This is a genomic window from Xanthocytophaga agilis (assembly GCF_030068605.1).
GTDB classification, from domain to species: Bacteria; Bacteroidota; Bacteroidia; order Cytophagales; family 172606-1; genus Xanthocytophaga; species Xanthocytophaga agilis.
On sequence record NZ_JASJOU010000001.1, the window covers coordinates 288357 to 346027 of the forward strand.

Here is a 57671-nt window from a genome sequence, read left to right on the forward strand (position 1 = left end):
CTCAGCAACAACTGGATTATCTGCAAAAAGAAAAAGCTCGAACACAAAATCTGATTGCCAGCAATGCAGCACCTACCAAACAACTGGATGATATTAACAATCAGATCGAAGCTGCTCAGAAGCAGATCGCATTGATTCGTCAACAACGGGAGGCACAATTTTCAGCCCTTTCTACTCAGAAGAGTGGTATCACATCCGAAGCACTACCCATGCAAAAGCAGATAGAGCAAACCGAAGATCAGATTCGAAAGTCGACTATTCTGAATCCCTCAGCCGGAACAGTTACCGTAAAACTGGCAGAACCACATGAAATCGTTAGTTATGGAAAACCTTTATACAAGATTGCAGACCTGAATACCATTATCCTCAGAGCCTATGTAAGCGGTGATCAGCTGGTCAATGTCAAAGTAGGGCAGCAGGTAAAGGTGTTGGTTGATGCTCCTGATGATACCTATAAAGAGTATGCAGGTACAGTTTCCTGGATATCCAGTAAAGCGGAGTTTACTCCCAAAGTTATCCAGACAAAAGAAGAACGGGTAAACCTGGTCTATGCGATGAAAATCCTTGTAAAAAATGACGGCGGTCTGAAGATTGGCATGCCCGGCGAAGTGAGGTTTGCTGCAAAATAAGTTGATCGGAATTCACGACAAAGCTTTACTTGCGGTGAATTCCGATCAAAAAATGTTTTGCTGTGAGTTATGCGCAATAAAACTTTTGCGGTGAACTATGCACATGAGAAAAAATGATCGGAACTCTGGTCAAATAAAAAACTGCTGTGAGTTATGATCAAAACGCTCTTTAACGGAGGGACAATTCATACAGACCCAAACAAAAGCTTTGCCTTGAATTATGCGCATGCAACATAGATGTTGTAAACCAAGCACAAAGACAATTTTAACTGGAAAAGAAAACTATACATGGATTCAGACATATGAATGCTATCATAGTAGATAATATTAGTAAAGCGTATGGCAACATCCAGGCTGTCAGTAATGTATCTTTTGAAGTCAGAGAAGGAGAGTTGTTTGGACTGATTGGGCCTGATGGCGCAGGGAAGACAACCCTATTTAAAATGCTGGTTACGCTCTTATTTCCGGATCAGGGGAGAGCAGTGGTTAATGGAAAAGACATTGTCAAAGACTTTCTGCAATTGCGTACTCAGGTAGGGTACATGCCTGGAAAATTTTCCCTATATCAGGATCTGACCATTGAAGAGAATCTGGACTTCTTTGCTACTGTCTTTGGAACATCTATTCAAGAAAACTATGATCTGATTAAAGATATTTATGTACAGATAGAGCCCTTTAAAACAAGGCGTGCTGGCAAGTTGTCTGGTGGGATGAAGCAAAAGCTGGCGTTGTGTTGTGCTCTGATTCACAAACCAGAAGTATTGTTTCTGGACGAACCCACTACAGGAGTGGATGCTGTGTCCAGAAAGGAGTTCTGGGATATGCTGAAAAGCCTGAAACAACGGGGACTAACAATTCTGGTTTCAACACCCTATATGGATGAAGCTGGTTTGTGTGACCGGATCGCTTTAATGCAGGGAGGAAAGATTCTCGCAGTAGATACTCCACAAGACATAACTAAACTTTTTCAACGGCCCTTATTTGCTGTAAAAGCAGCTGAAACCTTCCGTTTGATTCAGGATTTGCGCAACGCATCTTTTACCCATTCCTGTTATGCATTTGGCGAATACCTACATCTGGCATTAGAACATGAAACAACTTCTAGAGATATCGAAGCCTACCTGGCCTCTCATAATCATAGACAGATTGATATTAAGCGCATTGATCCAGGTATTGAAGACTGTTTTATGGATTTAATAAGTCAGACAAGTGTACCTGCACAATCTTAAACAACTCAGTGTATGAAGGCTGTAATTACCAATAGGCTCACGAAAAAGTTTGGCGATTTCATTGCTACCAATGCGATAACTTTTGAAGTAGAGGAAGGAGAGATATTTGGGTTTCTGGGAGCAAATGGAGCAGGCAAGACTACAGCTATGCGTATGCTGTGCGGGTTGTTAACTCCTAGTTCGGGAGAGGCTCAGGTTGCAGGTTTTGATGTTTATACACATACAGAGAAAATAAAACAGAATATTGGGTATATGAGCCAGAAGTTTTCCCTATATGAAGACCTGACCATTCGGGAAAATATCAAGTTCTATGGTGGAATATATGGATTGCGTTTATCTGATATCAAAGACAAAACAGCTGGTATTCTGGAAAAGCTGCAATTACAAAAGGTGGCCGATGCTTTAACAGCTTCATTACCTCTGGGATGGAAGCAGAAACTGGCTTTTTCGGTTGCTATGTTGCATCAGCCCAAAGTTGTCTTTCTCGATGAACCTACTGGTGGTGTTGATCCCATTACCCGAAGGCAGTTCTGGGAGATGATCTATGAAGCTGCTGCCAGGGGCACAACCATCTTTGTGACAACCCATTATATGGACGAGGCTGAATATTGTAATCGGGTTTCTATTATGGTAGATGGCAAGATACAGGCACTAGACACACCCAAAGGCTTAAAAGAAACTTATCAGGTCGATTCTATGGATGGAGTTTTTCAGATTCTGGCTCGTGGTACATCAACCAAATAAATCTGTATTATGAAACGATTTCTCGCATTTGTTAAAAAGGAGTTTTTCCATATTCTGCGTGACAGGCGTACCTTGCTGATCCTGTTTGGGTTGCCATTTGTTCAGGTACTATTGTTTGGTTTTGCACTAAGCAATGAGATTAAAAATGCCAACATCGCTATTCTGGACAATGATAAGAGCTTACACACACAACAGATTACTGCTCGATTACTCTCTTCCGGATACTTTCAGGTATATCAGAATTTATCTTCTTATAAGGAAATAGATCAGACCTTCCGAAAAGGAGTAATTAAGATGGTGGTAGTATTTCCTGCTCAGTTTAGTTATGACTATGAACATGGTCGTACTGCCCAGATACAGATAATCGCTGATGCCTCAGAGCAGAATACGGCTATCTCACTCACCAACTATGCCTCTGCTATTATTCAGGGCTATACAACCTCTGTAGCAGGGTCGATTGCTCCGATGTATATTGATGTCAATACCCAAATGGTTTTCAATCCGGAACTAAAGGGAGCTTTTGTCTTTGTGCCTGGTGTGATGACATTGGTATTGTTGCTGGTTTCTGCTATGATGACTTCTGTGACAATAGCCCGTGAAAAGGAAATGGGAACCATGGAAGTATTATTTGTTTCTCCTCTGAGTCAATGGCAGATTATTTTAGGGAAAGTGATTCCTTATCTGGCATTGTCCTTTGTAAATGGTTGTGTGATACTGATTCTAGGCGTGTTTTTGCTGGAATTGCCTATGAATGGCAATCTCCTGTTGTTATTACTGGAGACCTTGCTCTTTATTTTTCTTGCACTCTCCATTGGTGTATTTATTTCTTCTTTGACAGATTCGCAACTGGTAGCCATGTTTGCGTCAATGGTGATTATGCTTCTGCCAACGATTTTCCTTTCGGGATTTATATTTCCAATAGAAAGTATGCCCAAGGGACTACAAGTGATATCGAATATCATACCCGCAAAATATTTTATAAGGATTGTCAAAAATATCATGATCAAAGGAATCGGGGTAAGGGCTATAGCATTGGATACATTGATATTGGCTGTAATGGCTTTGTTCTTTATTGGTTTGAGTATTCGTAATCTGAAAACACATCTTGCATAAAATAAGAAGTATTATGAGAAAGATACTCTTTATCGTTGAAAAGGAGTTCAAACAGATTTTTCGGAATGTGGTGTTACTCCGTATGATGATGATTGCTCCTGTTATGCAACTGGTATTATTATCATTGGCGGCTAACTTTGAAGTTAAGAATCTGAAAATTGCTGTGGTAGATCAGGATCATTCTACCTTTTCCAGACGGCTGGTAAGTAAATTTCAGTATATTGACAATTTTAAACTGACAGGTTTTTCTCCCAGTTATAAGCTAGCAGAAGAACAGCTATTGCTTGATAAGATAGATATTGTACTGGTTATTCCAGCTCATTTTGAACGGGACTTGTATCGCGACAACCGATCTGGTGTACAGTTAATGGTAAATGCCATTGATGGTTCTAAAGCTGGTATTGCCAGTGGATATGCTTCAACCATTATTCAGGACTTTAATGGAGATATCAGAATTGAAAATGTTCCCGTGCGTAAGGGTGAGGTACAACAGGTAGATATTGTCAATCAGTACTGGTATAATCCCCGATTGGAATACCGTACGTTTATGGTGCCTGGAATTTTGTTTGAGTTACTATTACTGGTAGGAGGGTTAATTGCGGCCTTGAATATCGTACGTGAGAAAGAAATGGGAACCATGGAACAACTCAATGTCACACCAATTCAGAAGTATGAATTTATACTGGGTAAACTGATTCCGTTTGTAGTCATTGGATTAGTGCAGTTTACATTAGGTCTGATTGTAGCAAAGTTTATCTTTCGTGTGCCAATGGAAGGAAGCTTGTTATTGCTATATGTGTTTGCACTACTCTTTCTGATCTTATGTGTAGGGTTAGGATTGTTGATTTCTACTATTTCTGATACCATGCAGCAGGCCATGTTTGTTGCCTTTTTTATGCTGGTACTGTTTATCCTGCTTAGTGGATTGTTTTCACCCACCGAAAATATGCCTCAGTGGGCACAATGGCTGGATACGATTAATCCATTAAAGTATATCATAGAAGTAGCCCGAAATACCATGCTCAAAGGCAGCACCTTTGCCGATGTTCGGTCACATTTCTTTGCTTTACTAGCAATTGCACTGGCAATAAATGGTTTGGCTATCTGGCGCTATCGTAAGACTGTATAACTTTATTTAGAAACCTGGCTACGCAAAAAGTCTCTGAATGCATCCGAATTATAATCGGCCATTCCAGAATGTTTCAGAACTAGCTTACCACTGGCACTAATCACAAAAGTAACAGGGATGGATTCGGAGGCATACATCTGTGGGATAGCCTTGCTGGTAAGCTGATAGACTGGAAAAGTGTATTCCTTACGTTTGATAAACTTTTGCGCTTTAGCTGGATTTTCATCTACGGAGATCATCACAAAAGCTATATCCTCAGATTTAACCTGCTCATATAGTTTTTGAATACCTGGCATCTCTGCAATACAGGGAGGGCACCAGGTTGCCCAGATATTCATAAAGATTACTTTCCCCTTCAACTCTTTCAGTGATATATCCTTACCATCAAGCGTTTGAAGATTTACATTATAGTCTGCATCCGGAGAAGAGTCTGTCTGGTTTTGCTCGGTATCCGCTTTGATGATACCTGTTGCCAGAATCATTCGTTGTAAACCTCCTATGGTTTCTGTATGCCAGCCAGTTAAATATAATATTGCCGGTATACCCAGCAAGAGTGTCCATTCAAAGGCAGGGTGTTTGATAATGCGGAGGAGGTTCATAGTCAAAGACAAAACAATCTTAAAAGTAACAAAAGTAATTTGATAAGTCGGTCTAATGCGTATTTTTGCTAAATCTTTACATATAATCCTGTTTAACGATGAAAAAGTTCGTATTTGCCGCTTTGACATGCCTGTCAGGAATGGTGGTACAGGCTCAGGAGAAGTCTGCTACCTTTGGTGAATCTTTTACCCCTCAGAACGTAATTCCTGTTAACCAGCTTGCCCAGGCTGTAGAAGGGAAGGACTCCGCTTTTGTCCAGACAGAAGGAATTGTAAAAGAAGTGTGTCAGAACAAAGGTTGCTGGATGCGTGTAGATGCAGGAAACGGACAGGAAATGCTGGTGCGTTTTAAAAATTATGCGTTTTTTGTTCCTAAAGATGCTGCCGGGAAAAAGGTGATTTTGAAGGGAAAAGCATTTGAACAGAAAACCTCTGTGGCTGAGTTACGTCATTATGCTGAAGATGCAGGAAAGTCTAAAAAGGAGATAGCTAAAATCAAAAAGCCAGAAAAGTCTGTACGTTTTGTAGCAGATGGAGTGATTCTGGAATAATTTGAGGCAAGACTTTTTTAGATAAAGCAGAATGTATTCTTTTCTGCTTTATCCATTTCTCAACTTTCAGCGATTTGGGTAATTCTTTATAAAACGCCTTCTACACCCAAACCAAACAAGGCAAAGTCGTATTTGACCGGATCATTGGCATCAAACTGAGAAAGCTTTTGTGTGAGTTCTACGGCAGTCTGCCAGTCTAGTTGCGGACGTTGAATGAGTTTTAAATGTCTGGCTACACGTTCAACATGTACATCACAGGGACAAACCAGTTGAGAAGGTTGTATGCGTTTCCAGATACCAAAGTCAACGCCTTTATCATCTGTTCTGACCATCCAGCGCAAAAACATATTCAGTCGTTTACAGGCTGATTTTGCAGCAGGAGTAGATATATGTTTACTTGTTCGGGCAGGTGCAAACTCCAGACTGAAAAACAGGTTGCGAAAACCAATCAATGCTTTTTCTGTAGTTTTGTCCTGATCTGTAATAAAACGGGCAAATGCATCTTCCAATGAATCATGCTGCTGATAAAACTGTCGGAGGAATTCAATAAAATAGAGTGTATCTGTTGCATTGAAGGTCCGGTGTTTGAATGACAGAAAACGTTTTAGGTCAGTCTCCTGATGATTGCGGATAAATTCATATGGTGTATCATCCATTAGACGCATTAACTCCAGACACTTATTGATAATGGTTTTGCGTTGTCCCCAGGCTAATACCGCGGCAAACAAACCTGTAATTTCAATGTCTTGTTTGGTTGTATAGCGATGGGGAATGCTAATCGGATCATTGGTGATAAACGCAGGTCGGTTATATTCAGCGACCTTCTCATCCAGAAAAGATTGTAAATCAACTTGCAAGGTAAGCTTACAGATAAATGGTTTTTAATCTTCAAAGATAAGCAAAACAAAGCTGGATCTGAGTATAGAGAATTAAATAAGGTAAAACCTTGTTTTCTCTACATTGGGAGATTCGATAAATACCCGTAATTTCGCACATTGGGAAAAGTCAGCGGTGGTTTTAAAACCAAAAACAATATCTATCAAAACGCAAAACCTATAGTTCATCCATACATATGATTGAAGAAAAGAAAGAATCGACGGAGAAGTCGTTGAATTTTATTGAAGTTATTGTTGAAGAAGATATAAAGAGCCAAAAACATGCTGGTCGGGTGCATACCCGTTTCCCTCCGGAGCCAAACGGCTATTTGCATATTGGGCATGCAAAATCCATTTGTCTGAACTTTGGACTGGCTGATCGGTATAACGGAAAAACCAATTTGCGTTTTGACGATACTAATCCAGTAACTGAAGAAACAGAATATGTAGAGTCTATTAAGAACGATGTCAGATGGTTGGGTTTTGAATGGGAAAATGAATTTTATGCTTCTGATTATTTTGATCAGTTATATGAGTATGCTGTAAAGCTGATCCAAAAAGGATTGGCCTATGTAGATGAGCAGACTTCTGAGCAAATGGCTGCTCAGAAAGGAACACCTACAGAGCCTGGAAAAGAAAGTCCATTCCGGAACCGGTCTGTAGAAGAGAATCTGGATTTGTTTCAACGCATGCGCAAAGGAGAGTTTCCGGAAGGAAGCCGGGTATTGCGTGCCAAAGTAGATATGGCATCCCCTAATATGTTGCTACGTGATCCAATCATTTACCGAATCAAATTTGCCCATCATCACCGTACCGGAGATAAATGGTGTATTTATCCGATGTATGACTTTGCCCATGGACAATCAGATTCTATTGAGCATATTACACACTCAATCTGTACACTGGAGTTTATACACCATCGCCCACTGTACGACTGGTTTATTGAGAAACTGGAGATATTTCCATCACAACAAATTGAATTTGCCCGTTTGAATCTGACCTATACAGTGATGAGCAAGCGGAAACTATTGCAACTGGTAAATGAAAAATTCGTTACCGGATGGGATGATCCCCGAATGCCAACGATTTCCGGTTTACGCAGACGTGGGTATACACCTGCTTCTGTTCGTGCCTTTGCGGAGAAAATAGGGGTTGCCAAACGTGATAACCTGATTGATGTATCTCTGTTGGAGTTCTGTGTTCGGGAAGATCTCAATAAGATTGCTACCCGGGTAATGGCGGTGTTAGATCCTTTGAAAGTAATAATTACCAACTATCCGGAAGGACAAACAGAAGAGCTACACGCAGAGAATAATCCGGAGGATGCAGAAGCTGGACACCGGACTGTTCCGTTTTCACGAGAATTGTATATCGAGAAGGAGGATTTCATGGAGAATCCGCCTAAGAAATACTTCCGTTTGTTTCCAGGAGGTATGGTTCGGTTGAAACATGCTTATATCATTCGTTGCGACGAGGTGATTAAAGATGCCAATGGAGAAGTTACTGAGCTGCATTGTACGTATATTCCAGAAAGCAAAAGTGGTTCAGATACATCCGGAATCAATGTAAAAGGAACTTTGCATTGGGTATCAGTGCCTCATGCGGTAGAAGCCGAAGTGCGTTTGTATGATCGGTTGTTTACAGTAGAAGATCTGGCAGCAGAGGAAAGAGACTTTAAAGAATTAATCAATCCTGATTCTCTGCAGGTGATTGAGAAGGTATATGTAGAACCTTGGTTAAAACAAGCTACTACCAAAGATCACTTCCAGTTTATCCGAAAAGGATATTTCAATCTGGATACAGATAGCACTTCTGAAAAACTGATCTTTAACCGGACTGTTACGCTGAAAGATACCTGGACAAAGACACAGGACAAAAAATAGAAGCTTCCCAATAGATAGAAATGCCTGATGGATCCGTTCCATCAGGCATTTCTGCTTTCATATACTTGTGTATGTACTGTTTTGGTTAAAAATGTAAAATCTAATCTCTTGAAAATCCGTATCTTAGCTTACCTTTAGCTGATTATTTACCCATACTCAGAATACTGGACAGGTTTGTCCGCTCGTTATGCTACAAAGAATCGGAATTCTATTCATTTTTTCTCTATTTATTTCTACCGTTTATAGTCAGAATAAAGCATCCGAAAAAGCTTATAAGAAAGCTATTTCCTATTTTAACAAGGGACAGGCCGTTGAAGGCTTCGACTACCTCCAAAAAGCACTGAAGGCTGATTCTACTCATAAAAAAGCTTTGTATGCATTGGGCTACTATCAGTTTCAGGCCCAAAAATATGATAGTGCGCGTATGGCTTTTGATCGGTTGATTGTGCACTATCCCAAGGATACCAGCTTTTATCACTATAGAGCTCTTACCCGTTTATATACAGAAGATTATACAGGAGCAGAAAAAGATTTCCAGCATGTATTATCCATCGATCCTAAAGACGAAACAGCATGGAATGATCTGGGCTACCTGTATTATCAGTGGGGAAAAGAAAAAGAAGCCAATGAAGCCCTGGACCGCTCCATTTCTGTTCGACCTAGCCGTAGCGCCTGGTACTATAAAGCTTTGTTAGCCTATGAGCAGGATGAAAAAGGGAAAGCAAAAGACTATGTGCAAAAGGCATTGGTACTTGATCCAGCCTATCCCAATGCACTACGATTGAATGCTACTTTGCTGGCTGAAGATAAGAAATATCCGGAGGCTGTTAAAATCTATGAAGGATTATTACAGGCTGGAGAAATAGAAGATGAAGACTTTTTAGATTGGGGAATGATTTATTATCGGCAAAAAAAATACGAAGATGCGCTATACTATTTTGACTTGCCAGACTCTACCGATAATGTCAATCTGTTATATTATAAAGGATTGACACAATACCGTCTGAAAAAATATCCGGAAGCACTCACCTCACTGAATCAGGCTACACAGGAACTGGATAGTGAAGCTGAAGAAAATGCACCAATTCTGTATGACCTCGCTATTGTAAAATTTCAGGCAGGAAGCCGTAAAGAAGCCGTAGAGGATTTTCTTCATTCTATATATCTGATGCCAGAGATTGCTCAGCAAAGAAACCAGGTTGGTGATACATTGGAACTTTTAGGGAATGCTGTATTGCTTCTTAACCGATTGTATACTCCAGGACAACTGGATAGTGTACGAATCATGGGTTATTATGACAGAGCGGATGCATTAGTAGAAGATGGAGATATCGGGGAAGATGCCTTACATTCCATCAATCAGGCAATAAGTTTGGATACACTTGGTTCAAATGCGTATTTCCTTCGTGCCAGGATTTACTATTTTCAGGAGAAATATGCAGAAGCTTTACGAGATATGAATAAAGTATTCCTGTTGAAGAAAAATACCCTAAAAAGTTACGAACATTATTGGCGGGGTTTGGTTTATAGTGCAATGGATGCTTTTGACAATGCGCTGACAGATTATAATAAGGCTATCCAGCTGGAACCAAGCGAGTCTACTTATTATGCAGACCGGGCATTGGTTTTGTCAGCAATCGGAGAAAATTCAAGTGCGCTTCAGGATATAAATCAGGCAATGCAATTGGAAAAGGAGAATGATCATACATATTTAATCCTCATACGAGCTAGTTTGCTGAATGATGAAGGACAATACGAACAAGCTATCAGGGATTGTGATACTGTTATTACGGCTCAACCTGAGAATGCGCTGGCTTATTGTATGAGAGGGTTTGCGCACAAAGGGCTAAGACAAACCCCCAAGGCCCTGGCTGATTTTACCAAAGCCTTATCTCTGGAACCTGACATGGAAGAGGCAAAGGCTGGACTGGAAGATCTGGATGGACAATAAGCTATGAATTTATTTCAGCGTAGCATCTAGTTTATCTTTAATTGCCTTTGTCCAGATTTTATATCCTTCCCAATTCTGATGCAGTTGATCTTCTGCAAACAAACTGGCATTGGGTTTACCATCGGGACCTAAATAAAGTGAAGCAGTTTCAATGAAATATGTATTTGGTCTGGATTGGCAAAATTGTTTTGCCATATCATTTACTTTCTGAATTTTCGGCCATTCCGTCCAGCGACTATTGGTAGGGGTAATTTCTATAAAGTAGATGGGTTTGCCAGGAAACTTATTTCGTATCGTGCGATGAATATACGTAAATAGATTTAGTACCTCTTCAGGTGTTTTATCTGTTATTTTTCCCGAAATATCATTGGCAACAAAAACAACCACTGCTCTGAACTGATGAGGATACACTATCCGTTTGATATAATACGCAACATCTGACATAGTTGAGCCTCCAAATCCACGTTGAATTACCGGATAAGGTGCCATATCCTTTTCTATAGTCTTCCAAAGTCGTATGCTTGAACTTCCGGTAAACAGGATAGCATTCTCCAGATATTTTTCAGTTGTGTCCAGTTTCTCGAATTCCTGAATATCTTTTTCCCAGCGAATAGCTGTAAGCTCATACTTTTTTAATGGAGAAGAACATTGAAAAAGTAGTATACAGATTAGTAAAAGGAAGTAGAAATGTCGCATCATCATATTGGGTTTCATGTCTTAGTATAAGCAGATTCCATCGATCCTATCAGGAGGGTAAGAATGCTTTTATATCCTGAATCCACTCCTTTTTATATTTTTTTAGATAATTGTCATGTCCGGCTAACGGATAGGTTCGCAGTATTTTTTGTCCCTGCAAGTTAGCATATATATCATTAATCTCCTGTCTACTCACATTAGCATCTTTTTCTCCATACATAAGTAGAGTAGGGCAATGTATGTTTTTGGCATATTTCGTTGGATTGTGTCCAAATGCCCAAAACCCATTCTGAATGCCTCCCCAGAATACCAGTAAGCTTGCCATTGGAAAGGGTGGAACATGCATATTGTGAAAACGTGCGACTGTAGTCTGATACATTGATCCAAACGGACATTCCAGAATGATTCCTTTAGGCTGTAATGAAAAGTCATAAAAGGCTTTCATAATAGCTACTGCACCCATCGAGGTGCCGAACAAATAAATATTTTTCTCACCCTGATTTTGAATGTACTTTACACTTTCATATACATCGGCTGCTTCATCAAAGCCAATGGTTGTCTGACTACCTGCTGAACCACCGGAGCCTCTGAAGTCTAGTAGAAAGACGCTATAGCCTAACCTCATAAATTCACTGGCTTTGTCAAGTAGCAGGGATTTAGCTCCGGAATATCCATGAAACAGAAGGACTGTTCCTTTGGATTTTGTTATCTGAATGTACCATCCTTCCAAAGGGACCGTACTTTTTAGCTGAATAGTCCGATAGTGTAAAGGAGGATGTACCTGGTTTTGAGGTCGTGGGTTATCTACTCCAAAGGCCAGTGCATTGAGTTTTTCTGTAACTGATAACTTGCTGGGATCTTTGGTTTTAACAACTGCCCTGTCTGTGAAATGGGTGAATTTATAGGCGTGAATAAAGGCAACCAGATTCATACCTGCAAACACAAATAGAATTGCCCAAAAATACTTTTTAGTAGTTTTCCTACGGATCATATAGAACCGATGTCTTTTTGATTATTGTGTTCATACTATTTTGCTGATGCTTTTTTCCACAGATAGCCCGTCCAGGCAGATAATCCTCCAACCAATCCTCCTATCAAAGCTGTAACTATGAGTAAAAGGGCTGAGTATTTAACGAAAAGCATTTCGGCGATTTTTGCTGACAAGATACTGTCATTCTGGATATCTGTAATAAAAGCCACGCCTAACCACAGAATAAAGATAGCTGCAAATCCTGCCAGAAAGGATTGTCGGGCTGAATTACCTTTCCAGAGTGTAAAGGCAAAAGCAACAGGAGCAATAATCCACCAGGGGAGAAAGAGCTGGAGCAGCAGTGATGCAATCAGAATAAGTACAAACAGAATCATGACAGGTTGAGTATAGTGACGCAGATGCTAAAATACAAGCTTCTTCTTGAAGATAAAAGATAATGTATTTACTGCTTTGCATAAAGTACAGATAACATTTACTTTTTGTCTTTTATGGCTACCGTTAGTCGACTCACACACACCAGTTGATCTTTTTCATTGGTGATACGAATATCCCAAACATGAGTGCTACGTCCAATGTGTATAGGAGTTGTTTTGCCGTACACAAATCCTTCAGATACTGAACGTACGTGGTTGGCATTGATTTCCAGACCTACCGCATATTGTTTGGTGGTATCCAGACAACAGTTAGCCGCTATGCTTCCCAATGTCTCTGCCAGTACAACAGAAGCACCTCCATGTAACAATCCCAGAGGTTGATGAGTCCGAAAGTCAACCGGCATTTTAGCAATGATGTGGTCAGCACCAATCTCTGTAAATTCAATACCCAAATGAGAAGACATGGTTTTTGCTCCCATTTGATTGAGGAACTCTATAGTAAGCTGAGAGGGAAATAGATTAGAGGGAGACTGCATGGTGTATTGGTTTTAATATTTGATAGTCAGTATTTTATGATATGATTTATTGAATATTGACAATGCCTGTGAACACAAGTTTACAGACATATTTGTTAGATCTGAACACAATTTTATTTTTTTCAGAAAAAAGTGTAATTTCGCTGTCAAAATAAGCGAAAAGTAGTACAAAACCAATCCATTGAAAACCAAAGAAATATACTTGATCAGGCACGGTGAAACCGATTATAACCGGAAAGGCATCGTGCAAGGTAGTGGAGTAGATACTGATTTGAACGATTTAGGCCGTAGCCAGGCTCAGGCGTTTTTTGAGAAATATCAACACATTCCCTTTAAAAAGGTTTATACTTCTGTATTAAAGCGTGCCATCCAATCTGTATCCGGATTTCTTTCTTTGGGGCTTCCTCATGAAAAATATGCAGGACTGAATGAGATTTCCTGGGGCCACCGGGAAGGGCAGCGAATCACTCCGGAAGAAGATGCCTATTATCATTCTGTTTTGGCTGCGTGGGCCGATGGCGAAGACTATCTGCGAATTGATGGAGGGGAAAGTCCTGCAGATGTACAGGCTCGTCAAAAGCCTGTTATTGATACGATTATTTCCCGTCCTGAAGAAGATGTTATTCTGATATGTATGCATGGCCGGGCTATGCGTATACTGTTAAGCATGTTAGCTGAAACACCCTTGAAAGACATGGACCAATATGAGCATACTAATCTATGTTTATACAAACTGGAATACGATGGTAAAAAATTTTCGATTGTTGCCCATAATGATATTCAGCATTTGCATAAACTGACACATTTAATGCATTAATTCTATACAGAGTAAATGGGCAGATGAATATATGAGTAAAATGAAAACAATCTTTTGAAAGTTGGATCTGTTATATTTACTCCACTTTTCAGTATTCATCTATTCTTTTTTACTTTGCTTACCAAACGCATTATTCCCTGTCTTGATATCAAAGATGGTCGCACTGTTAAAGGGACCAACTTTGTCAATCTTCGCGATGCGGGTGATCCCGTAGAGCTTGCCCAACGTTATGCCCAGGAGGGAGCCGATGAACTGGTATTTCTGGATATTACGGCTACAGTAGATAACCGTAAAACATTAATTGATCTGGTAACTCGGGTAGCTGCTGTTGTAGATATTCCCTTCACAGTAGGTGGGGGGATTGGCTCTATTGCTGATGTATCAGCTTTATTGCAGGCTGGTGCTGATAAAGTTTCTATTAATTCAGCTGCTGTTCGTACCCCTAACCTTGTCGATGAACTATCAAGAGAATTTGGAAGCCAATGCATTGTGGTCGCTATTGATACCCGTAATGTAGATGGCGAAGAGATTGTTCATACACATGGAGGGCGTAAACCTACTGATAAGTCTACCATTCCTTGGGCTAAAGAGGTAGAATCCCGGGGTGCTGGCGAAATTCTACTTACCTCTATGGATACCGATGGCACCAAAGCCGGATTTGCTTTAGAGGTTACCCGTATCCTTTCCGAAGGCCTTTCCATTCCTGTAATTGCTTCTGGTGGAGCGGGTACAATGGAACATTTTAAAGATATATTTACTGTGGGAAAAGCAGATGCTGCACTTGCTGCCAGTATCTTTCACTTTCAGGAAATTGAAATCCCTGTTTTAAAACACTACCTGCAATCTGCAGGAATCACAATGAGACTGTAGGTAGCCTATTTCCAGAATTTATTCAAATCACTGATTTACTTTATATGACTATAAATTTTGATAAACAGAATGGATTGGTACCTGTAGTTGTGCAGGATTCTGTGACACAAAAAGTTCTGATGCTGGGATATATGAACCAGGAGGCATACGAAAAAACGGTTCAAGAGAAAATAATAACCTTTTTTAGTCGCAGTAAAAACAGGTTATGGACCAAAGGAGAAACATCTGGACATTTTCTGCATGTCAATGAGATCAAAATTGACTGTGATCAGGATACTATTCTGATTCGGGCAACTCCTGACGGACCTACCTGTCACACAGGGGCAGACACATGCTTTAATGAGGAAAATAAGCAGAAGGGCTTATTTCTGAATCACCTTCAATCCATTATCAGGCAGCGTAAAGGAACATCACCTGAAGAATCCTACACTGCCAAGCTGTTTTCCAGAGGAATTAATAAAATAGCTCAGAAAGTAGGAGAGGAGGCTGTAGAGATTGTAATTGAGGCGAAGGATGATAATCTGGATCTGTTTAAAAATGAGGCTGCTGATTTGCTATTTCATTTTCTGGTATTGCTTGAGGCTAAAAACGTAGATTTGGATGAAGTAGTAGATGTATTGCAGCAAAGACATGCTGCTAAGAAATAAAAGCCTATTTTATGCATTTTTAAAAAAGGCCTTTATGCTTGTAAAGCATGAAGGCCTTTTTTGTTTGAAGTGTAGACTTTTATCGTGATAGATATTTCTGAACCTGAGACTTAAAATAGGATGTATATCGGAGTGCATCTGCACTATTGAAATGTAATCCATCAGTAGTCTGATAATCTGCACAGGAAGGCTGGGTAATATAGTAATATTTTTTTTTGCTGAAATATTGGTAAAAACTTGATCTTACTACATTTGATACAGGTGAATGGCATAAACGTTCGTGAATAGGCATTTCAAAAAATACAATGTCCACTTTTTTTGAATTCAAGTAGTTAATAATAGTATTTAATTTTTCAAATCTTTCTTGGATAAGTTTTTCCTGAGGTATCACAGAATAATTCTGTATTTCATTACTCAACATCTTTTCGAATAATGCTGGTGATAAAGCGGAAACTAACGGTTTATCTGTTGAATTTTTGATGCTTTCAAATTTGGTAAGGATATTCTGGGTTACATTTTTTTCCAGATAATGTCCAAAGACAGCCATAGGCTGTTGTCCATCTCGAAAAGCAGGTATAAGCTTCTTTGTATAAAAAGGAATTGGAGAGAATAAATCTTCTTTGAATTGAGTGTTTTCTGGGCGCAATACTAGATTCGTTTCGATAAAGACAGTTTTAGGTAGATTGCCTTTTTCTAGTATAAGATTTAGGCCATCAAATATACTTAAGCCAGAAAAAGATAAATTATCAAAATGTGAGAGGCTATCCATCAAAAGTTTGGCAGATAAAGAAGATCCAACTATTACATTTGCTTCAGTACTTGTTTTATACACGTAATTCTGTGCTTTAATAATATTTTCTTGCCAGATATGCTGAACTATATGCGGCTCTTTAAAAAGTTTTATACTTAATATATATATGATGAGCAGAAACAAGGTGAAAAGTAAAGTTTTTCTTTTCATATAGAAACAATTAAATTATTTATGTAAGAGTGCAAGCTTATTTACGGATAATTAAAACTGAAAGTATATGAATGCACCGGGGGAGCCACTATTTATTAGAATGAAAAATAACATAATTCCATAAAAAATGTAATCATATTTTTGGGTTGTTATTTTCTGCCATTTTAGTAAATAAAAAATATGATAGAAGACAACAGGTGAAGAATACAGAATTATATATGTAATGATTTGAGCATTGTCTCTATATGCATAATTTGATGCTACATTCTTAAGAAACTCTGCTACATGATGTATGTTGGAAAGTTTAAAAAATAACCAGCCAAGGCTAACTAGACTAAATACAAATATTCCGCATATAACATTTGTGAATTTGGTAGACTTAACTCTTAAATTGTCTTTATAAAGTCGTTCTATTGCTAGAGCAACTCCATGAAAAGTTCCCCATATAGCATAAGACCAGGCTGCACCATGCCATAACCCTCCTAAAAACATAGTTATTAATAGGTTAATATATGTTCTCAATTTTCCTTTTCGGTTTCCCCCTAAAGGAATATAAAGATATTCTTTTAAAAAAGATGAAAGTGATATATGCCATCTTCGCCAGAATTCAGAGAAAGACGTAGAGATATACGGAAAGTTGAAATTTGCTATAAAATCATATCCAAACAGTTTGGCCATGCCTATAGCTATTATAGAATAACCCGCAAAGTCAGCGAAAATCTGGCAGGAGTAGCCAAATAACATGGTAAGGAGGGATAGAGAAGAAAATGCCTGAAATGATGGATAGCGCATCCAAAACGTAAAATCTTTTAAATTATCTGCAACAACCATTTTTAAAAAATAACCCAATATAAGATTTTTAAAACAGAAGTCCCAATCAATATCCTTTAAGTGTTTTTGCTTGATTTGCGGTAAAAAGTCATGAGCTTTGAGAATGGGGCCGGAAATAAGATGGGGGAAGAAAGAGATAAAGAAAATAGTTCGTTTTGCATGTCTTACTAATGAAACTGGAATCTGACTTGTTTCCTTAAAAAATTTCTCCTTGTATGCATCTATTACCAAGCTTATACCTTCAAATGTAAAAAAAGAAATTCCTATGGGAAGAGGTATTTTCAATAGAAGGTTAGCAATTGAACCCTCATTATTTAAAAGAGTCCTTGCAAATAAAGGACTATATTTAAAGAAACTAAGAATGCAAATATTGAAAATGACACCAGCTAAAGCTATTATTTTCTTTTTGTCAGCAGGGCCATAAATTACATAATAACTTGTTACAATATTTATTGTTGCTGAAAATAGTAACAACAACAATAAAATGGGTTGTTCATAAGCATAAAAGATTAAACTGGCAATGATAAGCAAATGAATCTGAAGCCGAGAAAAAAAAGGAAGATAATATAAGATAAATGTTACTAATAAAAGGATAAAGAAGCTTGCACTCGTAAATAACATATTTACATTTCTTAAAATAATAAATAAACCTCAATTTTAGCACTCTTGAAAACAATAGTCAGATCAATTGTCCCACCCCAAACAGAATCACAAACAATAAAGTTGTTAGTGCCATTTGTTTCAGGTAAGGGTCTATGTGGCTGTCTTTAGATACTCCACGACCAATTTTGATAAGAAGGGGAGTGACAAGGAGAAACAAAAACTGCCATGGACTATGGTAAGTTGCTATCACATATATAATGGCACAGAGCATAGCCAGAGATAATAATAACCAGTGATAAATGACAGCCTTACTACGTCCGATCCGAACAGGAATTGAAAACTTGCCTGCATTACGATCTGATTCAATATCTCTGATATTGTTTACATTCAATACCCCTACTGAAAGAAAACCCGTTGCTGTGGCAGGTAGCAGATTAATCCAATCGATTGTGTGTGTGTATAAATAAAACGTACCTAACGTAGCTACATACCCAAAGAAAATCAAAACGGAGATATCACCCAATCCTGCATAACCGTAAGGTTTTTTACCAGCTGTGTACGTAATAGCAGCGATAATAGATAAGATTCCTAGTCCAAAGAAGGTTACGAAGGTTTGTACCGGTGCATCTTTAAGAGCTACATAGAGAAGCCCAAGCCCGGTAAGAAGTGAGAGTACCGAGAATAAAATTACTGCATTACGCATGGCGTGGGATGAAATATGACCTGCCTGCACTGCCCGCAGGGGACCTTTCCGTTCTACACTATCCGCTCCGTGAATGGAGTCACCGTAGTCGTTTGCAAGATTAGATAATACCTGAAGCAGTATGGTAGTCAATGCACATAAACCAAATACTACTCCATTAAATTGATGAACAGATGCTGCCAGAAAACTTCCCATTCCGATACTTGCCAGGGCTAAGGGAAGTGTACGTAAACGAAAAGCTGAAACCCAGGTACTTAATGATGCTGCCACGACTATATAAAGTTGAAAATATCTTCTACAAAAAGTTACTGAAGGAGGGCTTTGTATTAAATATTTACCTCCTGTTTAAGAATGCAAATTTGGGGACTTTTTTATCCGGATACAAATATTGCAGAATAGATACTGGAAACAATAGATGCTTGATAACTATATGTAATTGATTCTCTGGGATTAAGCTGATTTTTGAATGGTTAGGTTACTTATTTGTACTTTTCTCATTAACAATATACCTGTTAAATACTATTCACTATGATCGAGCTCCTTGTCTTATGTGTGCTGTATGTTGTTATCTGGGGAATTCTGATTCCTGTACTGAAATACGCTTGTATAGGACTTCTGTATGTTTTGTTGGTTGGTGTATTTGTCTATGAAACCATCACCAAGAAAGATTGTACCTGGTTCAAAGAAAAGAGTTTAAGATTGTTTTATAAGTTGCGTTATCGAGCATAAAAAAACCTCCTGTGATGGGAGGTTTTCTTTTATAAAGTTGATTCTTTCTATGCACCTATGGCAGATAATAAATCCTTATCCAGAGGTTCTACTTTAGATGGATAGAATTTAACTAATTCACCATTCTCATTAATCAGATATTTACAGAAGTTCCAGCTTGGTGCCTGATCATTCCAGCCATTCAAATCTTTTTTGGAAAGCCATTGATACAAAGGATGTTGGTCTTCTCCTGTTACAGAGATTTTTTCAAACATCTGAAATTTAACACCATAATTCTTTTTGCAGAACTCCTGGATTTCTCCATTTGAACCTGGTTCCTGTCCTCCAAAGTTATTAGCAGGAAAGCCAAGGATTACTACTTTGTCGCCATATTTTTCATGCAATTGCTCTAATGCTTCATATTGTTTGGTAAAACCACATTTCGAAGCTGTGTTCACAATCAATAACTTCTTGCCTTTATATTTTTTGAAGTCAATTTCTTTGCCATCAATGGCTTTCATCTTGAAATCATAAAATGATTTGGCTGGAGCCGATGCTGCCTCCGGGCGGGATTTTTGCTCCGTAAACATAAAACAGGAAGATAATGTGATAAATGTGACTACTAAAAGAAGTGCTTTCATAAGTGTTTTTGATTTTAGAGTAAGTAGGTATATAACTTATAAGTAATCAAAAGGTTTCGTGGAGAGGCTTCGTTTGCAAAATAATACTTTTTTGGTAATAAAAGTTTCTTATTGTAGACTGCTTATTACTAATCTTTTCAAAAGTACATCAGGATTTCTTTTTCCATGCAATAGACAAACCCAAAATAACCAAGCCTGTTCCTATAAAAGTATACACCGTAATGGGTTCGTTAAGCAGCCAAGAAGCATATACAAAACCGAAAATAGGACATAGGAATAGCCATAAAGAAGCTTTGACAGGATCTACTCTAAGTAGATAAAGCCATAGCTGAACGGCGCCAATTGAAACTACCACTGCCAGCCAGGCAATAGAACCCCAGAATGCTGTGTTATATTGATTGGTTGACCAGTTGGTCACTAGTAAGGTTACAGGTAATATCCACAAACCTCCAAATAAGACCTGCCAACCATTAATGGCAATGAGTGAAAGACTCCATTGGCGGCTGGAATAATAGATGGTTCCAATGGCATAAGAGAGCATACTTACAGCCAAAATCACAATTCCTTCCCACCGGGCATAGCTATTCTGTAGTAATGGATAGACAGCACACGATACACCTATCATTCCCAACAGCAATCCGAGGGCTTCTTGCCAGCGAATAGGTCGACGTAGCCATAAAGCAGACAGTATGCTGATTAATAATGGACTGGTTGCTGTAGATAGACTACCAATTCCGGCTGAGGCATACTGCATAGCCCATGAAAAACAGCCCAGGTAAATCGCTACATTGAGAAGACCATAGATGGCGAGTTGTTTCCATTCACGAATGGTTGGTAACTTGTTTTTCTGGATACCATAGGCAATGGATAATAGGAGTGCTCCTGCCAAAAAAAAACGCACATTGCTTAAAAACAGAGGATGTACTGACTGAATACCAAATTTAGTTGCAGCAGAAGCAGATGCCCACAGTGCCGCAAAAAGAAGACCTGCAAAAAGATTTTTCATAGCGTGTATGGAATGCTCCACAAGAGTTGAGTCTCTTGTGGAGATTTGTAGGTATCCAGCTTTCGTAACTACATACGGTCTGGCACCTGAATACCCAGAAGATTCATACCTTTCTTAATTACTTTACCTACTTCCGCAGACAAAGCTACCCGAAAACTCATTTGTTCTGGAGTATCGGCTTTGAATATAGAACAAAGATCAAAGAACCTGTTGTAGCTTTTTGCCATTTCATAGCAATAGTTTGCAATAGTAGACGGCGCATATTTATTACCCGCATCTTTTATCACATTTGGAAATTCACCAAGTAAGATAACAAGATCCGTTTCCGCTTCATGCAGTGTATAAAATGTTGGAACGTCTACTAATGTAAATTCCTGAGATTTACGTACAATAGTTGAGATACGGGCATGGGTATATTGAATGAAAGTAGCAGTATTGCCATGCAAATCAATGGATTTATCCGGATTGAAGAGCATCCTTTTTACTGGATCTACCTTTAGTAGAAAGTATTTTAATGCCCCAATACCTACCATATTGAATAATTGAGTTCTTTCTTCCTCTGGAAATTCTTCTACTTTACTTAAATCTTTAGAACGTTCTTCTGCTGTTTCTACCATTTCATTCATTAGATCATCTGCATCCACAACAGTCCCTTCCCGTGACTTCATTTTACCTGAAGGCAAATCTACCATACCATAAGAAAGATGATATAATCCTTCTGCATAAGGACGACCTAATTTCTGTAAAATGGAGAATAATACTTTAAAGTGATAGTCTTGTTCGTTGCCTACTACATAAACAGACTTATCCATTGGAAAATCTGTATGCTTTAAGTCTGCTAAGCCCAAGTCTTGAGTCATGTATACAGATGTTCCATCACCGCGTAGCAGAAGTTTTTCATCCAAACCAACTTCTGTCAGATCAATCCATACAGAACCATTTTCTTTCTTGAAGAAAATTCCTTTCTCTAGTCCTTCATTTACAATCTCTTTCCCTAGAAGATATGTATTTGACTCATAATAAAACTTATCAAAATCAACTCCCATACGCTTATAGGTGACATCAAATCCTACATATACCCAACCATTCATTTTTTTCCATAAAGCAACTGTTTCCGGATCTCCCTGTTCCCACTTCAAAAGCATTTGCTGAGCTTCTTTCATTATCTCAGTTTTATTCTGAGCTATTCCTTTTATCTCATCCTTCTCATCATTTATTTCTCCTTCCAATTTATTGATTTTCCGTAAAGTAGCTAACAGTTCCTTTTCAGCACCTTTCAGACCTTCAACAGTTTCTAGTTCTTTGATTATAGATGAGGTTTTTTCTAACCCGGTTTCCCATTCTGTTATTAGTTCTGCCAACTCAGTATTTAATTGAGTCTTATCAATTTTTGCTTTTAGAGGAGGAACAAATCCTTCTAATTTCTCAATTTTCTCCAGTGATTTCTTTATTACAGTCTGTTCTGCTTCACTATAAGATGTAAATGTTTGATTATATGCCTCTTGTAAAAATGGCTGGGTTTGATTTTTAAGTTGTTTATCAAACTCAACATAGTATTTTCCAACCAGTTTATCTCCTTTCATATTAGAGCTTTCTGGTGTTTCACCATTGCCAAACTTCTGATACGCTAACATAGACTTACAAATATGAATCCCTCTGTCATTGACGATATTGGTTTTCATTACCTCGTATCCATTAGCCTTTAGTATCTGAGCAATAGAATAACCCAAAAAGTTATTACGCAAATGTCCCAGGTGTAATGGCTTATTCGTATTCGGAGACGAATACTCAACCATTACCTTCTGTCCATTTGCGGGTTGAAATCCATAAGATGTATTTGCCTGTATAGATTTGAATAACTCAATCCATACAGCATCGGATAGTACCAGATTTAGAAAACCTTGTACTACATTGAAGCGGCTTACTGCAGTTCCTTTCTGCTGAAGATAGTCTCCTAGTTGCTGACCTACTTCTACTGGGCTTTTTCGAACTTGTTTGGCAATTTGAAAGGTGACAAATGTATGTGAACCTTCAAAGTCTTTCCGGGTTGCCTGTAGCAACACTTCTTCGGAAGGGACATGAATGGAAAAAAGCTCACTAAGAGCCTGACTAATCTGTGTTTGTAAGGTTTGTTCGAGAGCCATGTCTGTTACTTTTCGAATCTCATACTCTACGAAATGTTTCTGGAGTATGTACTAATCGGGATAGTGTGTTTGCAAAGTCCTTTGATTAAGCAAAAGACCTATTTGGAGTGCAAAGATGATAATTTTATATGGATTTATCATGTAGTTGAACCTTTTGCGGTAAAAAATGAGCCTTTGGTCAGGTATTATACCATAATCTTATTTAGGTTTTGGTAAAAGGTATAAGTAAATGACTATACCTATTAGTGGAAATATCCTGTAATTTGTTTAAAAAGTTGTATTAGTTTGGATACAACTGCCCGTTTTTAGTAATATTGATTGTTTGATTGATTTCCTCTTATCTATGTTTATTATTTCCTTGCAACTTTTCCAATCTCTATGAAAAAACTCTCAGTGGTCGTATACTTGTTTTGCTTGACTCAGTTTGTGGCTGGTCAAAATGCTATTGATGTTAAAAAGCAATTTACGCTGGCTGCTCAGCAATATGAATTGTTGTTAAAGAGCCATCCTGATATTACTAAGTTCCCCCAGTCGTCCAATGCCGATGGCTCACCTCGGGATATGGCTTCTTCCTGGTGGTGTAGCGGATTCTTTGGTGGTTCCCTCTGGTATTTATATGAATACACCAAAGATCCCAAATGGAAAGATGCAGCTCACAAATGGTCGATGGCTGTAGAAAAGGAAAAGAATAACACAACTACTCATGACCTGGGATTTATGTTGTATTGCCCCTTTGGAAATGGCTACCGACTGACTAAAAATGAGACATATAAAGATATCATGCTGACTGGAGCAAAATCACTGGCAACCCGTTTTCATCCGGAATATGGTGTGATCAAATCATGGGAGAAGTTTGCCAATTATGATTATCCAGTCATTATTGATAATATGATGAATCTGGAGTTCCTTTTCTGGGCTGCGAAAGAATCTGGTAATAAAGAGTTTTACAACATATGTCTTTCACATGCAGATAGTACTATTAAAAACCATTACCGGAAAGATAATAGCAGCTACCATGTAGTATGTTACGACAAAGGAGGAAAAGTACTGGCTAAAAAAACGGCTCAGGGTTATGCAGATGAGTCTGCTTGGGGACGTGGTCAATCATGGGGGTTGTATGGATATGTGGTCATGTATAGAGAGACCAAAAATCCGGTTTATCTGAAAGAAGCGGAAAATATTGCTGACTTTATTCTCAATCATCCAAACCTGCCAAAAGATAAGGTTCCTTACTGGGATTATAATGCTCCCAATATCCCCAATGAAGAACGGGATGCGTCTGCGGCTGCCATTGCTTCTTCTGCGTTGTTTGAACTGGCAGAGTATTCCAAAAAAGGAGATACGTATGTAAAAAATGCCATAGAAATGCTGAAAAGTCTGTCTTCTCCTGCTTACCTGGCTCCTATAGGGAAGAATAATAACTTTATTTTGATGCATAGTGTTGGACATAAACCACAACACAGTGAGGTAGATGTACCATTAGTATATGCCGATTATTATTATCTGGAAGGTTTATTACGCTATAATGCATGGCTTCAGAAGAAAAAAGGTAAAAAGTCATAATCAGCTTGTTAGCTGATCGAGTAAAATAAATCCGGGTGAAAAGCATTACTTCTTATCCGGATTGTTGCATATTGTGTGTATATGACACAAATCTATTTTGATCGACCATTTTGATTCTATTGCTTATCAATGACTACTTTTTCAAATCGCCTCTTTTTGTTTTTGAGTATCTTGTTTCTGCACATTCAATATAGTAATGCACAGAATGAAATCTATTTATTCTCCTATTTTGTTGATAATGGACAAGATGGATTACACTTTGCCTATAGCCAGGATGGACTAACCTGGCAAAAACTGAATGATGGCAAATCGTTTCTACAACCTACTATAGGAAAAGATAAACTAATGCGTGATCCTTGTATTACTCAGGGAGCAGATGGAACCTATCATATGGTATGGACAAGTGGATGGAATGATCAGATTATTGGGTATGCATCTTCCAAAGATCTGATGCATTGGTCCGAACAGAAAGCAATTCCTGTTATGGAACACGAGCCCACAGCTAAAAACAGCTGGGCTCCTGAAGTATTTTATGATAAAAAAACTAAGCAGTTTCTGATTTTCTGGGCTACAACCATTCCTGGTCGGCATTCAGATATAGCTGATTCTGAAAATGAAAAAGGTTTAAACCATCGGATTTATTATGTGACCACAAAGGATTTTAAAACTTTCAGTAAAACCGAAATGTTTTTCAATCCGGACTTTAGTGCAATTGATGCCACAATCTTCCAGAAAGGCAAATGGTACTATATGTTTGTCAAGAATGAAAACCCCAATCCACCTCAGAAAAATATCCGCATCACCCGTTCCCGAAATGCAGCTGGACCTTATCCAGTAGAAGTGTCAGGACCGATTACAGGTAAATATTGGGCTGAAGGCCCTTCCCCCTTACAAGTAGGAGAGTATACGTATTTGTATTTTGATAAATATACACAACATGCTTATGGGGCTGTTAGATCAACAGATATGGAAAACTGGGAGGATGTATCTGATAAAGTTAGATTTCCTGAAGGTGTACGTCATGGTACTATGTTTACAGTGACTAAGTCTACTTTTGACCAGATGAATGCTTCTATTACTAAATAGGAACTTTATTTTATAAGAGGGGTCAATCTCAGTCAGATAGAAGAAAAGACATAAGCTATTCAAATGTTAAGGGAAGTAAGTTACTGCAATTTGGGAATATTTTTTGCGCATAGCTTACTGCAAATTATTTTTTAGTAAGTGCAGGATTGTATCACTGATTAGCTGAAAGATTGCTTTTTAATCACAATAGTTTTGTTTCCGTGCATTATTCACCGTAATTTCTATTTTGACCAGAACTCCGATTACTTTTCCTATTACGCTTTATTCACGGCAAAATATTTTTCAAACGGAATTCTCGGCAAAACATCTGACTGTTATAGACTATACACACAAGATTTGTCTAACATCAGTTGTAGGGAAAGAATAGTCAATCGCATTCATTGAGCAATTGTTTTAGTGTTTTTAACTTTAAACAATTGCTCAGGCGAGTTCAGAGTGTAACTTGAAATTGTATAATAATGAAGATAAAGACTCTAAGGAACGATAAATTAATGCACGGGTAGATTTTATTTTTCCTATCTGCATTATATCTGTGATCTCCTGATAACTGAGATTTTCGTAAAAGTAGAGTATTACAGCTTCCCGCTGTTTCGTAGGTAATTTATTAAATGCGTTTTCGAGGGTATGCTTTGTTTCAAAATTGAAGTATTCAGCAAACGCCTCATTTTGGACTAGAAACTCTACTCCAAATCCATTACCATCCTCAATCCCATCCAGATAGGAATGCTTTTCATCTTTTTTAATGGCTCTGGTTAGTTTATTACGAATACAGGCCAGCAAATAGAACTTTATAGAAGTGGTTTGTCCAAGGTTTTTACGGTTTTGAATTAATTCACAGAATAAATCCTGTATACAATCTCTTACCAGTTCACCATTGGAGGTGAACTGCCGACCATAGGTATATAATTTACCCACATATTGACTATATATAGTAGTCAATGCTTCATTACTGCCCATTCTAAACTCTTTCCAGAGTTGCTCCTCATCGTGTAAAGGTACTATCATATGCAGTAGGATTGTGTCATTTTTACACATTTTTATGTATAAAAAATAGCCGAAAAGGCTTACTACAAACCTATGGAATATTTTTTAAAAAAACTATGAATAGTCCTAGAAAAATAATTCCCTTGCTGACCAACGCTATGTAAATAGTTTTATTTCACCTTGTTAAAGGTCAAATTATTGAACTAGAAATACCCTAAATAAAATTATTTCCTTATACGATAAAATTTTTTTGAGTTTTGGTATGGGCATTTGAACACCTTGTGTCTTTCTATATATGAAACCGAGAAACTATGTATGTAAATCAGCTAAAAATTGACGAGTTGCTTGTTGATGAATCTTTTGTAAAGTGGGTAAAAAATCCGGATGAACAAACGACTGTTTTTTGGGAGCATTGGTGTCTGAAGCATCCCGAATATGAGAAAGAAGTATCAATTGCCAGAAATATAGTTTGTGGAATAACCTATGAGAAAACCTATGAACTGACAAAGTATGAATCAGATACTATGCTGGCCAATATTCTTCAGTTCGAGAGGCAAATGAGAATACCGGAAGCTTCAGAAGACAAAGAAAATAATAACATCTTAAGATTTAGACCTTCTATTTGGGTAGCTGCAGCTTCTATAGTAATTCTGATTGGTTCTGGAGTGAGTTGGTGGATGTGGTCTATAAGAGATTTGCAGGAACTGACCAGCAAGATTCAGCAAAAGAAAGTACGATTACCTGATGGTTCTGTAGTCACAATGAACTCTCAAAGTAAGCTGATCTATCCAGCTCGATTCTGGGGAAAGAGACGAGAAGTAAAGATTGAAGGCGAGGCTTTTTTTGAAGTGGAAAAAGATGCAGAACATCCTTTTGTTATTCATACAAACCATACAGAGACTACTGTGTTAGGAACTTCCTTTAATGTTCGGGCAAGAAAGAATGAATATTCAGTGGCCGTGATGACAGGTAAAGTACAGTTTCGAAGTAAACAACAAAAAGTAATTCTACTACCAGGGGAAATTGGTATGGCAGATAATACTATTCGGAAAACCATTTTCAACTCCAAAAAGGTAATTGGCTGGAAAGATGGAATTCTACTTTTTGAACAAGATAATTTTGAGTATGTATTCAAAACTCTCGAAGAACGATATGGTGTACATATAGTTGTGGCACCTAATACCTTATTGAAAGGGCGTTACAGTGGAGAGTTTAAAAATGAAAGTCTGGAAAATGTATTGACAGGAATTGCTTATACTTCCCGCTTTCAGTTCAAGATTGATAAAGACAAAGTCATTATTTCTAATTAAACCCTAGTTTATTCATATCCAGTCTATGCACTATTCCTACTCTTCTGATTCGAGTTAAAAAAAGGAGCTAACACAAGTGTGTTAACTCCTGATGTATGTCATCTGTAAAGGATTGGCGTCTGATTTATAGATGACAAGTCAAGTGAGATCTACCTATCAGTAAACCAAACTCAAAACAAATTTATGAAAAGTTTTATCATATCCCGTCCCTTGTCTCAAAAAGGGTCGGTACTGAGTCTTTTTGCCCTGTTTTTTTTGTTTTTAGGTCTCTTACAAGCCCAGAGTAAGGATTTAAATGATACCCGACTGACAATAAAGGTTGAAAATGCAACCTTAGGTGAGGTATTTAAGATTATCGAAGATAAGACCAGCTATCACTTTACGTATAATGATGCTTATCTGAATATTAAGCAACTGGTATCTGTCAATGCAGAAAATAAAACCTTGACAGAAATTCTGAACATACTGGCTAAAAGTGCCAATTTTCAGTTTAAACAGGTCAACACTTATATTCATGTAACCTCTCAAAACGAATCCAGAAAAACGGAGACTGGTAACAGAGTCTCAAAACCAGAGGCAACCGTCATCACAGGAACTATTGTAGATGATAATAACCAGGCTTTACCAGGAGTAAGTGTAGTCCTGAAAGGTACATCAACAGGTACTACTACAGATGCTCAGGGAAAATATTCAATCTCTGTACCTGATAATACAGGCAGTGTTGTGTTAGTATTTACTTTTATCGGATATGTAACAGAAGAAGTAACTATTGGAAACAGAACGCAAATAGATGTGCAACTGATGCCTGATATCAAGGCATTGTCAGAAGTGGTTGTGATTGGATATGGTACACAAAAGAAATCAGATCTGACAGGTTCCATTGCAGTAGTGAAAGCAGATGAAATAAAGAAGTTCTCTACCAATGATGTGGCTCAGTTACTTCAGGGACGTGCACCAGGCGTCGCAGTTAGTAGTGATGGACAGCCTGGTGCAGCACCAAGTGTCAGAATTCGAGGTGTTGGTACTTTTGGTGATGCAGAACCACTATATGTAATAGATGGTGTACCTGTAGGAACATCACCTAGGGATTTTAATCCAAATGACGTAGAGTCTGTTCAGGTGTTGAAAGATGCCTCTGCCGGAGCTATATATGGTTCTCGGGCTGCTAATGGAGTGGTTATCATTACAACCAAAAGAGGAAAAAGAGATACTCCATTAAAAGTAGAATACAGTGGTTACTTTGGTCTTGATAAAGTATGGCAGATTGTTCCGGTGACACAACGGGAACAATACCAAATGCTGAACAATGAATCTCAAACCAATGGAGGACAACCTTTAGCACCAGGCAATAATCCGAATGATCCAGCCTACATTTCCAATATTGATACAGATTGGCAAAAGGAGGGTTTGAAAACAGGTGTTAGACAGAATCACAGCCTGAACTTTTCCGGTGGTAGTAAAACAACCATTTACAGTTTTTCGGCAGATTATTTTTCGAGTAACGGAACATTAGTCGGAAAAGGCCCAACCTATGATCGATACTCTATTCGTGCTAATTCAGAATCTGAAAAAGGTATATTCAAAATTGGTGAGTCACTATACTACACTCATTCGCATGAAAATGCACTCACGAATTCTGCTAATTTTTTAGCAGGTGGTCGTCCTCCTTTGATTGGTGATTTGGTAATTGCGATCCCAACAATGCCTGTGTATGATTCCAATCGTAAGGGTGGATATGGGGGAACCTCCTCCATTGTTGAGAAAGCAATTTCTTTGAACGTGATAGGCTTAAATAAGTTAGTTAACAACTTTGTGGATGTAGACCGGACATTTGCTAATGTCTACTCAGAAGTGAAGCTCCTGAAAAACAATGGTCATAGTTTAAAATATAAGCTGAATCTGAGCTATGATCGTACTATTACACGTGATTATATATTTCAACCAACTTTTGACTTAGGCTATTTCTTTCAGTCAGCAGTGGCCAAAATGGATGATGGCTCTCGTATTTTCACAACAGGTTTGGTAGAGAATACATTAAATTATGAGAAAAATTTTGGAAAACATTCGATAGCTGTTTTAGCTGGGCAAATGTTCCAGAAAGGAGATTACTTATACAGAAACGGTCATGCAGAAGGATTCACCGAACCTTACTTCCCTTCTCTGTCTAATGGAACAACTCAAACAGTAGCTGAATACATGTCACAGAATACTTTGTATTCTTTTTTGGGTAGATTGAACTATGGTTATGATGATCGGTATTTACTAACAGCTACTATTCGTAGAGATGGTTCTTCCCGTTTTGCTCCTGCATATAGATACGGAAATTTTCCTTCGGTTGCTTTAGCTTGGAAGTTGCATAATGAGAAGTTCTTCCAGAATCTTAATCTGTCTTTTATTTCAGAATTAAAACTGAGAGGTAGTTATGGCCAGCTAGGAAATCAAAATATTGGTGAATACTTATATGCAAGTAGTATCAATTCCAATGTGGTTTATAACTTCGGTGGCACTAAAACAACAGGAGCTACTCAGACACAATTGGTTTCTGAAACAATTAAATGGGAAACCAAAACTTCCAGTAACATCGGATTGGATGCTGTTTTTCTAAACGGCAAATTTGATCTGACGGTAGAATACTATCGAAACAAAACGACAGATTTGTTGGTAGGCGTACCTATTCCTGCTTCTACGGGAGCCAATAACACCCCAACTGTTAATGCAGGGAGTCTACAGAATTCAGGATTAGAATTCGCTTTAACCTATCATAAAACATCAGGTGAATTCACATTTGATGTTTCTGCCAATGCCTATACATTGAAAAATAAAGTGTTAGCTCTGGGTGGAAATAATGAACCTGTCTATGGCGTGGGTTCTAAAACACAGGTAGGAGGGGAAGTTGGAAAGCACTTTGGGTATCAAGTAGAAGGTATTTTCCAGAATCAGGATGAAGTGACTAATCATGCCAGACAAGAGGCTGGTACTGCACCTGGAGATCTGAAATATAAGGATCTGAATAACGATGGAGTAATAGATGAAAATGATAGAACATATTTGGGAAGTGCATTACCTCATATTTATTATGGATTTAACTTTAATGCCCGTTATAAAAACTTTGATTTGTCACTCTTTGCTTCTGGAAGTGGCGGTAACCTGATTAATAGTCGTTTGTATCGTGATTTGATGCATACCACTGATTATATAAACTACCATAAAGATGCCGTAAACCGTTGGACCGCATCTAATCCAAATAATGAATATCCTCGTTTAGTTGCTGGTGATCCAAATAATAATCAGAGAGATTCCGACCGAAAAGGTTGGTTACAGAATGGTACTTATCTACGTATCAATACGGTATCTTTAGGCTACAAGCTACCTGATAATCTGATAAAGGGTATCACTAATGCCCGGGTATATCTTACAGGACAGAATCTATACACTTTTCAGGCATATAAAGGATACAATCCTGACTTTACTGCCGGAACATGGAATCCTGGATTTGATTATGGTTCTTTTCCAAAACCTAGAACTCTTATGCTTGGAGTGCAAGTAGGTTTTTAATTTGATCTTCATACTATTCATTCTTTATTAGAAATCATATGAATAAGATAAAATATTCTTTGTTGCTTTTGTTGGTAATGATGGGTTGTAATGATCGGTTAGATTTGACCAATCCCAATAGCCAGACAACCGGAACATTCTGGCAAACTGAAAGTCAAGCAATAGCTGGTTGTGATGCGATCTATAACAGTATGATTATTGATGGTAGCTATATGCGTATGACACCTGCACTTTCAGATGCCCGTGGAGATGATATGAGTGGAGATAGCCCATGGGTTGATTATGTTCAGGTTTCTAACTTTACGATTCCTACAACTTCCGCACCTGTACAATGGGTATGGGGTGCATGGTATCAGCTAATCTGGAGAGCTAACCAGGTACTTGAAAATGTACCTGGAATAACTATGGATGAAGATCTTAAAAAACGTATTCTGGGGCAAGCTTATTTTTTACGTGGACTGGCTTATTTTAATCTGGCTAATACATACAAAGTGGTGCCTATTATTACTTCTACACCTAAGAGTTCAACCGATTACTATCCTGCATCTGCTACCGAAGAGGAAATATGGGCTCAGATATTTTCTGATTTTCAGAATGCAAAAGATAGATTGCCAGTGTCTTATGGTAATGTTTCTGGAGCAGATATGGGGCAGATTGGCCGTGCAACCAAAGGCGCCGCAACAGGAATGCTGGGAAAAGCCTACCTGTATAGGAAACAATGGCAGAATGCCGCAGATCAGTTTAATCTGCTAATTAACGGACCTGAATTAAATATATATAGTCTGGTCTCTAATTATAGAGATAATTTCACTGCCAGCAATGAAAACAACTCTGAGTCATTATTTGAAGTTCAGTTTGCTGGTCCGAATGAGGTAGGAGGTTCAGTACCAAATTGGGGTGGAGATCCAAGCTCCAGTTGGAAACAGGTTTCCGGTCAGGCTTGTACATATGCTGCAGATGGCTATGGTTGGTCAGACTTTTTACCCACCACCTGGATTTACAACGAATACAAACAGGAGAAGACTAAGGATGGTAAAACAGATCCAAGGTTACTGGCAACTATTGCTTCTTATGAGCCAGATGACAATTCTACCACTGTATATGGAAATCCATGGCCCTATGCTACCAATAAAATTTACCCAAGAAAATATACCAATGATGGATTGGGGGTGGCTAATGAGTATGATTTGAATTCAGGCATTAACTATCGTGTACTGCGTTATGCAGATATTCTTCTGATGTATGCAGAAGCTTTGAACGAGTTGGGCCAAACTGCTGCTGCCTATCCATATATTCAGCAAGTGAGAGACAGAGTAAATCTACCTGATCTGGTTGCTTCAAAACCTAATCTGGCACAAGTACAGATGAGAGATCAGATTGCACATGAGAGAGCACTTGAGTTTGCCAGTGAAGGACAACGTATCAACGATATCATTCGTTGGGGATGGTTGTATGATGCAGACAAACTGGCTATGTTAAAAACTCATGATCCGGATTTTAATACATGGACAGCTGGTAATGAATACTTGCCTATTCCTCAAACAGAGCTGGATGTGAATAAAAACCTATTGCCTAATCCTGCAAATTAAGATCTGTCTTTCAAAATTTAGCTCCTGACCAGAATATGCACTTGTACTCTGGTCAGATTGTCCTTCAACTCAGAAAGGATAGGTGGTTCTTTGCTTCTTCTCTCAGTACTTATTGAATTGATAAACCAGCTAATCAGCTATCCTACATAAACCTATTCAAAGCGTATGAAAAATATACTACTAAAGCAGCTTCTGCTTGTATGGCTTTTGGTTTATAGTTGTTTGTATTCCTGTAAAAAAGAAGCCGACGTAACGCCTGGTGGCAAAGATACTACAACTACAACTAACCCAGTCTTTAATATAGACCAGCTTACAGATACCTATGCCAGTATATCTGCCTATGAATACCGATATAAGTGGGGACCATACAATACGCATGATCCATCCATTATAAAAGAAGGAGATTATTATTACTGTTATAGTACAGACGCAGGATATGGCATCACTGTTCCTGCTGGAATTCAGGTCAGACGTTCGAAGGATTTGGTTGACTGGCAGTTTGTAGGCTGGGCGTTTGATGGATTACCTGCCAAAGGATCTGCCTTTATCTCACAGAACGGAGGAACTCCTTTTCAATCTCTCTGGGCTCCGTATACTATAAAAGTGGGCAGCGAGTTCAGATTGTATTACTCTCTTTCCTCTGCTGTTCCCAGATTGAGTGTGATTGGTCTGGCAACTGCTACCTCTCCTACAGGCCCATGGACGGAAAAAGGATTGGTTGTAACATCACTGAACACTACTACTATACAAACTAATGCGATTGATCCTACTGTATTAATTGATCAGCAGGGGCAACACTGGATGTATTATGGGTCTGCCTGGGATGGTATTTATATCCTGAAACTCAATGCCACAACAGGATTAGCGACCAACACGAGTTCGAAAGGTACCCGGGTGGCTCAACGTGGTTTTACAGGAGGAGTGGTGAATGGAAATATTGAAGGGCCTGAGATTATTTATAACAGTACCTTCAAAAAATATTATTTGTTTATCGCATACGACTGGCTGGAAACCAAGTACAATGTACGAGTCGGTCGAGCAGATTCTCCTGAAGGTCCTTTCTTTGATTTCAATGGCAATGACATGAATCTGGAACAGGATAATATCCCAATGATTGTAGCCCCCTATAAGTTCAATGGACATAGTGGCTGGCAGGGAACTTCCCATTGTTCCGTTTTTCAAACTGGTGATCAGTTTTATATGGCACATCAGGGACGACCTGGCATTGATAAGTACTTTATGGTGCTGCATGTGCGGAAAATGTTCTGGACAGAAGATGGATGGCCGATAGTTTCCCCTGAACGATATGCTGCTACTGAACAGACAACCATTGCTAATTCAGAATTAGCAGGAGAATGGGAGCAGATTACGTTAAATTATCAGGTTGTTCCTGGTTATTCAACTGAACAAGTCTCTCCAGATTTTCAGACTTCTATTTCATTAAAATTAAATGCCGATGGTACCATCAATGATACTTCTGATAACAAATGGGCATACACAGCTCCCTGGCTTTCACTAACTCAGAATAGTGTAACTACCAAAGTATATGTGGAACGTGGAAGAGATTGGGAAAACAAAAAAGCTTGCCTCGTATTTACCGGATTAGATGCCAATGGAAAAGCAATCTGGGGAAAGAAGTAAAATTCTTTCTCCACTTGCATTAATCTCTACCTAAAATGACTCTAAAAATTCGAATCATATTTTTATTCTGGTTAGTGGGATCTTTCATAACAGGCTTTGCACAAACACAAACCTTAGATCCTCAGATAAAAGACGATTATACAGACATTGCCGGATTGGATCATTATAAAGAATGGGCAGGGTATAATGTCCATGATCCTTCCTGTATCAAAGTGGGAGAGTACTATTATGTATACTCTACGGATGCTATTTATTTTCCCAGAAATGCTGAACGAAAAAATCCGGAAGTAAAGCAGGGAAATATTCAAGTGCGTCGTTCCAAAGATCTGGTACACTGGGAATTTCTGGGATGGGCATTGGATAAGATTCCCGATGAGGCTGTACAGCATATACGATCTGTTAGTGGAGGTAAAGAGCCTCAGAATGTTTGGGCTCCTTATGTATTGAAACAAGGCAATACTTTCCGGATGTACTATGCTGTATCTCTTTTCGGAAAAAAGACTTCTTATATCGGATTAGCTACCAGTACATCACCTATCGGCCCCTGGACTCAGGCAGGAGATGTAGTAAAAACAGATTCGACAAGCCTGATGAATGCTATAGATCCAACCATTGTCAATGATGTTGTAAATGGTAAACAGTGGATGCTGTATGGTTCTTATTTTGGTGGGCTATACTGTGTCGAACTCAATCCTGTTACCGGACTTCTGGTCAAGGAAGGTGATCAGGGGCATCTGGTTGTGAATAGGGCAGAAGCGAAGAGTCGGGTTGTGGAGGCTCCTGAAGTGATATACAATTCTCAGTTTAAAAAGTATTACTTGTTTGTTTCCTATGATGCCCTATTTACTCATTACAATGTAAGGGTAGGAAGGGCCGATAAACCGGAAGGACCATATTTTGATATGAATGGCAAAAATATGGCTGATACTACCAATAACTATCCTATCCTAACCTATGCGTATCGTTTTCAAAATCATGCAGGCTGGGCTGGAGTAGGACATTGTAGTGTAATTAATGATAACGGAGCCTTTTACATGCTTCACCAGGGACGTCTGGCACCAACCAATCAACCGATGGTATTGCATGTACGCAAAATGAACTGGACACAAGATGGCTGGCCTGTGGTTTCTCCTGAACGATATGCAAATGTGCCACAAAGTAAAATAGAAAAGAATGAACTCATTGGAAAGTGGGAACAGATTGAGTTAACAGAAATCGCTGATAAGACTCAACTCTGGCAGGGACAAATACGTGGTGGATGGAAATATGATACAACCCTATTTAATAACTCAAAATCATTGGAATTATTGGCCAATGGAAATGTGAAGAATCAAAAAGATTTGCATTGGAAATTAATCGGGCAATCGCTGGAACTTGTTAACGCCGCTACAAAAGCGAAACTGGAATTATTGATCTGGCGAGAATGGGATTGGGAAAATAAACGTCCAACCATTGTTTTTTCTGGTATCAATAAACAAGGACTAGGTGTGTGGGGTAAGAAGACCTTATAAATACGAGTTATACTTACCTGGATTTCTTCATACAAATGAAGGAAGAAAGGGTTAGTAAGTTTTTAGCATACTATCCATTGCCATACAAAACAGGAAGTAAGGGAATAGTTGAGACAAACAATCTATTCCCTTACTTCCATCCTGCAAACCTCGCTGTAGGTTACTGTTTTACTTCAATTCAGTAAAGTGCTATGTCACACAAATACTTTTTTAACACCTTATTGAGTGTTAGCCTTATCTTAATAACCTTAGTACATGTACACACTGCCTCTGCACAGTTGCTGAAAGGATCTATAGGTATACATGATCCCAGTACAATTGTCAAAAGTGGAAGTACGTATTGGATATTTATGACAGGAAGTAAAATTCCGTCACGCTACTCAACAGACCTGATTACCTGGACGGATGCATCTGTGGCTATGCCAACACGTCCATCTTGGATAGACACGGCTGTACCTAATTTTAAGAATAATAATGATACCTACTGGGCTCCAGATATAGCCTACTTTGGAGGTAAATACTATCTCTACTATTCCTGTTCCACATTTGGATCGCCTGTGTCTGCTATTGGGGTAGCTACCGCTTCTACTCCGGCTGGTCCATGGACTGATCAGGGGATGGTTGTTCAGTCACAAACTACTTCGAACTTTAATGCCATTGACCCTTCTATTTTAGTAGATGGCAGTAATGTATTCATGGCTTACGGTTCCTGGTCGGCAGGTATTGCTGTAGTACAGATTGATTCTTCTACAGGAAAGGTAAAATCAGGCTCTACCCCGACCCGCGTGGCCGGTGGCAATGGAGCAGACTGGGAAGGCGCTTGCCTGGTCAAAGAAGGAAGTTATTATTACCTGTTTGTAAATAGAGGTTCCTGTTGCAATGGTACCAGTAGTACCTATTATATTATTGTAGGAAGATCTACCAGTCCTACCGGACCGTTTGTTGACAAAAATGGTACAGATCTAAAAAGTGGGGGAGGCTCAATATTACTCGGTTCTTCAGGCCGTTTTATTGGACCTGGACATGTTGGGTTATTACGGCAGGCAGGTTCCAACTTTGTTTCCATTCATTTTTATGATGGAAATGATAATGGTGCACCTAAGCTAGATATTATCAATATGGGCTTTAGCAGCAATTGGCCTTTTCTGACCCGTGACTGGATTGCAGCCGGAACCTATACCATTAAAAACGTCAATAGCGGAATGAACTGGGATGCCTGGGGATGCACAGGAGTGATAGGGCAGGCCGTAGCTCAGGGAACAGCTTCCTCATTAACTTGTCAGAAATGGATATTTACTACAACAGGAAATGGGTCCTATCAGATCAAGACAGCTATGTCTACTGGCAATGTAGTGGATATAATCAATTGTGGAAGTGCAAACGGAACCAAACTTCAGCTCTATAGTGCTCTGAATAATGATTGCCAAAAGTTTAGAGTCTTTCGGACTGCAGATGGAAGCCACATTTTCAATCCGGTTAATTCCGAGAAAGTAGTAGAGGTACCTGGTGCATCTACAATAGCAGGAACACAACTGGGATTATGGGATTACAATGGCTGTACTTGTCAGAAGTGGACTATTACTACTGCATCCAGTTCACGACTGGCTTTTGAGGAGGTGAATTCTGATGATGATATTTCTGTATATCCAAATCCAACTGCCAGAAACAAGGGTTTTAGTGTAGTTTTGGGCGAGAAAGAGGTAGGAATGTATACCCGGCTAAACCTTATTGATTCAAAAGGAAGTATTGCCAGAAGTAAAAAAATAGAAGGAGGTGTTATTACATTTTCAGAGTTAAATCTGGCTTCAGGACTTTATATTATTCAACTGGTAAGCGAGAATAAAGTGGTAACCCGAAAAGTAATACTGGAGTGAAATAATTTTCTTTATAAAATGAGTAGTTTGTAAATATAAAATACTCATTATAATCAGATACCTGTTAGGATCTTTCTATAAGATTATCCTGAAAGGTATCTGATCATTTGGTGAGCGGATAAATAATCTTACGAGTATACTTAGAGATCTTTGGATTGGAGATATTAAATCATATTATTTCTGAGTAGATATCAATTGTTATTTGTATTCCTTTATTTTTTATATCGATTGTTAGTTTAACCATTGTACACAAAATGAAAAAATGCCTGTTCTCTGTTTGGGCTCTTATTGTAACGGGAACGCAACTATTTGCGCAATCGCCAACCGTATTAACTGTAAAAGCTGATAAACCTACTGCAACCATACAACCTACCATGTGGGGGATATTTTTTGAGGATATAAACCTGGGTGCTGATGGGGGGATTTATGCTGAACTTGTCAAAAACCGTTCGTTTGAGTTTAATGCACCGATGATGGGGTGGAAAGAACAAAAAGAAGGAGAGGCTTTTGGCAGTACGTTGGTAGAGAATCGATTGGAGAAGGGGGCAACCAATCCCCGGTATATCCATGTCACTGCCAATTCTGATAAAGGCAAATATGGTTTGATTAACGAAGGGTTTCGCGGAATGGGTATTAAACAAGGAGAAACGTATGACTTTTCTGTATGGACACGGAAAACGGACGCTAGTAGCCTTACTTTGCATATTGAACTAATCAATACAAAAGGAGAGGTAATCGGTAAAGCAGACCTGACTCCTACGGATAAGGACTGGAAAAAACAATCAGTGAGCCTGACCGCTACAGCTACAGAGCCTAAGGCCAAGCTGGCTGTATGGTTTGTTGGGACTGGAAATCTGGATCTGGATATGATCTCCCTGTTTCCAAAAAATACCTGGAAGCAACGCCCCAATGGCTTACGTGCGGATCTGGTGCAGCTACTAGCTGATATGAAACCTGGTTTCCTGCGTTTCCCTGGAGGGTGTATTGTAGAAGGGCGTGAATTATCTACTCGTTACCAATGGAAAAAGACAGTTGGAGAAGTACAGAGTCGGGAGATGGTTATCAATCGCTGGAATACAGAGTTTAAACATCGTCCCACACCTGATTATTTCCAGACATTTGGATTAGGCTTTTATGAGTATTTCCTGCTAGCCGAAGACATTGGAGCAGAACCTTTGCCTATTCTAAATTGTGGTATGGCTTGTCAATTCAACTCTGCAGAGGTAGTACCTATGAGTGAAATTGATCCGTTCATTCAGGATGCACTGGATCTGATAGAATTTGCCAATGGTTCTACAGATACCAAATGGGGCAAGCTGAGAGCTGATATGGGACATCCCAAACCCTTTAATCTGAAGCTTCTGGGTGTTGGCAATGAGCAGTGGGGACCTCAGTATCTGGAACGCCTTCCTCTGTTTACCAAAGCAATCAAAGAAAAATATCCTACTATCAAACTGGTTAATAGTTCAGGTACAGACCCGAATGGGGAACGTTTTGACTACCTGAACAAAAACCTGCGTAGCATGAACGTTGATATTATTGACGAACACTACTATCGTGCTCCTGATTGGTTTTTACAAAATGCTCATCGATATGATAACTATGACCGTAACGGGCCAAAGATTTTTGCAGGAGAATATGCTGCCCAAAGCGTTGCAACAGTAAGTCCTGACAATAAAAATAACTGGAAATGTGCTTTGGCTGAAGCTGCTTTTATGACAGGTCTGGAACGCAATGCGGATGTAGTACATATGGCATCTTATGCACCATTATTTGCCCATGCAGAAGGTTGGCAGTGGACTCCTGATTTGATCTGGTTTGACAATCTACGTTCGTATGGGACACCTAACTATTATGTACAGAAGCTATATTCTGTTCATAAAGGAACACAGGTAGTACCATTGGTACAGAAAAACGAAGCTGTTGCTGGGCAGAATGATCTATATGCTTCTTCTGTCTTGGATAAAAATACACAGGAATTGGTTGTGAAGATTGTAAACACTTCTGACAAATCTCAAACAACCAACGTGGTTATTGAGAGTGCTAAAAAGGTAGGGAAAACCGGAAAACTTTGGATACTAAAAAGTGAAAATCTGGAAAGTGTTAACTCATTTGAAGACCCAACGCTGGTAAGTCCTGCCGAACAATCTGTGACATTGAAAGGAAAACAGATAAGCCTGACACTGGCACCAAATTCATTCTCTGTAGTAAGAGTGAAATTGAGTTAAATAGTAATGTGTTGGCTATGTGGTAGTTGTATCCTTATTGGTAGTAGTTGTTATACAGTACAAGCTAGTAACCGATGCTGAGAAACATCCGATGAAAAAAAATGTCATTTAATATTAGAAAAGTAACAAAATAATGTTGTAATATTGTGTCAACTAAACACAATTCATGTTTTAGTAAATATGAATCATTTGTTTAGGGGTTATAATACTGAAGTAGGTAGAGCCTTTGGCTCTTCCCCACTTCAGTATTAACCGCCCGACCTGACACCACATACCCTGAAACAAGATATCTATGACAAGATACAACCACCCTACACGCATACTGGTAGCTCTTGATTGTATCATTTTTGGTTTTGATGGTGAGTTTCTCAAGTTATTGCTCATCAAAAGAAATTTTGAGCCGGAGAAAGGAAAATGGTCGCTGATGGGTGGATTTTTGAACGAAGAAGAAGATCTGGAAGTAGCAGCTGCCCGTATTTTATATGAACTAACAGGGTTACGGGATATTTATGTGGAGCAACTACAAACTTTTGGAAAGGTAGACAGAGACCCTGTAGAACGGACTGTTTCGGTAGGTTTCTTTGCACTGATTAATATTGATGATCATGACCCCGAAGCAGTAAAAGCACACAATGCATACTGGATTAGTTTAAATGATATACCTGAACTTATCTTTGATCATGCCAAAATGGTTGAGCTTGCCCGAGAACGTTTACGATACAAAGCTGCTTTGCATCCTCTGGGCTTTGAACTCATGCCAGAAAAATTTACAATTCCTCAGTTACAAAAACTTTACGAAGCTATTTATGGAATGACATTGGATCGGCGCAATTTTAGCCGTAAACTTTTGTCAACAGGTTTATTGATCGATACAGGAGAGAAAAACGAAAATTCTGCTACAAAAAAAGCAACACTCTATAAATTAAACAGAGAGAAATACCAGGATAAGTTTCATGAGTTCTGGAATTTCATGCCAGATACTTTTCTGATTTGAAAGGTTAATTATCAGGTTTGTGCACACACAAACTTTTCTTTTGCATAGAATTGTGTCATACTAACACAAAAGTAGAATAAATACTTTTTTTAACACCTGAACATTTTTAAACTAATGAAAGACGTATATGTTATAGGCCTGGACTATGGTACTGATTCCGTTCGGGCACTGGTTGTACATGCGGGAACGGGAGAGGTGGCTGGTACGGCAGTACATGAGTACAAACGTTGGAAACAGGGAGCATACTGTGATCCAACTATCTCTCAGTTTCGTCAGCACCCATTGGACTACATCGAAGGTTTAGAGGAAACCATTAAAGGGGCTTTGGCTAAGACTTCTGAAGAGGTTCGCAAGAACGTGGTAGGCATCTCTGTCGATACTACAGGATCTACACCTGTAGCCGTAGATGAAAATGGCACTCCGTTGGCTCTATTACCCGAGTTTGCTGAAAATCCCAATGGTATGTTCATTCTATGGAAAGATCATACAGCCAATGCAGAAGCGGAAGAGATAAATCAACTGGCTTATCACTGGGCAACTGATTTTACCAAATATGTAGGTGGTATTTATTCTTCTGAATGGTTCTGGGCAAAGATTCTACGCACATTACGGGTAGATGCAAGTATTCGCTCCAAAGCTTATTCCTGGGTAGAGCATTGTGACTGGATTTCTGCTGTGTTAACAGGAAATACAAATCCTCGTACGTTGAAGCGTTCACGTTGTGCCGCGGGTCACAAAGCTATGTGGAATGACGAATTTGAAGGGTTGCCATCGGATGAATTTTTGGTAAAGCTAGATCCATTGTTGGGAGGACTAAGAGATCGTCTTTTTGATGAATCTTATACTTCAGATGTGGCTATGGGCAAGATATCTCCTGAGTGGGCCGAAAAGCTGGGATTGTCTTCTGATGTTATTATTGGTGTTGGGGCCTTTGATGCTCATATGGGCGCTGTTGGTGCTTGTATTGAACCTTATTCATTGTGTAAAGTAATAGGTACTTCTACGTGTGATATTCTTACTGCTCCTTCGGAAGAAGTAGGCCATTTGTTAATCCGCGGTATCTGTGGGCAGGTAGATGGATCTGTGGTACCAGGTATGCTTGGGATGGAAGCAGGACAATCTGCGTTTGGTGATATTTATGCATGGTTTCAGCGAATCATCACAAAACCTGTTCGTGAGTTATTGGGTGAGGAAGTAGCTGAGAAACTGAGCCAGCAATTGATTCCCTATTTGGCAGAACAGGCTGCTAAATTACCTGTAAAAGAAACAGATGTGGTTTCCCTTGACTGGCTGAATGGACGTCGTACACCCGATGCTAATCATACACTGAAAGGGGCTATGGCTGGCCTGAATCTAGGTACAGATACCGTGCGTATTTTTAAATCTCTTGTAGAATCTACTGCATTTGGGTCAAAAGCTATCGTAGAGAGGTTCCTGCAAGAAGGCGTGGCTATCAAACAGGTAATTGCCATTGGTGGTGTTGCCAAAAAGTCTCCTTTTGTCATGCAGACATTGGCTGATGTGCTGAATATGCCTATTAAGGTTGCTAAATCCGAACAAACCTGTGCATTGGGAGCGGCTATGTGTGCGGCTGTAGCTGCAGGAGTTTATGCAACTATGGAAGAGGCGCAGGAGGCTATGTCGTCGGGTTTTGATGCTGTGTATGAACCTCGTCCGGATGTTTCTGCTGTGTATCAGAAACTATATGCCAAATATCTTCAGTTTGGCCACTTTATTGAGCATTCTTATCTGAAAAAGCAAGCAGAAGCTTCATTGACTGCCTGATATACAAATACATATTTATTATCCCGACCTATATTTAACCACATATATTTCAATGATTGATTTAAAACAATATGAAGTCTGGTTTGTAACCGGAAGTCAGCACTTGTATGGAGAAGAAACTCTTCGTCAGGTAGATGAGCATTCTAAAATTATTGCAGATTCTCTGAATTCAGCAAGCCAGATACCTGTTCGGGTTGTTTTTAAACCTGTGGTAAAAACACCTGATGAAATCTACAAAATATGTCAGGATGCCAATGTTGCTTCGAATTGTGTGGGCATCATTGCCTGGATGCATACATTCTCACCTGCTAAAATGTGGATTGGTGGCTTGAAAGCTTTACAAAAGCCATTGTTGCACTTACATACACAGTTTAACCGGGATATTCCATGGAGTGATATTGACATGGATTTCATGAACCTGAATCAGTCTGCCCATGGTGACAGAGAGTTTGGGTTCATTATGTCTCGTATGCGACTGAACCGTAAGGTGGTAGTTGGTCACTGGCAGCAGCAGGATGTATTGGAGAAAATCAATAGCTGGAGTCGTGTGGCTACTGCAAAGTACAGAATGCAAACCATGAAAGTGGTACGCTTTGGCGATAACATGCGTCAGGTAGCTGTAACAGAAGGTGATAAAGTAGAAGCTGAACTGAAGTTTGGCTTTTCAGTAAATACGCATGGAGTAGGTGATCTGGTGAAAGTAATCAATCAGGTTACAGATGCTGAGATTAATACACTGATCAAAGAATACGAAGATACCTATCAGTTAATGGCTTCCTTGGCCAATGGTGGAGCTATGCGTGCATCTCTGGTAGAAGCAGCACGTATTGAATTAGGCTTGACCGCATTTTTGAAGGATGGTGGTTTCTCTGCTTACACCAATACATTTGAAGACCTGCATGGCATGCGTCAGTTGCCCGGTATCGCTTCTCAGCGATTAATGGCTGCCGGATATGGATATGGAGGAGAAGGAGACTGGAAAACGTCTGCTATGGTACATATCATGAAGGTGATGGCAAGTGGATTGAAAGGTGGAAACTCTTTTATGGAAGATTATACTTACCACTTTGATCCTGCTAACCAGATGGTATTAGGAGCTCACATGCTGGAAATTTGTCCTTCTATTGCCAGTGGTACAGTAAAATGTGAAGTACACCCACTAGGTATCGGTGGCAAAGAAGATCCTGTGCGGCTGGTATTTAATGGAGCCAGTGGCCCTGCGTTAAATGTCTCTCTGATTGATATGGGCAATCGCTTCCGTTTATTGGTTAATGAAGTAGAAGCTGTTGAAGTACAACAAGAACTACCTAAGTTACCTGTTGCACGAGTATTGTGGAAACCTCAACCCGATATGCAAACAGGTTGTGCTGCCTGGATTTATGCTGGAGGAGCTCACCATACTGTATACAGCCAGAACCTGACCACCGAATACATTGCTGACTTTGCTGAAATGGTCGGAGTAGAACTGGTGGTTATTGATAAGAACACCGAATTGCGCCAACTGAAGAATGAATTACGTTGGAGCGAATTATATTATGGAAAGCTGTAAGTGAGTATATGGGAGGCAAGGAGTATCCTTATTTCTTGCCTGTTCTTTGCCTTTTTGCGGTATCGTAATAATCTATTCTACCCATCAATCTCTTATGAAAAAAATCTTTTTAACACTTGTTTTAAGCATAACTGGATACTGGACTTTTGCTCAGAATCAGGTTATCATTAATGGGGACTTAGGCAAAACGACTATCAATAAACATATTTATGGTCACTTTGCTGAGCATCTGGGACGTTGCGTCTATGGCGGGTTTTATGTAGGCGAAAACAATACAAAAATCCCGAACAAAAACGGTGTCCGTACAGATGTAATTGAGGCGCTGAAAAAAATGAAAATCCCAAACCTACGTTGGCCGGGAGGTTGTTTTGCAGATACATACCACTGGAAAGATGGTATCGGACCTAAAAAACAGCGTCCTTCTATGGTGAATGCCTGGTGGGGTGGGGTTACAGAAGACAACAGCTTTGGTACACATGATTTCCTGGATATGTGTGAGCAGTTAGGTACAGAGCCTTATCTGGCTGGTAATGTAGGAAGTGGAACTGTAAAAGAACTTTCTGACTGGGTTCAGTATGTAAACCATGAAGGCGTAAGTCCTATGGCTAACCTACGTAAAGAGAATGGTCGTGACAAACCTTGGAATGTGCACTTCTGGGGAGTGGGCAATGAAGCCTGGGGATGTGGTGGTAATATGAAAGCTGAATATTATGCTAATATCTATCGCCAGTATGCTACATTCATGAGCGATTGGTCTAATACCAGCAAATTGTTCCGGATTGCTTCTGGTGCTAACTCGGCTGACTTCAACTGGACAGAAATACTGATGCGTGATATTCCACATAACATGCTGGATGGGTTGGCTTTGCACCATTACTCTGTTATTGACTGGAATAAAAAAGGGCCTGCAGTAAATTATGATGAAGATCTATATTTCAAAACCATGAAACAAGCTTTGCTTATGGATGAACTGATTCATAAGCACGCTACCATCATGGATAAGTATGATCCTAAAAAGAAAGTAGCCTTGGTAGTAGATGAATGGGGGGGATGGTATGAAGTAGAGCCGGGAACCAATCCTGGATTTCTATACCAACAGAATACCATGCGTGACGCTATGATTGCAGGTACTACACTGAATATTTTCCACAAATACAGTGATCGGGTACGTATGGCAAACCTGGCGCAAACCATTAATGTGCTTCAGGCTGTCATTCTGACCAATGAAGAAAAAATGTTGCTGACGCCTACATATCATGTATTAGAAATGTACAATGTGCACCAGGACGCAACCATGCTGCCTGTTGATGTACAAACAGCAGATTATACATTCGGAAATGAAAAATTGCCTGCGTTGTCTGTATCTGCTTCCAGAGACAAAAATGGTGTGACCCATATTTCTCTGGTAAATATCGATCCTTCTAAATCGCAGGAAATATCACTGAACTTGCGTGGGATGAAAGCATCAGGTGTAACAGGTCGTATCCTTACTTCTGCGAAGGTGCAGGATCATAACACATTTGAAAGTCCTGATAAAGTAAAACCTGCAGCCTTTAAAGGTGCGTCTATCAAAGGTGATAACCTGAAAGTGACATTGCCTCCGATTTCTGTGGTGGTACTGGAACTGAAATAATTCCAAAAGGAAGAGGCTTTCTTTGGTCTCTTCCTTTTACAATATTTTTATAGTTGATCTGTATTTAACTTTTGCCTACATGTCTATTTATCAATCTTTAAAAGAGCAGGTATATGAGGCCAATATGGAGATTCCCAGACAAAAGCTGGCAATCTATACATTTGGCAATGTGAGCGGTATTGATCGCAAAGCAGGTGTAGTTGGTATCAAACCCAGTGGAGTGCCCTATGATAATCTGAAGCCCAGCGATATTGTAATTGTAGATTTGGATAATCAACTGGTAGAAGGAAATATGCGTCCTTCTTCAGATACCAAAACGCATACACTGCTTTACAAACATTTTGAACATATTGGTGGAGTATGTCATACTCATTCAACTTATGCTGTGGCTTGGGCTCAGGCTATGCGTCCTATCCCCAACATGGGAACTACGCATGCTGACCATCTGGTGGCAGCCGTACCAGTGACAGATGTAATGACTGATGAGATGATAACCGGAGATTACGAACTGGAAACAGGTAATCAGATTCTGAATATTTTCAAAGAGTTAAATTTATCTCCAGAAGAAGTAGAAATGGTGTTAGTTGCCTGTCATGGTCCGTTTACCTGGGGAAAAGATCCTGCAAAAGCTGTATATAACGCTACTGTATTGGAAGAGCTGGCTAAGATGGCCCATCTGACACTTACTATCAACCCCAATACACCCACTATCAAACAAACTCTGATCGACAAGCACTACTTCCGTAAACATGGCAAAAACGCCTATTATGGACAAGGTTGTTGATCTGTTTTTATTTCATGTTTTTTTCTGAAAAATAAACAAAAAGGTACAAAGAAAGTAAAGTAGACTTCAATCGCGATAGGTAGTATAGGTGCGTGAGGATAAAAATTCCACGGGTCTAGCGTTGGCCTTGTGGGGCGAAGTTTTGGAATTTTTTGTCCTTTTTTGCGGCTGGCCCACATCCTGGCCCAACAAATTCTCATTTGTTGTTCTTTTTTGGGCAAGCAAAAAATGAAGAAGCTGGTGGAAGAATGGTGAGCGGAAATCTGAGATAACTTTAGTTGAAGATAACCACATTGCCACAAAATTAGAATAGAAAATATACTGACACTTTTGCTCTCTAAACTGAAGTGTCAGTGTTCCTGAACATATATCCCTCTGTTTTGGTTTTTTTGCTCTGTTGTCTGTGGATACATATGGTCAGTTTGAAATAGGAATAAAAAAATAATTTGTTGTGAAAATAAAATAACATCTGACAGAAAATAATTAGCTAAATCACTTTGAACCCTGTATTTCTATGAAACTCGGACTAGAGACCACCGATTACATTATTTTCCTTATTTATTTCATCATTGTGGCTGCCTATGGTTATTGGGTATATAAACACAAAGGCAAGCAAACAGCTGATTCCAAAGATTTCTTCCTTGCAGAAGGTTCTCTTACTTGGTGGGCAATAGGTGCTTCTATTATCGCTTCCAATATTTCTGCTGAGCAGTTTATTGGTATGAGTGGACAGGCGTTTCAATTGGGGTTGGCTATTTCTGTCTATGAGGTAGTGGGTGGTTTTTCTCTGATCATCATTGCCATTTATTTCCTGCCTATGTATATCCGAAACAAGATATACACCATGCCGCAGTTTCTACAAATGCGGTATGATAATCGTCTGGCTACCATCATGGCAGTATTCTGGTTGTTCTTGTATATCCTTGTAAACCTGACTTCTATCATCTATCTCGGAGCCCTGAGTCTGGAGAAAATGACTGGATTTGGGTTTATGCCTTGTGCTATCTTTCTGACCGTATTTGCTGTATTTATCACACTAGGCGGGATGAAAGTAATCGGATACACAGATGTAATTCAGGTAGTTTGTCTGGTGATAGGCGGGTTAGCAACTACCTATCTGGCCCTGCAGTTGTTGTCTGATAAGGTTGGTACAGGAAGTGGAGTTTTTGAAGGACTGAGCCTGATCAAACAAAAAGCAGATAGCCATATGCATATGATTTTTAGTCCGGGACAATATCAGGTACACAACGGCAAAGGGGGAATGATAGATGCATACAATCAATTGCCTGGCTTACTTATGTTTATTGTAGGAGGACAATGGATTGTAAACTTTAACTATTTTGGTTGTAACCAATATATTACTCAACGGGCATTGGGTGCTGATCTGACTACTGCTCGTAGTGGATTATTATTTGCCGCTTTCCTGAAGCTGATGATGCCTTTTATCGTGGTGCTACCAGGTTTGGCTGCTTACGTGTTGTTCCAGGAACAAGCCGACCCTGCTATTATCAAAGGTATTACAGAAAGTGGAGTAGTAAAGCCTGACAATGCCTATCCAGTGTTGCTGAACCTGTTACCTGTAGGTTTAAAAGGCTTGGCTTTTGCTGCGTTGACTGCTGCGATTGTGGCTTCTTTGGCTGGCAAGGCTAATAGTATTTCTACTATTTATATGCTGGATATTCACAAGAAGTTTATCAATCCGAATCTGGATGAGAAAAAAACTGTCTGGCTGGGAAGGGTAGCTATTGTAGTTTCGTTTATTATTGCATTGGCAATTAGCCCACTGTTGAAAAACTTTGGACAAGGATTTGAATACATACAGGAATATACAGGCTTTATTTCACCAGGCATCTTGGCTATCTTCCTGTTAGGATTCTTCTGGAGGAAGGCTACGGCAAATGCTGCATTGGTAGCCGCTGTACTAAGTATTCCTCTATCAACCTTTTTCAAATATCAGTTTCCGGAAATACCTTTCCTGAATCGGATGGGAATCGTGTTCTGGATCTGTGTAGCTGTTCATGTTACCATTAGCCTGATCGAATCCAAAGGAAAAGACAACAAAAATGCACTGGAGGTAAATAAAGACTGGTTCAAAACCACTTCTTCGTTTCGTTTGGGTGCAGCGGGTATTTTCGCATTAATTATATTGATATATACTTTATTTTGGTAATGACAGAAAAGAAATTCGGACTTATTTTTGATATGGACGGTACAATGGTGGACAATATGATGGTCCACCATCATGCCTGGCAAAAGAAACTGGCAGAAGTGGGATTGGAACTCACGCTGGATGAAGTAGTGGCAAACTGCCACGGCAAAAACGATGATATTCTGGTGCGTTTATTCGGAGATAAATATACCTTTGAAGAACGAGATCAGATATCATCTGATAAAGAAGCCCGCTATAGGGAAATCTTTTTGTCTCAGTTGAAACTGGTAGAGGGATTACCTGAACTGTTGGAAGAAGCATATCAGGCAGGTATACCGATGGGAGTTGGCACAGCTGCCCGTTTTGAAAATGTAGACTATGTGCTGGATAATCTGAATATACGTCATTATTTCAAAGCTGTTGTCGTTGACCGGGATGTAACAAATGGCAAACCTGACCCGGAAGTATTTTTTAAAGTAGCAGACGTGCTGGAGGTACCCTATGCCAATTGTCTGGTATTTGAAGATTCTCCTACAGGTGCTAAAACAGCCCGAAATGCAGGTATGAAGGCTATTATTCTTACTACAACCCATAAAGCTGAGGAATTTTCATCTATCAGTAGTGTGATGAAGTGTGTAGACAATTATAAGTCTATCAATCTAAAAGAAGAACTGGCTAAGCTGTAATTACTATCAATACAAATCCAACAACTAAAGTCCAATACAAAGAAGTGGTTGTTCTAATGATACAATAATAAGTGTAGTTAGCTAAAACCACTTCGCTATAAAATGTAGTTCTATTTTTTACCAAAACCCTAATACCAATTTACCAATGAAGTTTTTTATTGACACAGCAAATCTGAAAGAGATTCAGGAAGCTCAGGATCTGGGCGTGTTGGATGGCGTAACCACAAACCCCTCTCTGATGGCCAAAGAGGGTATTACCGGAAAAGAAAATATTCTGAATCACTACCGGGCTATCTGCAATATTGTAGATGGAGATGTAAGTGCGGAAGTAATCTCAACAGAGTTTAAAGGAATGGTGGAAGAAGGCGAATTGCTGGCAGCTCTGGACCCAAAGATCGTTGTGAAAGTGCCGATGATCAAAGATGGCATCAAAGCCATTAAATATTTTTCACAAAAAGGGATCAAAACCAATTGTACACTGGTATTCTCTGCCGGACAAGCTTTACTGGCAGCCAAAGCAGGAGCTACCTATGTATCTCCGTTTGTAGGCCGTTTGGATGATGTATCTACAGATGGGTTAAAACTGATCGAACAGATTCGTCTCATTTATGATAACTACGGATATGCCACTCAGATTCTGGCCGCTTCTGTACGTCACCCTATGCATATTATCAAGTGTGCAGAACTGGGATCTGACGTAATGACCGGACCTCTGAGTGCTATTACTGCATTGATGAAACACCCATTGACAGATTCTGGGTTGGAGAAATTCCTGAAGGATATGGCTGGCAAATGGTAAAAATACGCCTGTAGTGGATGAAAGATAGACATCCACTACAGATTTTTAATCACTTATACACCTTTACACCTGTTACACCTGCATGAAAACGTTCTCTCAGATATTTTTTGCTACCCTCTTGCTGGGTAGTATGGCACTGGTATCCTGTGACCAGAAAAGCAAAACTTCAGAAAATCAAGACTCCGTAAATGTAATGGAACAAACCCCGAAAGCCGGAATTCAAAAAGATGCTCCTTTTGGCACATTGCCTGATGGCAAAACTGCCGATCTGTATACCCTCCGCAATGCTTCTGGTATGGAAGTGAAAATTACCAACTATGGTGGTACTATCGTTTCCTGGACTGCTCCTGACAAGGATGGTAAATATGAAGATATAGTATTGGGATGTGACTCTCTGGGTGGCTATCTGAAAGGTGTACCGTACTTTGGTGCATTGATTGGACGATATGGCAACCGTATCGGAAAAGGTAAATTTACGTTGGATGGAAAAACCTACACACTCGCTACTAACAATGGCCCCAATGCATTGCATGGTGGTAAAGTAGGATTCGATAAAGTGTTGTGGGATGCAACTCCAGTAGAAGGAGAGGAGCCATCATTGAAACTGACCTATGTGAGCAAAGATGGCGAAGAAGGATATCCCGGTACATTGACTACCGAAGTAACCTACCAACTAAAGAATGATAACTCTCTTCAAATCAGTTACAAAGCTACTACCGATAAACCTACAGTTGTCAACCTGACTAACCATACGTACTTCAACCTGACAGGTGGAGTAAAACGTGATATTCTGGATCATGAGGTAACGTTGTATGCCGATAAACTGGTACCTGTAGATAAAGGCCTGATTCCTACTGGTGAGTTAAAACCTGTAGCCGGAACTCCTTTTGATTTCAATACGTCTACCAAAATCGGAGCACGTATCAATGATTCTTCGGATGTGCAGATTAAATATGGTTTAGGATACGACCACTGCTGGGTATTGAAAGAGTCCAAAGATTCTCTGAAACATGTAGCGACTGTTTACGAACCAACTAGCGGACGTGTACTGGATACATACACTACCGAACCTGCTGTGCAGTTCTACACTGGTAACTTCCTGGATGGTACCATTACTGGTAAAAATGGTATAGTATACAAACACCGCTATGGTTTCTGTCTCGAAACAGAACACTATCCGGATGCTCCAAACAAGCCTTCTTTCCCAAGTACAGTGCTTCGTCCCGGAGAAACGTATGCAACTACAACTGTATACAAGTTTTCTACTAAGAAATAAACTTTGGCAGAGTTTAAACATTCTGCTTTACTAAGGAAATACGCGTAGTTTGGTATATAATCTATATACCAAACTACGCGTATTTTTTATTTATATTTCTCCTACCAATAGTTGCTTCTATTCCAAAAAATTCTTTCCCTATTGAGGAATTTCTGTCTTCATGAAACTATTTAAAGTCTGGTTTGTTGGTGTACCACATACCTTGTTACTTTTTTGTCATATTACTAGCTGCTAAAATTAATGCAAAGTGGGAATGGCCTAAACATACATGTAGAAAGTATTGCTGGAAGATGGTAAAAATTATTTTATTGAAATTGAAGAGTCACTTTATTTGAAAATATTTTAACGAAGAGAAATAACTTTTATTGTTTTTTGCAAGTGTATATAAACTACAGAAGTTTCTTGAGTTGCTTCTGGTTTCACCACTCTAATTTAGTATGATTGCATCATTTCCTTCGCTGGCAGCTGCTTTTGCTGCATACCCCAATTGTATTGGGATTCAACTCCATGAATATATTTATCATTCCCTTGTTATTGAGTATAGGCTGGCTTTAGCTGGCCCGGACAACATTTATTTTCAGGATATTACTATTCTATCAACTGATCAGGATTTGCTGGAACAAGAGATAATGAGTCAGAAACATTGGCAGGTACTGGTTTTGTTAATGAGGGGTTCAGTAGGATATCTGACAAGAAGAATAGCCCCTCAGATTGGTGTATTTAAAAATTTAAAGGAACTGACAATTGAATTTGGCTGTCCGGAATATCCGACCTTTCCTGTGTGTTTGAATGGATTACCTATGCTGGAAAAATTATCTGTTCAGGAGGTAACCGTAGAGCTTAGTGAACAACTAACTCAAGTAAAGAGCTTTTCCCTAAAAAAGGGTAAGCTATCGCAACTGGAAGAACTCCTGTCTTTCCTCAACCCGGATGTTCTGACCTATCTGGCTATACAAGAAACAACGCTGACTGAGTTGCCTGAAAGTATTGTCCGGTTTACACAATTGGAAGTGCTGAATCTTGGTGAAAACAAAATAAAAGTGCTACCGGAAGGAATTATGCAGATGGAAAAGTTGAAAAAGCTTTCCTTGTATAATTCTCCTCTTCAAAATGTAGGTGGGGTGAGTGGTGCTGCTGTGCTCAAGTTGATTCAGGAATGTAGCAAACGAAAACTTTCACAGTCTGTAAGGGCAGTGTATCTGAATCTTTTCCAGAATAATCTGACCAGTGCGGATAGTATGTCAACAGAGGATTTGCTACATGCACTCAGTTTTGGCTTACTAAATGAAAGGGCAATGCCACTGTTGGAAAAGCGGATAACATCACCATTCCAGAAGGGAACAGATCTTTCCAGACAGCAGGTGTCTGTACTCGGAAAAATGAAAGGATATTCTTCAGAAGAAATCATAGAGCAATTCAAAAGAAACAACATCCAAGCTACCGATAGACTTACCCCACAAACTACCCTGGTGTGTATAGGAGAACAGCTCACACAAAAGCAGACTGAAGAGATTTGTAAACGAAAACTGCCTATTGCGTTGCCTATTCATGTACGTGATTTTTTACAGAAGCTTGAAGTTCCCTATTTGGTTAAATCAGAGGATTCTGTTCATGAAAACCTGTTACGGCTGATTAGCTCCCTGGATGAAGACAATACTAAACTAGCTGCTCAGATCATGTTGGCAGGTGGGATTCCGGAGCCATTGTTGTATCCGGTTTTGTTGCTGAATGCACTGAGAGGAAAGGGGTATAGTATCCATTTTAAAAAAGTGCTGGAAAAATATCTTCCCCGTGAGCACTATGAGGTGATTAAGAAACAACAGAAAGCTGGTTTTTATAAGACTGTAGATGAGTTGTTTAAAAATCCTCTTTTTAGTGCCATAGAAACAGCCAAGGCAGGATTGTCTTTGTTTGCACTGGATGAGCGGACCCGAAAGGTGGGTAACAATAATCAAAACTTCTACCGGCAATTTCATTATATCGTTAAACGTTGTTTTGTAGCAGGTGGCGATCCTGCCCGACTGGCTTATCAGGCACAACTGGAAGGTACTACACTCAATGTCTTGTTTTCAGATGACAGCTTCTTTGGCAAATTTAAACTGCCTGTTGAAATTCTGGAGTTTAAGCAGATTGAAAAAATCATCTGTGCACAGAGTGTGATAAATGAGGTGGCAACAAATCAGAAAACACTGAAGAAAATGAAAAATCTGAAAGAGCTAACTCTGTTTCATTTTACTGGCAATAGTAGTAACTACTCAGATGTGGCGTATCTTAAAAAGCTAGAGGAAGATGTGGTTTTGCTCAAACAAAACTTTCCACATGTACAGATAACCCTACAGACTTATTAATAAAAGTATACTGACAGAGGGATAGATAACAAGTCTGGAATTTTATCTCATGCGCATAGTTCTATGGAATTTTTTGTTTTGACCTGAACTATGCGCATAATATTTTTTGCGGTGAATTCTGATCAAACACCACTCATGCGGTGAATTAAACGCATTGACAGTTTTGCGGTTTATTGATGGCAAAAACTTTTTTGATTCGGATGACTTGAATCTCCTCTTCTAATTGTCTTGTGCTTATAACTATGCACAAGTCTTCTTCATGCTACTAACTATGCGCAATAAATCTACTATCAAAGAAAAAAGCTGGCTTACCATCTACAAAATGCTGTCAATATAAAGCCAAATACCTCTGAAAAGCCACTTACTGCCCTCTTACCACTCGAAATCCTGTATCTCTACTGTGGTAGGATTACGCTTGATAACCCTGATTTTTTGATTGAATACATCAATTCTCCATTCTGTATCTTTTCCGAATTCAGTGATTAGGCGTTTTCCCTCTCCATTTTTCCGGAAACTCCATAATTTGTTAATTTCTTTGGTCTTATTAAACTGACAAACCAATAGTCTATCCAAAGTTTCACGTTGATCTATGGATGAGTTGTTCTGTATCTTACTGCTACTATAATTAAACTCAATTCGTTTTCCCTCCTCCACATACGACGATTCAAACAGGAAATGGGTAATTTCTTCTTCCTCATGTACTGTGTCAAATAAATACCTGGTTTTGCCGGTGTTGATTTCGTAGACAGCAATATTACTCAATAAGGAGCGGTCATATTCCTCCTCTTTTTTGCCGCCCATTAAGCCTTTGCTTTTTTTGAGAGGGTTAAGTGAGAAATAAAAAATATTAAGTTTTCGATCGTATTCTTCTATACTGCGAAAATCGGTATATCCCATTTTAAAACTCATGATTTTTGTACAAGTAGCTAGTTGATTTTTGACAAACTAAACAGTTTTCCTGTTACTAGGCATATTGCCTGGTTATAAACCTTTATTGATAATAGCCTTATCAATAAAGGTGTTTCTATTTTGAATTTATATCTTCATCAATCGTTCTACTGCCCGTTCCAGTGTTTCTTCTTTCTTGGCGTAGCAAAAGCGTAAGAGTTTGTTATCAGTTTTGTTATTATAAAAAACAGATAGAGGAATAGTGGCTACGCCAATTTCTTTGGTCAGACGAATGGCATAATCGGTGTCAGACTCATCCGTAATATGTCCGTATGATGCCAATACAAAGTAACTGCCTCGGCTAGGCAGTAAAGAGAAGCGGGTTTGTTGCATCAGGTTCACAAAGAAATCCCGTTTCTGCTGATAGAATTGAGGCAAAGACTCATAGGGCTCTGGATTCCTGAGGTATTCGGCCAGAGCAATCTGAAGAGGGGTGAAGGACGAAAACGTCAGGTACTGGTGCACTTTCCGAAACTCGGTTGACAGTTCGCGAGGGGCTATACAATAGCCTAACTTCCATCCGGTAACATGATAGGTCTTGCCGAAAGAAGAGATTACAAAGCTTCGTTCCCGTAATTCTGCATGTCGTAACACACTCTGATGTTGTTGCCCATCAAAGATAATATGCTCATATACTTCATCACTGATCAGATAAATGTTCCTATCTCTCAACAGAATTGCCAGGAATTGCAAATCCTTTTGTGTCAGTGTGGTGCCGGTTGGGTTGTGTGGTGTATTGATAATAATGGCTCGGGTACGGCTGGTAATGGCATTTTGCAGTTGGGAAAAGTTGATTGAAAAATCATCGGATGACAAGGACACAAATACCGGAATCCCTCCGTTAAGTTCAATAGCAGGTACATAACTGTCGTAGCAAGGCTCCAATACAATCACTTCATCGCCCGGACTGACAATGGCACTGATAGCAGCATACAAGGCTTCTGTACCTCCGGAAGTAACTGTAATTTCGGTATCAGGATTAGGAGCATACCCATACATACGTTCTGTTTTGATGGCAATTTGTTCCCGTAACTCAATGGTACCCGGCATAGGAGCATATTGATTGTATCCATCCTGCATTGCTTTGGTTACTAGCTGAATAATATCCTGAGAAGCGTTAAAGTCCGGAAAGCCTTGACCCAGGTTAATGGCCTTATGCTCCTGAGCCAGTTTGGACATAACAGTAAAGATGGTGGTGCCTACATTGGGTAGTTTGGAAGAGAGTATGTTGGATTGTGTATGGTTCATCAGAAATGAAAAGTTAGTACACAAAAATAATGGTATTTAGCAGATTGTATATAGGCTTATGTTTTCTATAATTGAATAAGTGGAACGCATCAAATGACCTTCTTTTTATAGATTTGGTAAAAGCTTTCATCTTTGCCTCCTGTAAGTACAAGAATCCATAAAAAGCAATATACTTCAACATTCCTCTATATTTCTCCCGAAGGTGTAAAAGTTGTTTTTTAATCTCACTCCATTCTGTTTTAAGTTTTTTATATATTTTCACAAGTTTTAGTAATGTGGGGATAGTTTTACCGTTTTGTAAACTTATCAATCCAGTATTTTGCTCTCGCAGTATCCAGTAATCCATGAGGTTCTGGGTAATTTTCCTCAAGAATACTGATAACAGTATTTCCACAGGGATCAGTTTTTATTCCAGGATACTTTTTTTCTAATGAATCTAATCGTTCTCGATTGATCTGCTTTAATTTTTCAGTAGGTAGAGAATCTGTTCTAACATAAAATAATGGATCTATATAATTATTGATAAGCACCAGTTTTACATCCACTAATTCATTCACATTTTTGGAATAAATATCTTCTTCTTGGGCTAAAATTAATTTTTGAGGGATTTCTTTAAAAAAGAGAACCTTTCGTCTAGTAACGCCATTTCTAGGTAAATGATATGAATAATAACATATCAGGTAAGAATATGAGTTTTTTTTATTAGAGTGTTGCCAGAATTCATTGACGAGTAGCTGCGCCTCAAATGAATCCTTGGATTTTCTAACGGTAGAGTCCAGATTCAATTCATCCACAGACATAAAATGTAGACTTTTGCGAGAAGAGTCTGTTTCTGCAATGATTTTATCCAGACTATTGGAGGAAGTACAAGATGAGAATATTAGTAGAATTATACTTACT

General features: G+C 39.1%; 47 protein-coding genes (1 of these 47 only partly in view). 31 read left to right on the top strand and 16 right to left on the bottom strand.

Annotated elements, in window-relative coordinates; translation table 11 throughout:
• The 5 genes from QNI22_RS01065 to QNI22_RS01085 form a co-directional block, all read left to right on the top strand.
• Positions 1 to 629, top strand: partial view of an HlyD family secretion protein gene (locus QNI22_RS01065; protein WP_314508748.1) — the 3' portion only. The gene continues 310 nt to the left of window position 1, outside the view; the window shows 629 of its 939 coding nt (coding positions 311-939); the start codon falls outside the window, past its left edge; it ends in the stop codon at positions 627 to 629.
• Positions 630 to 931: 302 nt separating this feature from the next.
• Positions 932 to 1858, top strand: coding sequence for an ABC transporter ATP-binding protein (locus tag QNI22_RS01070; RefSeq protein ID WP_314032609.1), 927 nt, complete (start codon positions 932 to 934; stop codon positions 1856 to 1858).
• Between the two features lie 12 nt (positions 1859 to 1870).
• The gene (locus QNI22_RS01075; RefSeq protein ID WP_314508749.1) at positions 1871 to 2602 is read left to right on the top strand and encodes an ABC transporter ATP-binding protein; all 732 of its coding nucleotides are present in this window, start codon (positions 1871 to 1873) and stop codon (positions 2600 to 2602) included.
• Positions 2603 to 2611: 9 nt separating this feature from the next.
• Positions 2612 to 3715, top strand: a complete 1104-nt coding sequence (locus tag QNI22_RS01080; RefSeq protein ID WP_314508750.1) for an ABC transporter permease — start codon at positions 2612 to 2614, stop codon at positions 3713 to 3715.
• 13 nt (positions 3716 to 3728) lie between these two features.
• Complete coding sequence (locus QNI22_RS01085; protein ID WP_314508751.1) at positions 3729 to 4844, top strand: ABC transporter permease; 1116 nt, start codon at positions 3729 to 3731, stop codon at positions 4842 to 4844.
• 2 nt (positions 4845 to 4846) lie between these two features.
• Here the strand turns inward: QNI22_RS01085 and QNI22_RS01090 are convergent, their stop codons facing one another.
• Positions 4847 to 5443: a TlpA family protein disulfide reductase gene (locus QNI22_RS01090; protein WP_314508752.1), complete on the bottom strand. Its 597-nt coding sequence runs from the start codon at positions 5441 to 5443 to the stop codon at positions 4847 to 4849.
• A 98-nt stretch (positions 5444 to 5541) separates the two neighbouring features.
• Between QNI22_RS01090 and QNI22_RS01095 the strand changes: the two genes are divergently transcribed.
• Entirely contained in the window at positions 5542 to 5994 is a 453-nt protein-coding gene (locus tag QNI22_RS01095) for a DUF4920 domain-containing protein (RefSeq protein ID WP_314032604.1), read from the top strand.
• An 86-nt stretch (positions 5995 to 6080) separates the two neighbouring features.
• Here QNI22_RS01095 and QNI22_RS01100 read toward each other — a convergent pair whose 3' ends face one another.
• Positions 6081 to 6851 (bottom strand): TIGR02757 family protein, encoded by a 771-nt coding sequence (locus tag QNI22_RS01100; protein ID WP_314508753.1) that lies wholly within the window; start codon positions 6849 to 6851, stop codon positions 6081 to 6083.
• A gap of 215 nt (positions 6852 to 7066) precedes the next feature.
• Here QNI22_RS01100 and QNI22_RS01105 point away from each other — a divergent pair, with 215 nt between their 5' ends.
• Complete coding sequence (locus QNI22_RS01105) at positions 7067 to 8752, top strand: glutamine--tRNA ligase/YqeY domain fusion protein (protein WP_314508754.1); 1686 nt, start codon at positions 7067 to 7069, stop codon at positions 8750 to 8752.
• A gap of 187 nt (positions 8753 to 8939) precedes the next feature.
• Positions 8940 to 10703 (top strand): tetratricopeptide repeat protein, encoded by a 1764-nt coding sequence (locus tag QNI22_RS01110; protein WP_314508755.1) that lies wholly within the window; start codon positions 8940 to 8942, stop codon positions 10701 to 10703.
• A gap of 9 nt (positions 10704 to 10712) precedes the next feature.
• Here the strand turns inward: QNI22_RS01110 and QNI22_RS01115 are convergent, their stop codons facing one another.
• The 4 genes from QNI22_RS01115 to QNI22_RS01130 all read right to left on the bottom strand — a co-directional run bounded on the left by QNI22_RS01115 (position 10713) and on the right by QNI22_RS01130 (position 13300).
• Positions 10713 to 11417: a GDSL-type esterase/lipase family protein gene (locus tag QNI22_RS01115; RefSeq protein ID WP_314508756.1), complete on the bottom strand. Its 705-nt coding sequence runs from the start codon at positions 11415 to 11417 to the stop codon at positions 10713 to 10715.
• Positions 11418 to 11448: 31 nt separating this feature from the next.
• Positions 11449 to 12390: an alpha/beta hydrolase gene (locus QNI22_RS01120; protein WP_314508757.1), complete on the bottom strand. Its 942-nt coding sequence runs from the start codon at positions 12388 to 12390 to the stop codon at positions 11449 to 11451.
• A 35-nt stretch (positions 12391 to 12425) separates the two neighbouring features.
• The gene (locus QNI22_RS01125; RefSeq protein WP_314508758.1) at positions 12426 to 12764 is read right to left on the bottom strand and encodes a hypothetical protein; all 339 of its coding nucleotides are present in this window, start codon (positions 12762 to 12764) and stop codon (positions 12426 to 12428) included.
• 98 nt (positions 12765 to 12862) lie between these two features.
• On the bottom strand, positions 12863 to 13300 hold the full coding sequence (locus tag QNI22_RS01130; protein ID WP_313996926.1) for a hotdog fold thioesterase: 438 nt from the start codon (positions 13298 to 13300) through the stop codon (positions 12863 to 12865).
• Positions 13301 to 13481: 181 nt separating this feature from the next.
• On the opposite strand from QNI22_RS01130, the gene QNI22_RS01135 reads away from it, so the two are divergent.
• From QNI22_RS01135 to hisIE, 3 genes are all read left to right on the top strand, one after another.
• Entirely contained in the window at positions 13482 to 14117 is a 636-nt protein-coding gene (locus QNI22_RS01135) for a histidine phosphatase family protein (RefSeq protein WP_314508759.1), read from the top strand.
• A gap of 114 nt (positions 14118 to 14231) precedes the next feature.
• Entirely contained in the window at positions 14232 to 14987 is a 756-nt protein-coding gene (hisF, locus tag QNI22_RS01140) for an imidazole glycerol phosphate synthase subunit HisF (protein ID WP_314508762.1), read from the top strand.
• 44 nt (positions 14988 to 15031) lie between these two features.
• Positions 15032 to 15634, top strand: a complete 603-nt coding sequence (hisIE, locus tag QNI22_RS01145; RefSeq protein ID WP_314508763.1) for a bifunctional phosphoribosyl-AMP cyclohydrolase/phosphoribosyl-ATP diphosphatase HisIE — start codon at positions 15032 to 15034, stop codon at positions 15632 to 15634.
• Between the two features lie 79 nt (positions 15635 to 15713).
• On the opposite strand, the gene QNI22_RS01150 is transcribed toward hisIE, so the two are convergent.
• The 3 genes from QNI22_RS01150 to QNI22_RS01160 form a co-directional block, all read right to left on the bottom strand.
• On the bottom strand, positions 15714 to 16466 hold the full coding sequence (locus QNI22_RS01150; RefSeq protein ID WP_314508764.1) for a hypothetical protein: 753 nt from the start codon (positions 16464 to 16466) through the stop codon (positions 15714 to 15716).
• A gap of 180 nt (positions 16467 to 16646) precedes the next feature.
• On the bottom strand, positions 16647 to 17957 hold the full coding sequence (locus QNI22_RS01155) for an MBOAT family O-acyltransferase (protein WP_314508765.1): 1311 nt from the start codon (positions 17955 to 17957) through the stop codon (positions 16647 to 16649).
• Between the two features lie 148 nt (positions 17958 to 18105).
• Entirely contained in the window at positions 18106 to 19002 is an 897-nt protein-coding gene (locus QNI22_RS01160) for a 1,4-dihydroxy-2-naphthoate polyprenyltransferase (RefSeq protein ID WP_314508766.1), read from the bottom strand.
• Between the two features lie 258 nt (positions 19003 to 19260).
• Between QNI22_RS01160 and QNI22_RS01165 the strand changes: the two genes are divergently transcribed.
• Positions 19261 to 19461 carry a hypothetical protein gene (locus tag QNI22_RS01165; RefSeq protein WP_314508767.1) on the top strand — a complete coding sequence of 67 codons (201 nt, stop codon included), beginning with the start codon at positions 19261 to 19263 and terminating at the stop codon, positions 19459 to 19461.
• A gap of 47 nt (positions 19462 to 19508) precedes the next feature.
• Here the strand turns inward: QNI22_RS01165 and QNI22_RS01170 are convergent, their stop codons facing one another.
• The 3 genes from QNI22_RS01170 to argS all read right to left on the bottom strand — a co-directional run bounded on the left by QNI22_RS01170 (position 19509) and on the right by argS (position 23231).
• Positions 19509 to 20081, bottom strand: coding sequence for a glutathione peroxidase (locus QNI22_RS01170; RefSeq protein WP_313996938.1), 573 nt, complete (start codon positions 20079 to 20081; stop codon positions 19509 to 19511).
• A gap of 148 nt (positions 20082 to 20229) precedes the next feature.
• Positions 20230 to 21087, bottom strand: a complete 858-nt coding sequence (locus QNI22_RS01175) for a DMT family transporter (protein ID WP_314508768.1) — start codon at positions 21085 to 21087, stop codon at positions 20230 to 20232.
• A 68-nt stretch (positions 21088 to 21155) separates the two neighbouring features.
• Positions 21156 to 23231: an arginine--tRNA ligase gene (gene argS / locus QNI22_RS01180; protein WP_314508770.1), complete on the bottom strand. Its 2076-nt coding sequence runs from the start codon at positions 23229 to 23231 to the stop codon at positions 21156 to 21158.
• Positions 23232 to 23609: 378 nt separating this feature from the next.
• Between argS and QNI22_RS01185 the strand changes: the two genes are divergently transcribed.
• Together QNI22_RS01185 and QNI22_RS01190 are read left to right on the top strand one after the other, a co-directional pair.
• A complete protein-coding gene (locus tag QNI22_RS01185) occupies positions 23610 to 24794 on the top strand; it encodes a glycoside hydrolase family 88 protein (RefSeq protein ID WP_314508771.1) in 1185 nt (394 codons plus the stop codon).
• Between the two features lie 129 nt (positions 24795 to 24923).
• On the top strand, positions 24924 to 25880 hold the full coding sequence (locus tag QNI22_RS01190; RefSeq protein WP_314508772.1) for a glycoside hydrolase family 43 protein: 957 nt from the start codon (positions 24924 to 24926) through the stop codon (positions 25878 to 25880).
• 420 nt (positions 25881 to 26300) lie between these two features.
• Here QNI22_RS01190 and QNI22_RS01195 read toward each other — a convergent pair whose 3' ends face one another.
• The gene (locus QNI22_RS01195; RefSeq protein ID WP_314508773.1) at positions 26301 to 26885 is read right to left on the bottom strand and encodes an RNA polymerase sigma factor; all 585 of its coding nucleotides are present in this window, start codon (positions 26883 to 26885) and stop codon (positions 26301 to 26303) included.
• 290 nt (positions 26886 to 27175) lie between these two features.
• Between QNI22_RS01195 and QNI22_RS01200 the strand changes: the two genes are divergently transcribed.
• The 17 genes from QNI22_RS01200 (at position 27176) to QNI22_RS01280 (ending at position 54575) form a co-directional block, all read left to right on the top strand.
• On the top strand, positions 27176 to 28174 hold the full coding sequence (locus QNI22_RS01200; RefSeq protein WP_314508774.1) for a FecR family protein: 999 nt from the start codon (positions 27176 to 27178) through the stop codon (positions 28172 to 28174).
• Positions 28175 to 28357: 183 nt separating this feature from the next.
• Complete coding sequence (locus QNI22_RS01205; protein WP_314508775.1) at positions 28358 to 31729, top strand: SusC/RagA family TonB-linked outer membrane protein; 3372 nt, start codon at positions 28358 to 28360, stop codon at positions 31727 to 31729.
• A 38-nt stretch (positions 31730 to 31767) separates the two neighbouring features.
• Positions 31768 to 33318, top strand: coding sequence for a RagB/SusD family nutrient uptake outer membrane protein (locus QNI22_RS01210; RefSeq protein ID WP_314508776.1), 1551 nt, complete (start codon positions 31768 to 31770; stop codon positions 33316 to 33318).
• A 165-nt stretch (positions 33319 to 33483) separates the two neighbouring features.
• A complete protein-coding gene (locus QNI22_RS01215; protein WP_314508777.1) occupies positions 33484 to 34959 on the top strand; it encodes an arabinan endo-1,5-alpha-L-arabinosidase in 1476 nt (491 codons plus the stop codon).
• Positions 34960 to 34994: 35 nt separating this feature from the next.
• Positions 34995 to 36470 (top strand): arabinan endo-1,5-alpha-L-arabinosidase, encoded by a 1476-nt coding sequence (locus QNI22_RS01220; protein WP_314508778.1) that lies wholly within the window; start codon positions 34995 to 34997, stop codon positions 36468 to 36470.
• Between the two features lie 191 nt (positions 36471 to 36661).
• A complete protein-coding gene (locus QNI22_RS01225; RefSeq protein ID WP_314508779.1) occupies positions 36662 to 38344 on the top strand; it encodes a family 43 glycosylhydrolase in 1683 nt (560 codons plus the stop codon).
• 254 nt (positions 38345 to 38598) lie between these two features.
• Positions 38599 to 40572: an alpha-L-arabinofuranosidase C-terminal domain-containing protein gene (locus QNI22_RS01230; protein WP_314508780.1), complete on the top strand. Its 1974-nt coding sequence runs from the start codon at positions 38599 to 38601 to the stop codon at positions 40570 to 40572.
• Positions 40573 to 40864: 292 nt separating this feature from the next.
• Positions 40865 to 41566, top strand: coding sequence for an NUDIX hydrolase (locus QNI22_RS01235; RefSeq protein WP_313984162.1), 702 nt, complete (start codon positions 40865 to 40867; stop codon positions 41564 to 41566).
• A 114-nt stretch (positions 41567 to 41680) separates the two neighbouring features.
• A complete protein-coding gene (locus QNI22_RS01240) occupies positions 41681 to 43351 on the top strand; it encodes a ribulokinase (RefSeq protein WP_314508781.1) in 1671 nt (556 codons plus the stop codon).
• A 52-nt stretch (positions 43352 to 43403) separates the two neighbouring features.
• A complete protein-coding gene (araA, locus tag QNI22_RS01245) occupies positions 43404 to 44900 on the top strand; it encodes an L-arabinose isomerase (RefSeq protein WP_314508782.1) in 1497 nt (498 codons plus the stop codon).
• Between the two features lie 94 nt (positions 44901 to 44994).
• Positions 44995 to 46533 carry an alpha-N-arabinofuranosidase gene (locus QNI22_RS01250; RefSeq protein ID WP_313996967.1) on the top strand — a complete coding sequence of 513 codons (1539 nt, stop codon included), beginning with the start codon at positions 44995 to 44997 and terminating at the stop codon, positions 46531 to 46533.
• 79 nt (positions 46534 to 46612) lie between these two features.
• Complete coding sequence (locus QNI22_RS01255) at positions 46613 to 47317, top strand: L-ribulose-5-phosphate 4-epimerase (RefSeq protein WP_314508783.1); 705 nt, start codon at positions 46613 to 46615, stop codon at positions 47315 to 47317.
• A gap of 514 nt (positions 47318 to 47831) precedes the next feature.
• Positions 47832 to 49487: a sodium/sugar symporter gene (locus QNI22_RS01260; RefSeq protein WP_314508784.1), complete on the top strand. Its 1656-nt coding sequence runs from the start codon at positions 47832 to 47834 to the stop codon at positions 49485 to 49487.
• The gene (locus tag QNI22_RS01265; protein ID WP_314508785.1) at positions 49487 to 50152 is read left to right on the top strand and encodes an HAD family hydrolase; all 666 of its coding nucleotides are present in this window, start codon (positions 49487 to 49489) and stop codon (positions 50150 to 50152) included. Before QNI22_RS01260 ends, QNI22_RS01265 begins: the two co-directional genes overlap by 1 nt.
• 145 nt (positions 50153 to 50297) lie before the next feature.
• Positions 50298 to 50951, top strand: coding sequence for a fructose-6-phosphate aldolase (fsa, locus tag QNI22_RS01270; protein ID WP_313984145.1), 654 nt, complete (start codon positions 50298 to 50300; stop codon positions 50949 to 50951).
• An 82-nt stretch (positions 50952 to 51033) separates the two neighbouring features.
• Positions 51034 to 52227 carry an aldose epimerase family protein gene (locus QNI22_RS01275; RefSeq protein ID WP_419836217.1) on the top strand — a complete coding sequence of 398 codons (1194 nt, stop codon included), beginning with the start codon at positions 51034 to 51036 and terminating at the stop codon, positions 52225 to 52227.
• A gap of 437 nt (positions 52228 to 52664) precedes the next feature.
• Complete coding sequence (locus QNI22_RS01280) at positions 52665 to 54575, top strand: leucine-rich repeat domain-containing protein (RefSeq protein WP_314508786.1); 1911 nt, start codon at positions 52665 to 52667, stop codon at positions 54573 to 54575.
• A gap of 372 nt (positions 54576 to 54947) precedes the next feature.
• Here the strand turns inward: QNI22_RS01280 and QNI22_RS01285 are convergent, their stop codons facing one another.
• The 3 genes from QNI22_RS01285 to QNI22_RS01295 form a co-directional block, all read right to left on the bottom strand.
• Positions 54948 to 55484, bottom strand: coding sequence for a hypothetical protein (locus QNI22_RS01285; protein WP_314508787.1), 537 nt, complete (start codon positions 55482 to 55484; stop codon positions 54948 to 54950).
• Positions 55485 to 55610: 126 nt separating this feature from the next.
• A complete protein-coding gene (locus QNI22_RS01290; protein ID WP_314508788.1) occupies positions 55611 to 56771 on the bottom strand; it encodes a pyridoxal phosphate-dependent aminotransferase in 1161 nt (386 codons plus the stop codon).
• A gap of 287 nt (positions 56772 to 57058) precedes the next feature.
• A complete protein-coding gene (locus QNI22_RS01295; RefSeq protein WP_314508789.1) occupies positions 57059 to 57571 on the bottom strand; it encodes a hypothetical protein in 513 nt (170 codons plus the stop codon).
• Positions 57572 to 57671 lie beyond the last annotated feature (100 nt).

What these genes read in the sequence shown, in the direction of transcription:
- QNI22_RS01070 (WP_314032609.1), top strand. Translation starts at nt 932, where the DNA reads ATGAATGCTATCATAGTAGATAATATTAGTAAAGCGTATGGCAACATC.
- QNI22_RS01075 (WP_314508749.1), top strand. Translation starts at nt 1,871, where the DNA reads ATGAAGGCTGTAATTACCAATAGGCTCACGAAAAAGTTTGGCGATTTC.
- QNI22_RS01080 (WP_314508750.1), top strand. Translation starts at nt 2,612, where the DNA reads ATGAAACGATTTCTCGCATTTGTTAAAAAGGAGTTTTTCCATATTCTG.
- QNI22_RS01085 (WP_314508751.1), top strand. Translation starts at nt 3,729, where the DNA reads ATGAGAAAGATACTCTTTATCGTTGAAAAGGAGTTCAAACAGATTTTT.
- QNI22_RS01090 (WP_314508752.1), bottom strand. Translation starts at nt 5,443, where the DNA reads ATGAACCTCCTCCGCATTATCAAACACCCTGCCTTTGAATGGACACTC.
- QNI22_RS01095 (WP_314032604.1), top strand. Translation starts at nt 5,542, where the DNA reads ATGAAAAAGTTCGTATTTGCCGCTTTGACATGCCTGTCAGGAATGGTG.
- QNI22_RS01105 (WP_314508754.1), top strand. Translation starts at nt 7,067, where the DNA reads ATGATTGAAGAAAAGAAAGAATCGACGGAGAAGTCGTTGAATTTTATT.
- QNI22_RS01110 (WP_314508755.1), top strand. Translation starts at nt 8,940, where the DNA reads ATGCTACAAAGAATCGGAATTCTATTCATTTTTTCTCTATTTATTTCT.
- QNI22_RS01115 (WP_314508756.1), bottom strand. Translation starts at nt 11,417, where the DNA reads ATGAAACCCAATATGATGATGCGACATTTCTACTTCCTTTTACTAATC.
- QNI22_RS01120 (WP_314508757.1), bottom strand. Translation starts at nt 12,390, where the DNA reads ATGATCCGTAGGAAAACTACTAAAAAGTATTTTTGGGCAATTCTATTT.
- QNI22_RS01125 (WP_314508758.1), bottom strand. Translation starts at nt 12,764, where the DNA reads ATGATTCTGTTTGTACTTATTCTGATTGCATCACTGCTGCTCCAGCTC.
- QNI22_RS01130 (WP_313996926.1), bottom strand. Translation starts at nt 13,300, where the DNA reads ATGCAGTCTCCCTCTAATCTATTTCCCTCTCAGCTTACTATAGAGTTC.
- hisIE (WP_314508763.1), top strand. Translation starts at nt 15,032, where the DNA reads ATGACTATAAATTTTGATAAACAGAATGGATTGGTACCTGTAGTTGTG.
- QNI22_RS01165 (WP_314508767.1), top strand. Translation starts at nt 19,261, where the DNA reads ATGATCGAGCTCCTTGTCTTATGTGTGCTGTATGTTGTTATCTGGGGA.
- QNI22_RS01170 (WP_313996938.1), bottom strand. Translation starts at nt 20,081, where the DNA reads ATGAAAGCACTTCTTTTAGTAGTCACATTTATCACATTATCTTCCTGT.
- QNI22_RS01175 (WP_314508768.1), bottom strand. Translation starts at nt 21,087, where the DNA reads ATGAAAAATCTTTTTGCAGGTCTTCTTTTTGCGGCACTGTGGGCATCT.
- argS (WP_314508770.1), bottom strand. Translation starts at nt 23,231, where the DNA reads ATGGCTCTCGAACAAACCTTACAAACACAGATTAGTCAGGCTCTTAGT.
- QNI22_RS01185 (WP_314508771.1), top strand. Translation starts at nt 23,610, where the DNA reads ATGAAAAAACTCTCAGTGGTCGTATACTTGTTTTGCTTGACTCAGTTT.
- QNI22_RS01190 (WP_314508772.1), top strand. Translation starts at nt 24,924, where the DNA reads ATGACTACTTTTTCAAATCGCCTCTTTTTGTTTTTGAGTATCTTGTTT.
- QNI22_RS01195 (WP_314508773.1), bottom strand. Translation starts at nt 26,885, where the DNA reads ATGATAGTACCTTTACACGATGAGGAGCAACTCTGGAAAGAGTTTAGA.
- QNI22_RS01200 (WP_314508774.1), top strand. Translation starts at nt 27,176, where the DNA reads ATGTATGTAAATCAGCTAAAAATTGACGAGTTGCTTGTTGATGAATCT.
- QNI22_RS01205 (WP_314508775.1), top strand. Translation starts at nt 28,358, where the DNA reads ATGAAAAGTTTTATCATATCCCGTCCCTTGTCTCAAAAAGGGTCGGTA.
- QNI22_RS01210 (WP_314508776.1), top strand. Translation starts at nt 31,768, where the DNA reads ATGAATAAGATAAAATATTCTTTGTTGCTTTTGTTGGTAATGATGGGT.
- QNI22_RS01215 (WP_314508777.1), top strand. Translation starts at nt 33,484, where the DNA reads ATGAAAAATATACTACTAAAGCAGCTTCTGCTTGTATGGCTTTTGGTT.
- QNI22_RS01220 (WP_314508778.1), top strand. Translation starts at nt 34,995, where the DNA reads ATGACTCTAAAAATTCGAATCATATTTTTATTCTGGTTAGTGGGATCT.
- QNI22_RS01225 (WP_314508779.1), top strand. Translation starts at nt 36,662, where the DNA reads ATGTCACACAAATACTTTTTTAACACCTTATTGAGTGTTAGCCTTATC.
- QNI22_RS01230 (WP_314508780.1), top strand. Translation starts at nt 38,599, where the DNA reads ATGAAAAAATGCCTGTTCTCTGTTTGGGCTCTTATTGTAACGGGAACG.
- QNI22_RS01235 (WP_313984162.1), top strand. Translation starts at nt 40,865, where the DNA reads ATGACAAGATACAACCACCCTACACGCATACTGGTAGCTCTTGATTGT.
- QNI22_RS01240 (WP_314508781.1), top strand. Translation starts at nt 41,681, where the DNA reads ATGAAAGACGTATATGTTATAGGCCTGGACTATGGTACTGATTCCGTT.
- araA (WP_314508782.1), top strand. Translation starts at nt 43,404, where the DNA reads ATGATTGATTTAAAACAATATGAAGTCTGGTTTGTAACCGGAAGTCAG.
- QNI22_RS01250 (WP_313996967.1), top strand. Translation starts at nt 44,995, where the DNA reads ATGAAAAAAATCTTTTTAACACTTGTTTTAAGCATAACTGGATACTGG.
- QNI22_RS01255 (WP_314508783.1), top strand. Translation starts at nt 46,613, where the DNA reads ATGTCTATTTATCAATCTTTAAAAGAGCAGGTATATGAGGCCAATATG.
- QNI22_RS01260 (WP_314508784.1), top strand. Translation starts at nt 47,832, where the DNA reads ATGAAACTCGGACTAGAGACCACCGATTACATTATTTTCCTTATTTAT.
- QNI22_RS01265 (WP_314508785.1), top strand. Translation starts at nt 49,487, where the DNA reads ATGACAGAAAAGAAATTCGGACTTATTTTTGATATGGACGGTACAATG.
- fsa (WP_313984145.1), top strand. Translation starts at nt 50,298, where the DNA reads ATGAAGTTTTTTATTGACACAGCAAATCTGAAAGAGATTCAGGAAGCT.
- QNI22_RS01275 (WP_419836217.1), top strand. Translation starts at nt 51,034, where the DNA reads ATGAAAACGTTCTCTCAGATATTTTTTGCTACCCTCTTGCTGGGTAGT.
- QNI22_RS01280 (WP_314508786.1), top strand. Translation starts at nt 52,665, where the DNA reads ATGATTGCATCATTTCCTTCGCTGGCAGCTGCTTTTGCTGCATACCCC.
- QNI22_RS01285 (WP_314508787.1), bottom strand. Translation starts at nt 55,484, where the DNA reads ATGAGTTTTAAAATGGGATATACCGATTTTCGCAGTATAGAAGAATAC.
- QNI22_RS01290 (WP_314508788.1), bottom strand. Translation starts at nt 56,771, where the DNA reads ATGAACCATACACAATCCAACATACTCTCTTCCAAACTACCCAATGTA.
- QNI22_RS01295 (WP_314508789.1), bottom strand. Translation starts at nt 57,571, where the DNA reads ATGTCTGTGGATGAATTGAATCTGGACTCTACCGTTAGAAAATCCAAG.